At 44.6% G+C, this 57,671-nt stretch carries 40 protein-coding genes and 8 pseudogenes (1 of these 48 only partly in view); 23 read left to right on the plus strand and 25 right to left on the minus strand.

Translation table 11 applies throughout. The features are described from left to right. The first annotated feature begins 220 nt into the window (after positions 1–220). The 3 genes from HMPREF9140_RS04910 to HMPREF9140_RS04920 all read left to right on the plus strand — a co-directional run bounded on the left by HMPREF9140_RS04910 (position 221) and on the right by HMPREF9140_RS04920 (position 2,900). Positions 221–406 (plus strand): hypothetical protein, encoded by a 186-nt coding sequence (locus tag HMPREF9140_RS04910; protein WP_018572191.1) that lies wholly within the window; start codon positions 221–223, stop codon positions 404–406. A gap of 62 nt (positions 407–468) precedes the next feature. Beyond that, entirely contained in the window at positions 469–2,028 is a 1,560-nt protein-coding gene (locus HMPREF9140_RS04915) for a hypothetical protein (protein WP_006952221.1), read from the plus strand. A gap of 428 nt (positions 2,029–2,456) precedes the next feature. Next, entirely contained in the window at positions 2,457–2,900 is a 444-nt protein-coding gene (locus HMPREF9140_RS04920) for an HU family DNA-binding protein (protein ID WP_018572190.1), read from the plus strand. A gap of 96 nt (positions 2,901–2,996) precedes the next feature. On the opposite strand, the gene HMPREF9140_RS04925 is transcribed toward HMPREF9140_RS04920, so the two are convergent. From HMPREF9140_RS04925 to HMPREF9140_RS04950, 6 genes are all read right to left on the minus strand, one after another. Next, on the minus strand, positions 2,997–3,548 hold the full coding sequence (locus HMPREF9140_RS04925) for a DUF805 domain-containing protein (RefSeq protein ID WP_006952223.1): 552 nt from the start codon (positions 3,546–3,548) through the stop codon (positions 2,997–2,999). Positions 3,549–3,575: 27 nt separating this feature from the next. Then, complete coding sequence (gene trmD / locus HMPREF9140_RS04930) at positions 3,576–4,256, minus strand: tRNA (guanosine(37)-N1)-methyltransferase TrmD (protein ID WP_006952224.1); 681 nt, start codon at positions 4,254–4,256, stop codon at positions 3,576–3,578. A 5-nt stretch (positions 4,257–4,261) separates the two neighbouring features. Further along, positions 4,262–4,870 (minus strand): AbgT family transporter, encoded by a 609-nt coding sequence (locus HMPREF9140_RS04935; RefSeq protein WP_006952225.1) that lies wholly within the window; start codon positions 4,868–4,870, stop codon positions 4,262–4,264. Beyond that, positions 4,860–5,588 carry a DUF5932 domain-containing protein gene (locus HMPREF9140_RS04940; protein WP_006952226.1) on the minus strand — a complete coding sequence of 243 codons (729 nt, stop codon included), beginning with the start codon at positions 5,586–5,588 and terminating at the stop codon, positions 4,860–4,862. The genes HMPREF9140_RS04935 and HMPREF9140_RS04940 overlap by 11 nt, the downstream gene beginning before the upstream one ends. A 13-nt stretch (positions 5,589–5,601) precedes the next feature. Continuing rightward, positions 5,602–9,126: a sensor histidine kinase gene (locus HMPREF9140_RS04945; protein ID WP_006952227.1), complete on the minus strand. Its 3,525-nt coding sequence runs from the start codon at positions 9,124–9,126 to the stop codon at positions 5,602–5,604. A 690-nt stretch (positions 9,127–9,816) separates the two neighbouring features. After that, complete coding sequence (locus HMPREF9140_RS04950) at positions 9,817–10,446, minus strand: hypothetical protein (RefSeq protein WP_006952228.1); 630 nt, start codon at positions 10,444–10,446, stop codon at positions 9,817–9,819. Positions 10,447–10,715: 269 nt separating this feature from the next. Between HMPREF9140_RS04950 and rfbA the strand changes: the two genes are divergently transcribed. The 6 genes from rfbA to HMPREF9140_RS04980 are packed head-to-tail and all read left to right on the plus strand — an operon-like array spanning position 10,716 to position 17,933. Next, positions 10,716–11,600, plus strand: a complete 885-nt coding sequence (gene rfbA, locus HMPREF9140_RS04955) for a glucose-1-phosphate thymidylyltransferase RfbA (protein WP_006952230.1) — start codon at positions 10,716–10,718, stop codon at positions 11,598–11,600. A gap of 21 nt (positions 11,601–11,621) precedes the next feature. Next, positions 11,622–14,156 carry a GumC family protein gene (locus HMPREF9140_RS04960; protein WP_006952232.1) on the plus strand — a complete coding sequence of 845 codons (2,535 nt, stop codon included), beginning with the start codon at positions 11,622–11,624 and terminating at the stop codon, positions 14,154–14,156. 7 nt (positions 14,157–14,163) lie between these two features. After that, the gene (locus tag HMPREF9140_RS04965) at positions 14,164–14,592 is read left to right on the plus strand and encodes a BT0820 family HAD-type phosphatase (protein ID WP_006952233.1); all 429 of its coding nucleotides are present in this window, start codon (positions 14,164–14,166) and stop codon (positions 14,590–14,592) included. Between the two features lie 52 nt (positions 14,593–14,644). Further along, positions 14,645–15,004: a ribosome silencing factor gene (gene rsfS, locus HMPREF9140_RS04970; RefSeq protein ID WP_006952239.1), complete on the plus strand. Its 360-nt coding sequence runs from the start codon at positions 14,645–14,647 to the stop codon at positions 15,002–15,004. 45 nt (positions 15,005–15,049) lie between these two features. Beyond that, complete coding sequence (gene ftsH / locus HMPREF9140_RS04975) at positions 15,050–17,080, plus strand: ATP-dependent zinc metalloprotease FtsH (protein WP_006952240.1); 2,031 nt, start codon at positions 15,050–15,052, stop codon at positions 17,078–17,080. Next, complete coding sequence (locus tag HMPREF9140_RS04980; RefSeq protein ID WP_006952242.1) at positions 17,070–17,933, plus strand: phosphatidate cytidylyltransferase; 864 nt, start codon at positions 17,070–17,072, stop codon at positions 17,931–17,933. The genes ftsH and HMPREF9140_RS04980 overlap by 11 nt, the downstream gene beginning before the upstream one ends. Positions 17,934–18,817: 884 nt before the next feature. Here HMPREF9140_RS04980 and HMPREF9140_RS04990 read toward each other — a convergent pair. The 4 genes from HMPREF9140_RS04990 to HMPREF9140_RS05005 all read right to left on the minus strand — a co-directional run bounded on the left by HMPREF9140_RS04990 (position 18,818) and on the right by HMPREF9140_RS05005 (position 29,345). Beyond that, positions 18,818–20,602: an Omp28-related outer membrane protein gene (locus tag HMPREF9140_RS04990; RefSeq protein WP_006952247.1), complete on the minus strand. Its 1,785-nt coding sequence runs from the start codon at positions 20,600–20,602 to the stop codon at positions 18,818–18,820. A gap of 14 nt (positions 20,603–20,616) precedes the next feature. After that, complete coding sequence (locus HMPREF9140_RS04995) at positions 20,617–22,554, minus strand: Omp28-related outer membrane protein (RefSeq protein ID WP_006952251.1); 1,938 nt, start codon at positions 22,552–22,554, stop codon at positions 20,617–20,619. 3 nt (positions 22,555–22,557) lie between these two features. Further along, positions 22,558–25,860: a CARDB domain-containing protein gene (locus HMPREF9140_RS05000; RefSeq protein WP_006952253.1), complete on the minus strand. Its 3,303-nt coding sequence runs from the start codon at positions 25,858–25,860 to the stop codon at positions 22,558–22,560. Between the two features lie 374 nt (positions 25,861–26,234). Beyond that, positions 26,235–29,345: a T9SS-dependent choice-of-anchor J family protein gene (locus tag HMPREF9140_RS05005; protein ID WP_025073398.1), complete on the minus strand. Its 3,111-nt coding sequence runs from the start codon at positions 29,343–29,345 to the stop codon at positions 26,235–26,237. 293 nt (positions 29,346–29,638) lie between these two features. Here HMPREF9140_RS05005 and HMPREF9140_RS05010 point away from each other — a divergent pair, with 293 nt between their 5' ends. The 3 genes from HMPREF9140_RS05010 (at position 29,639) to HMPREF9140_RS05020 (ending at position 35,332) form a co-directional block, all read left to right on the plus strand. Continuing rightward, a complete protein-coding gene (locus HMPREF9140_RS05010; protein ID WP_018572184.1) occupies positions 29,639–31,630 on the plus strand; it encodes a fibronectin type III domain-containing protein in 1,992 nt (663 codons plus the stop codon). A gap of 836 nt (positions 31,631–32,466) precedes the next feature. Continuing rightward, a complete protein-coding gene (locus tag HMPREF9140_RS05015) occupies positions 32,467–33,393 on the plus strand; it encodes a magnesium transporter CorA family protein (RefSeq protein WP_006952259.1) in 927 nt (308 codons plus the stop codon). Between the two features lie 106 nt (positions 33,394–33,499). Beyond that, positions 33,500–35,332 (plus strand): DUF349 domain-containing protein, encoded by a 1,833-nt coding sequence (locus tag HMPREF9140_RS05020; RefSeq protein WP_006952262.1) that lies wholly within the window; start codon positions 33,500–33,502, stop codon positions 35,330–35,332. 71 nt (positions 35,333–35,403) lie between these two features. Here HMPREF9140_RS05020 and HMPREF9140_RS05025 read toward each other — a convergent pair whose 3' ends face one another. Further along, the gene (locus tag HMPREF9140_RS05025) at positions 35,404–36,234 is read right to left on the minus strand and encodes a zinc ribbon domain-containing protein (protein WP_006952267.1); all 831 of its coding nucleotides are present in this window, start codon (positions 36,232–36,234) and stop codon (positions 35,404–35,406) included. A 12-nt stretch (positions 36,235–36,246) separates the two neighbouring features. Next, on the minus strand, positions 36,247–37,044 hold the full coding sequence (locus HMPREF9140_RS05030; protein ID WP_006952269.1) for a Nif3-like dinuclear metal center hexameric protein: 798 nt from the start codon (positions 37,042–37,044) through the stop codon (positions 36,247–36,249). Positions 37,045–37,965: 921 nt separating this feature from the next. On the opposite strand from HMPREF9140_RS05030, the gene HMPREF9140_RS05035 reads away from it, so the two are divergent. After that, positions 37,966–38,841 (plus strand): DUF6261 family protein, encoded by an 876-nt coding sequence (locus HMPREF9140_RS05035; protein ID WP_006952272.1) that lies wholly within the window; start codon positions 37,966–37,968, stop codon positions 38,839–38,841. Between the two features lie 27 nt (positions 38,842–38,868). Here HMPREF9140_RS05035 and HMPREF9140_RS05040 read toward each other — a convergent pair whose 3' ends face one another. After that, on the minus strand, positions 38,869–39,540 hold the full coding sequence (locus HMPREF9140_RS05040; RefSeq protein ID WP_006952273.1) for a polysaccharide deacetylase family protein: 672 nt from the start codon (positions 39,538–39,540) through the stop codon (positions 38,869–38,871). 137 nt (positions 39,541–39,677) lie between these two features. After that, positions 39,678–42,959 (minus strand): DUF2723 domain-containing protein, encoded by a 3,282-nt coding sequence (locus tag HMPREF9140_RS05045; protein WP_006952274.1) that lies wholly within the window; start codon positions 42,957–42,959, stop codon positions 39,678–39,680. A gap of 161 nt (positions 42,960–43,120) precedes the next feature. Here HMPREF9140_RS05045 and nagB point away from each other — a divergent pair, with 161 nt between their 5' ends. Beyond that, positions 43,121–43,909 (plus strand): glucosamine-6-phosphate deaminase, encoded by a 789-nt coding sequence (gene nagB / locus HMPREF9140_RS05050; RefSeq protein WP_006952276.1) that lies wholly within the window; start codon positions 43,121–43,123, stop codon positions 43,907–43,909. Then, positions 43,909–45,900, plus strand: coding sequence for a glucosamine-6-phosphate deaminase (locus tag HMPREF9140_RS05055; RefSeq protein WP_025073350.1), 1,992 nt, complete (start codon positions 43,909–43,911; stop codon positions 45,898–45,900). Before nagB ends, HMPREF9140_RS05055 begins: the two co-directional genes overlap by 1 nt. 246 nt (positions 45,901–46,146) lie before the next feature. On the opposite strand, the gene HMPREF9140_RS05060 is transcribed toward HMPREF9140_RS05055, so the two are convergent. Beyond that, a complete protein-coding gene (locus tag HMPREF9140_RS05060; RefSeq protein ID WP_006952285.1) occupies positions 46,147–46,470 on the minus strand; it encodes a cupin domain-containing protein in 324 nt (107 codons plus the stop codon). A gap of 176 nt (positions 46,471–46,646) precedes the next feature. Here HMPREF9140_RS05060 and HMPREF9140_RS05065 point away from each other — a divergent pair, with 176 nt between their 5' ends. The 3 genes from HMPREF9140_RS05065 to HMPREF9140_RS05075 are packed head-to-tail and all read left to right on the plus strand — an operon-like array spanning position 46,647 to position 48,308. Beyond that, positions 46,647–47,156, plus strand: a complete 510-nt coding sequence (locus tag HMPREF9140_RS05065; protein ID WP_006952287.1) for a DMP19 family protein — start codon at positions 46,647–46,649, stop codon at positions 47,154–47,156. After that, the gene (gene smpB, locus HMPREF9140_RS05070; protein WP_018572181.1) at positions 47,149–47,628 is read left to right on the plus strand and encodes an SsrA-binding protein SmpB; all 480 of its coding nucleotides are present in this window, start codon (positions 47,149–47,151) and stop codon (positions 47,626–47,628) included. Before HMPREF9140_RS05065 ends, smpB begins: the two co-directional genes overlap by 8 nt. Positions 47,629–47,651: 23 nt before the next feature. Next, positions 47,652–48,308: an HdeD family acid-resistance protein gene (locus HMPREF9140_RS05075; RefSeq protein WP_006952293.1), complete on the plus strand. Its 657-nt coding sequence runs from the start codon at positions 47,652–47,654 to the stop codon at positions 48,306–48,308. 240 nt (positions 48,309–48,548) lie between these two features. Here the strand turns inward: HMPREF9140_RS05075 and HMPREF9140_RS10225 are convergent. From HMPREF9140_RS10225 to HMPREF9140_RS10940, 9 genes and pseudogenes are all read right to left on the minus strand, one after another. After that, positions 48,549–48,978: pseudogene (locus tag HMPREF9140_RS10225) on the minus strand (RHS repeat-associated core domain-containing protein); the annotation flags it as partial. A 169-nt stretch (positions 48,979–49,147) separates the two neighbouring features. Next, on the minus strand, positions 49,148–49,498 hold the full coding sequence (locus HMPREF9140_RS05080) for a hypothetical protein (RefSeq protein ID WP_006952295.1): 351 nt from the start codon (positions 49,496–49,498) through the stop codon (positions 49,148–49,150). Between the two features lie 90 nt (positions 49,499–49,588). Beyond that, positions 49,589–50,214 (minus strand): annotated as a pseudogene (locus HMPREF9140_RS05085) (RHS repeat domain-containing protein); the annotation flags it as partial. A 142-nt stretch (positions 50,215–50,356) separates the two neighbouring features. Beyond that, positions 50,357–50,678 (minus strand): annotated as a pseudogene (locus tag HMPREF9140_RS10230) (DUF6078 family protein). 96 nt (positions 50,679–50,774) lie between these two features. Continuing rightward, a pseudogene (locus HMPREF9140_RS10930) lies at positions 50,775–50,954 on the minus strand (HNH/endonuclease VII fold putative polymorphic toxin); the annotation flags it as partial. Positions 50,955–51,083: 129 nt separating this feature from the next. After that, on the minus strand, positions 51,084–51,353 hold the full coding sequence (locus HMPREF9140_RS05095) for a hypothetical protein (RefSeq protein WP_006952301.1): 270 nt from the start codon (positions 51,351–51,353) through the stop codon (positions 51,084–51,086). A gap of 763 nt (positions 51,354–52,116) precedes the next feature. Next, positions 52,117–52,578 (minus strand): annotated as a pseudogene (locus tag HMPREF9140_RS10935) (RHS repeat-associated core domain-containing protein); the annotation flags it as partial. A gap of 738 nt (positions 52,579–53,316) precedes the next feature. After that, positions 53,317–53,802 (minus strand): hypothetical protein, encoded by a 486-nt coding sequence (locus HMPREF9140_RS05105; protein ID WP_006952304.1) that lies wholly within the window; start codon positions 53,800–53,802, stop codon positions 53,317–53,319. Positions 53,803–54,437: 635 nt separating this feature from the next. Beyond that, a pseudogene (locus HMPREF9140_RS10940) lies at positions 54,438–55,172 on the minus strand (RHS repeat domain-containing protein); the annotation flags it as partial. Positions 55,173–55,570: 398 nt separating this feature from the next. On the opposite strand from HMPREF9140_RS10940, the gene HMPREF9140_RS10480 reads away from it, so the two are divergent. The 5 genes and pseudogenes from HMPREF9140_RS10480 to HMPREF9140_RS10785 all read left to right on the plus strand — a co-directional run. Beyond that, the gene (locus HMPREF9140_RS10480) at positions 55,571–55,714 is read left to right on the plus strand and encodes a hypothetical protein (protein WP_006952306.1); all 144 of its coding nucleotides are present in this window, start codon (positions 55,571–55,573) and stop codon (positions 55,712–55,714) included. A 190-nt stretch (positions 55,715–55,904) separates the two neighbouring features. Beyond that, entirely contained in the window at positions 55,905–55,973 is a 69-nt protein-coding gene (locus HMPREF9140_RS10485) for a DUF3945 domain-containing protein (RefSeq protein ID WP_373852564.1), read from the plus strand. Positions 55,974–56,176: 203 nt separating this feature from the next. Next, complete coding sequence (locus HMPREF9140_RS10775) at positions 56,177–56,275, plus strand: hypothetical protein (protein WP_238300737.1); 99 nt, start codon at positions 56,177–56,179, stop codon at positions 56,273–56,275. A 303-nt stretch (positions 56,276–56,578) separates the two neighbouring features. Further along, positions 56,579–56,692: a hypothetical protein gene (locus tag HMPREF9140_RS10780; RefSeq protein ID WP_006952308.1), complete on the plus strand. Its 114-nt coding sequence runs from the start codon at positions 56,579–56,581 to the stop codon at positions 56,690–56,692. 27 nt (positions 56,693–56,719) lie between these two features. After that, positions 56,720–57,134 (plus strand): annotated as a pseudogene (locus HMPREF9140_RS10785) (toprim domain-containing protein); the annotation flags it as partial. Here the strand turns inward: HMPREF9140_RS10785 and HMPREF9140_RS10245 are convergent. Continuing rightward, positions 57,109–57,671, minus strand: a pseudogene (locus HMPREF9140_RS10245) (bifunctional DNA primase/helicase); its annotated part runs 410 nt beyond the window's last position; the annotation flags it as partial. The pseudogenes HMPREF9140_RS10785 and HMPREF9140_RS10245 overlap by 26 nt on opposite strands.

Genomic DNA, 57,671 nt, shown 5'->3' on the forward strand with positions numbered 1-57,671 from the left:
CACACACACACACACACACACACACACACACACACACACACACACACACACACAGGGCAGACCTATAAACTAGCTTTTTCATACGCGCGCGCGAAGAGCGTCGTATATCCGATATACACGGGGATTCCAAGAGGATTCTCCGTGCCACTTTTCATACCCTTTTGCCAAGTCACGCAAGAGGGAAATAACACAGAATATTCACTCTTAAAATGATAGAAAAATGGAAAAAGAAATGTTCAGGAAACAACCGTATGTACGCCCCGCTATCGAGGTGATTCATATCTTGCTCGACAGAGAGTTCATGCAAACATCATTTCACAGTCAGCACAACCCCGGCCAGCACGGAACCGGTCCGAGCAATGGTAAGCAGGTATGGTTTGATGAAGATGAAGATGAGGAAGAATAAGGAGAGCTTTAAAGCCCCATTATTCTACACAAAGTAATTAATGACAAAAGAGAAACAGACAAATGACAAAAGAATTATTCAAGATGCGCCTACTTTCGCTTGCTGCCCTTTGCGGCTCGGTATTGGCGCTTGTATCCTGCGCCAACGAAGACATAACGCAGAAAGATACGAACACGGATAACGGCACAAACAAGAACTTGACCACGTTCGTAACCGGCGAAGAGCCAACCTCCCGCACCTCGATGGATTACGCCACCGGCGCTTTCTATTGGGAGGCAGGCGACCATATCTACGTGCAGGATGACAGCGGTACATGGAAGAAAAGCAAAAACGCCCCGACGGGCAAGACAGCCTATTTTAAGTTTCTGGTCCCCGGCAAGTTCGAGAATAACACGTCTTATAAGGTTTATTACCCCGGCAAGAACGGCAGCAATAACCAGGTTATCATTCCTGCCGCCCAAACGCAGACAGCCCCCAACACCACAACCCATTTGGGCAAATCGGGCGACTGTGGCACAGCAACGGCCAACAAGGTGACGGGTAAGAATCAGTTCTCCTTTACAATCGACCACCAGGCAGCCATCCTCGTCTTCCAGCCCTACACGAGCAACACCATTTTGAAAGATTGCTATCTGACCAAGGTAGAAGTAACTGCTGATAACGATATCGCCAGCACCTACACTCTTGACCCTACAAGTGGCGAGCTGACAGGCAGCGGCACAGGCAAGCAGATTGTCCTTACCACGCAAGACCCATTATCCGGCAGCGTTAATGAAAATGGTTTCCCACTCAACACCACTGTTGCTAGTGTAGCAACCAATGGCGCCTATATGGTTATCAAGCCTGGCACACATGTTTTGAAGGTTCGTTATTGGATAAAAGATATGGTAACAAATATAGAGGGTACCATCACCAAAAACTTGAGTTCTTTCACTTATGCTAAGAATACCTACTACGACATGACGGCTGACCTCAACGTAAAGAATTACGATGGCGATCATTATTACATGTGGGATGCGAAGAAACAATACTGGGATGGTTGGGAATGGACCAAGAACCTTCCAGGTGGTCAGCCGACCATCAACGACAGCAGCCCCTCACCTAACTTCCCCCAGAACAACAGTGACCCTCGTTGGTATCATGAAGTCAGTGGTGCATTCCAAGCAACAGAGTCATGCGCAAGTCTTCCGAACGCCAACGAGCTGGCATGGTACGCTAAAGAAGGCGATCCGCGTTGGGACGAAGATGAGGTTTGGACTACTATGGGCCACTTATATAAGGGCGGCATGTGGTTTAAGAAGAAATCACAGATCAGCGGATTTAACGCGAATACTGCCCCAGACGGGACCGATTTTCGAATAAGTAGCCCCAGCGAGCAATGGCCTGCTTCCAACACACCACCATCCGCAGCCGATGCAGGTAACTACTTCTACCTGCCAGCATTGGGCTTCTACCGGAATGGTATGCTGCGCTTCGTTGGCCAAAGCGGCTCCTACTGGGGGTCTAGCGCCACTTCATGGTGGTGGTTCTACGCTTACCAATTTAGCATCCAGAAAGGTAGCGTTGAAGTGGGATTCGGCTTCCGAAGTGACGGGTACAGGGTCGACGGCGCGTTCGAGTGAACCTTGTGATTGCCCGTTTACGGTGTCGCCCTCAAAAAGGCGACACCGCAGGTGGCCGGAGAAAGCAGGAAAGAGCCAAGCCCATATCAGGCTTTCACAGCCATGATGAAGGGCATTCAATATATACGGAGATTCTTTTTTTATATAATTATTAACCCGCTTATGAGGGGCAAAAGGGAAGAAAAAGCAACGCTCGGCAAGGCTTGTCGGCAAAGGCGTGAAGAGGAGTGGTCGACGGGTCGTACTTTCGTGGGGCACGGATTATACTTCCGTAGTCCACAAGTCGTACTTTCGTCAACTACAAGTCCTACTTCTGTCAGCAACGGATCGTATATCCGCCAGCTGCAGGTTGCGCCGGGCCGTGCAGGGATTGTCGGAGTATCGCGACTTCGCCCCTTGTTTCTCACTAAGCACAATACTTTAACGTCATGGGATTTTTTAAGAAAATCAAAATGAAAATCAATGGGAAGTGGTATCCCAAGTCGGTTCTGGTGGGCAAGCCCGTCACAACCGAGCAGATTGCAAAGAGGGTGGCTACCGAATCGACCGTTGCACCGGCCGACGTAGCTGCAGTGCTTACAGCTCTCGGGCCGGTGATGGCCGACTATATGTCGCAAGGCCGATCGGTGAAGCTCGATGGTATCGGGTCGTTCTATTTCACTGCCGTGGCTGCCAAGCAGGGTGTGGCAACCGAGAAGGAGGTGACGGTGAACCAAATCACGGGTGTTCGCGTGCGCTTCATTCCTGAGACGCGTTATCGTCGTGAGGGTGGTGGCGGCCGGGTTGCTACCCGTGGCCTCTCGGATGTGGTTATCGACTGGGAGGAGTGGAAAGGTGAGGAGAAGAAGCCTGCCCAGCCAGGGAATCCGTAGAGGATGATGAGATTCTGAACAATCGCTCTGAACAATTAAAAGTCCACTGCAAACCGATGTTTGCAGTGGACTTTTTTGGATTAACAGGTAAACGAGTTATAGAACGCTACCTGTAGGTTCGGTGGGTACGTACTTAGGCGAATCGCCGTATTTATTGGTCTCTGGATGACTGTCGAGAAGGGTGAAGATGAAAACGATAACGTTGAGAGCTATGTCGACAAGAGATAGCACTCCGCAAAGGATTAGAATGCCGGAGTTATTTTTGAATCCATCAACCAATGCACGACTGGCGGCATGCTCATCGTCGGCCGCCAGAGCATTGAAGAATGTGGGCCAGTCGATGAGGCTCAACAGGAGAACAAATACGAGGCATTCGATTATGATTCGCGAGCCTATCCACCATCCGCTACGACCGGTGTCGTGCAGGCGACGAAAAGTGAGCGAACATCCTGCAAGGGCAAGCGGGAAGATGCCGACGAGGCCAATAATAGGAATGAAGCCTATTGCCATCGAAACGAGAAAAAGTGTGAGGACGCCCCACCAATATTCAGAGCGGCGTATGCGGCCGTTGAATTGAATCATTTTCTTGAATACGTTCTTGGCGGATTCTTCGAACTCTACTTGGGGTGTTTCTTTAAATTCTGACATAATTTATTACTTATTAATTGGTTTGTATTATTTCTTATCGAGGAGGTCGGGGCGTAGTTGGCGGGTGCGTTCGATGGCTTGTTCGAGTTCCCATTGTTTGATTCGGGCTTCGTTGCCGCTAAGTAGAACTTCGGGCACTTGCCATCCTTTGTATTCGCGCGGGCGGGTGTAGATGGGCGGGGCTAGGAGGTCGTCCTGGAAGCAGTCGGATAGTGCGCTTTGTTCATCGCTGATTACTCCGGGGAGGATTCGCACAACGGCGTCGGCTATGATGGCTGCGGGTAGTTCGCCCCCGGTTAGAACATAGTCGCCCACGGATATTTCTCGTGTTATGAGATGGTCGCGCACTCGCTGGTCTATGCCTTTGTAGTGCCCGGCAAGGATGATGATGTTTTCTTTGAGCGAGAGTTGGTTGGCGAGGTGCTGAGTGAACTGCTGACCGTCGGGCGATGTGAAGATAATGTCGTCGTAATGCCGCTGGGCTTTGAGTGCGGATATGCATCGGTCGATTGGTTCGACTTGCATAACCATTCCTGCTTGTCCGCCGAATGGATAGTCGTCTACTCGTCGCCATTTATCAGTTGTATAATCGCGCAGGTTGTGCAGTTCAATCTGTGCGATTCCCTTTTTTCGCGCTCTGGCAAGGATACTTTCGTTCACAAATCCTTCGAGCATTTCAGGGAGCACGGTTATAATGTCTATTCTCATGACTTTTATATTTGATTGAAAACGAATAACGCCGATTGCACCAGCTGAACGATGAGAATGTAGAGCGGAAGAATAAAGGCGCATTGCGCAGGGCCAATGGTGAGGGCGTGATAGACGTCGGCATTGGTTTTTAGTTTGCCGCTAATGAGCCCGTATGTAATGGAGCATATACTCACAATAAAGGTTACAATCGGTATTATACTTACCGAGAAACTGCTTGGCCATAGGCTTCCGGTGACGCTCAGAAGAACGGCGTGGGGGATGGCGGTGAGCAGAACAATAGCAGCGAGGAGAACGATGAGTTCAATACCTACGACTCGCAATGCCATACGTTGCCGATAATGCAGGGGAGCAGAGGTGCGTGGTGAGATAGCAGATGTAAGTCCGCTTGTGTTGAATGCACCTAAGGCTATGGTGACAAGGATTATCCAAACCAGGAAGCGTGTTTGCATGTTGTCGACGAATCGCCCGAAGAACCATCTTATGCCTTCGCTGCTTAGCAATGAATGCGTGTTGAGTTCGGGGAAAGCTGCGGCAATAACCCACGATACTAGAATTAGCATCACTTGGACCACTGCCAGTAAGCATGCAATTGTTCCCAGTTTATTCTTCATCGGGGCGTAGATTGTCGATGTCTATTATTCGTAGTTCGAGGGCGCGCACAACAAGACGGGTTGCGTTGATGCCGATTATGGTTCGGCCGTCGTCGCTGAAGAGCTTCTGCACAAGGTCGTTTTGTCGTTTCTCCAGACTCTTTACTCCGAAAGGCATACAGCGGAGGTTAGCAATTTGCTCTTTGGTGTAACCTAAGGCTAGATGGCGGAGAAGCCGCTCGTCGTATTCGTCGATTTCATAATTCACAAGCGCTTCCTGATGCATAAGCTGGTTGTTAACAGAGTGCTTGAATCGGTTTACAATCTTCTCGAGTATAGGCTGATTAAACACCAATCGTTTGCCGCTCATCACACTAGCCACATCGCCTCGAGTGAGTAGTTCGCCGCTCTTTAAGCATATTCCGTCGGCCCCGGCGTCGAGTACGTCGACCCATAGCTTTTCATTCAGAATCTCGCCGGTAAAGATTAGCACCTTTAAGTTAGGATACATATCCTTAGTTTGCCTGCACAGCTCTACTCCTACGGTTGTAGAGCCGCCGAGTCCGAGGTCGAGCAGCACAAGGTCGGGCATTTGGTTTTTGAGTTGCCGCCAGTAGGTTGCTTCGCTCTCGGCAGTTCCTATTATCTCTGCTTCGGGAATGTCGTTCCTGAAGATTCCTTCCGTTCCTTTGAGCTCCAGAGGAACGTCTTCAACGATGATTACTTTAAATTTTTCCATTTACATTTTGATTTTAGTTTGCACTTGCAAGTGTGACGTCTATAATTGTTTGCCCGCCAACGTTGCGAGCTACTATTCCGCACGCCCGTTGATTGGTTGCCTCGCCATTATCGCGAACAATCTGCCGGCAAATTAGGAATGGTAATCTGTCGGAACCCGGTGCGAACAGTTCGAGGCATTGGATGTCGGTAAGGGAGAGCGCGGGCATTGGCACGTGAAAGAGCATGTAGCCCGAGGATTTGCGCTCGACTGTTGGTTGCAGTCTCTGCTCGCCGTTTTGTTTTTGTAGAATCTCGAACAGATAACGCAGTAGGATAGGGTCGCCCAGCACGGTAGGTTTAGATTCTGCGCTACAAACAAAATCTACCAGGATGTCTTTCAGCTCCACAGGTTTGCATACGAATTTAACAGAGTCTACTTGTCGCATCACCTGTTCGGTGAGGATGGAATATATTTCCTTATAATAGGTAACAAGTTCGTTGAGCGATTGGAGTTCTTTGTCGCGCTGGTCGACGAGTTGCTTGATTCGCGACGGATAATACATCGTTTCGTGCTTGAGCGTTGACAAGCAGTTGTCTAGAATGTTATTACTGATGTGCAGTCGTTGGTTCTCAAACTCCATTTTGTGTAGTTCATCATCGGCCAGTTCGATATTTAGTTTACTCGATTCCCTTTGGTTAACCGATTGCTGCAGCGCTTCCTGAATTTGTTTGATTATTGCGCGCAGTTCCTTAGGGAATCGGTCGCTGGCTATGGTTTGAATGCTACGTTGCTTAGTTTCGGCAGTTGCATCACTGAGAAGAATTCTATTGATTCGTTTCACACGTTCGATGCAGAACTGATAGAACAGTCGGTGACGATAGTAGATGAAATAGTAGGCTGGGAAGATGAGCAGAAGCAATATAACGAGTAGACTGATTGCAATGTTTTTATTCGTTTCCGATTTCTGCATCATCCGGCAGTAGTCACCCAGTTTTCCGTCGGCCGAATTTTCTTTGAACAGATGGGTGTAGATGGTGTTGTTGTATTTATAGAGTTCCCACTCGTGCAATGCAAGAGCAGCTACGGCACTTTCGTTTCTGATATCGAGAATTATGTTATAATCGGTTGGAATTCCGTTGTGCAGCCACTCTATTTCGGCTGGGAGCGACGACATGCTTCCTAGACGTTTCATAAGCTGTTTTCCGCCGGGATGAAATTGCAGATAATATCGGTTTAGATATACTCGACTTGAATCGGCGAAAGCAAGCGTACGCCGATATTGTCCGTTGATATTACTGTAATAGGCCGAGTCGGCATAAGCGTCGGCCTTTGCCAGAAAGGCATTGGTCTTGTTTATTAGCGAATGCTCGCGTCCTGTGGCAAAAGAGGCTATGCTAATGAATGCGGCGAAAAGAATAACTATTGAGCGCACGATTCCTTTCGGTAGTCGGAAAAAGAATCGGCTTCCCCTACCCTTCTCGCTCTCGGCTCCGAGCATGCACACGGAAAAAATCTTACTCGCTTTCTTGTAGGAATTAATAATGCCCTGACAGTTCATAAGTCCGAAGCCATGCGATTGCGTTTCGGCGTTGTCGACAATCATTTTACGGTCGAAGACGTGTTCGAGTTCCTTTGCATCGATTCCTAGGCCTGTATCGGTCACTGCTATTTCTACATAATCGTCGGTCGATTCGGAAGATATTTGAACTCTACCGCCTCGGTCGGTGAATTTGCGTGCGTTGTCGGCCAGTGTGTTAATCATGAAGAGCGTTAATACGGGGTCGGCCTTCACATAATCTGTTGTCGGAACAACCTCGAGAGCGATTCCTTTAAGTTGGAAAGCCATACGCCCCTTGCCAACTATGTCGAACAGATTCTGCAAACGAAAACTTTCTATACGCAGCGACAAAGTACCTTGCCGAAGTTGGATCCATTGCGTGAGAACGTTGTTATAGTCAATAATTTTATCGGTTAGCTCTGATATGTAATCATACCTCTCACATCTCAACGTTTTAGATTCGTTGTTTTTCGTGAGTCGCGAAACCTCGTTAAGCATCCGGTCGATAAGAGGCATAACATTATTTGCCAGCGAAACCTTTGTGCGTTGTTCAAGATTACGACGGCGGTTTTCTTCGGCGTGAATGATACTCATTCCGTAGGCTTCTTGAATCTCATCGTATCGTGCAGCGAGTTGCGACATATATTCATCATTCTGTTTTTGCCATAATTCGAGCGGTCCGAGGAGAGTATTGAGCGGTTTGCGTTTATCGTCGCGCCGTTTCAGATAATGAAACAGAAGCAAGAGCGACAGCACGGCTAAAATCATAAGCGCCACGGCAAGAATCATAAGGTTCAGCTGGTCGGCCGAGCGTTCCAGCTGTCCGGCTCGCGACTCATAATATCTATCCTGCCTTGTTTGTTCTTGGAGGTCAAGATAAACATTTCGATTATAATCGCTCCCTGGCTTAAAGTTCATTGCCGCATAAACCTGACTGAGCTGTTCGCGAATCGATGCTACGAGGTCGGGGGCCTGGGTTATGGCCTTATCGTCGTTGAGCGCTTTTTGCAGATATATGAGGGCCGACTGATATTCCTCTATTTCCCAATAGCAAGCCGCAAGCGTACGATATGAGCCAGCCGTTTGATAAACGTCGCCATATTTTTTGAAAATCTCAACCGACCGCTCAGCCAGGTTTCCTGCCAGCAAACTATCTGGCATCTCGTCGGAATTAATGTATTTCATCGCCGGAATATTATCCTCGATTAATCTCGCCCGATATTTTCTGTTGAGCAGATGCTCACTGATTGCCTGTAAAGAGTTGCCCTCCCAAAACACATAGTCGTGATTACGGGAAATAAAATAACAGCGCACCAAATAGTCGAACTCTCGCTGGTTCACCTCCTCTTCGGTACTACCAGAAAACATTCCACCCGCGCCCACATTATATAAATAGTTCACATATTGCGCCGTGTCCGAACGCAGGTCGCCTTCTGGGTCGATGGCTTCCAGTGCGCGTCGCGACTGACGTTCGAGACCTACATAATAATAGTATGACGAGGTGACGATATAGAACTCCGACATGGCATAAATCATTCTCTCCCGTTGATGCTCGCACAGCATCTCGCGTTCCTCATTAATTCGATGCAATCTATGCAGCGCCATTTCGTGATAGTCATAGAACTCCTTGTTTCTCGACATTCTTTGGCACAGCCTCATCATTTGCACATCGGCAATCATGAGTTCCACCTGATTGTCGGTTATTTTACTAATCGAATCAAGCAGTTCGAAAGCGTGCTTGTAGTTCATCTTCGCAATATCTACGAAAGCTATGGTGTTCATAGCCTCGGCTCGTCCGACATCATATTTTCCAGCCGATACCATCCTTGCCCGACGCGCATACACGAGAGTCGAGTCAAGATTGCGATATCTGAAGTTATATGCCCTACGGTTGAGTGAATCGGCCAACTCTTTATTGGGGGATGAACACGCACCAAGCATCGCGCCTACAAGAAGTGCAACTAAAACGAAGAATAATAAACCTGTAACATGTTTCATTTATTTTGTTATGACCGATTTGCGAGAGACAAAATTACTAAGCTTATTCCAATATTTCGGCACTTAAAAAACGGTGTAACCAGTCGCTGCAGATTATTTCGACGCTTAACAAGCAGTGTTGAGTACCGTCGTATTTTATTCCATGGATCTTTACGGGTAATGGAATATTTCGTGTTTTATTAGATGGATTTCTGTGAGTACTAGTATATTTTGCTACATGAATCGCAGCTAATAACATAATATTCTGTATTTTATCAGCTGAAGCTCTGCGAGTAATGGGATATTTCTATTTATTTGCTTGCCCCCCACGAGACTCAAACTGTTTTATTTTACTCTTGTGTTAATGGCGCAACAATTTTCCGATATGATTTCTCTTTCTTGCGAGCAATCTATTACCCCATGTCGATTCGGGCGTTCAGCCTGCATGTAGGGACAGACCCTGTATCTATCCGATATTCACGCCAATTCGGTCTACCAACAGCATAATATTTCTCATGCCTGCTTAACTCGAATATTTATCCTGTCACGGACTAGCGGACAGATACGAGATCTGTCCCCTACATACCGACCTACCAAACCAGGACAGACGAAGAGGAACTCTCTCTTAAACTTAGCTCGCATAAAAAAACTCCCTGCATTTGGTTGCAGGGAGTTTTTTATATTCAAAATATTCGACGGCTGGAGAACTGACTATTTTTCGTCTTCTAAGTTCTGTTTCGGTTCTTTCTTGGCAAGCAAGATAAGCTGGAAAGCAAAATCGGTTGTCCATCTCTGCGAGAATCCGAGTCGTTTGTTCACCTGTCGCATTGTGAGAACCGATTTGACAACTCCGGCGTCCGAAAAATCATTCTTATTGAAAATGTCGGCCACAGTTTTTTCAGTCATCGAATAGAGCATCTTTTTGAGAAATCCGGGGACTCTGAGTTTGAACTTCATCAAATTTCCGATTAACATCATCAGGTTCTGTGCATATCCCTGGAACTGGTAGAGATAAGTTTGTGCATCTTGAATTTTGCGGCAGTTCTTTTTGATACTCATGTCTATTTCGTCGAAGAAATTATCGTCGACTCCATATAGTTCTCTCATCATTTTTCTGACACTTGCTTTTTCGGCAGCTCCAAGTTTGTTGTTTACCGTTGCAACCCGAAACGTTTGTTTGTAGGTTCGCAAATCAGGCAACATAGCCAGATTGGTTATTCCGAGTCGCGTTGCCAATGCAGCTTGGAAATAAACCTGTACCAGGGTCATGTAGCTTTGCATTCCACTTGCATTTTGTTGAGCGTCATTGTTTCGTTTGAGGATTTTGCTAAATAAACTCATAGTCTATGTTCCTAAAGTATTTTTCATTCACTGTTTTGACGCATGCAAAGGTAGTCTAAAAGGCTCTCGGAATGTCCTATTCCAGGGCTTTTTTTAGAGTCAGAGCAGTTTATCTACTTTTAATGATTACCTTTGCGAACAGCAATAATAACTCAGAAATGGAAAATCACAAAAAGCATAGTCACATTTGGGTTTCATTGGAAAAGCTAAACTCACTCGGGCTTGATTATGCCGAGAAAATGAAATTCCATTTAATGAATAAATAGTATATGAAAGGTATTGTTTTAGCCGGCGGTTCAGGCACTCGTCTTTATCCTATCACAAAGGGAATCAGTAAACAGTTGATTCCAATTTTTGATAAACCAATGATTTACTATCCCATATCAGCCCTGATGTTGGCTGGTATAAGGGATATTCTCATCATCTCAACCCCATACGACTTACCGGGCTTCCAACGTTTACTAGGTGACGGGCACGAACTAGGAGTGAAGTTCGAATATGCCGAACAACCATCACCCGACGGCCTAGCACAGGCTTTCATCATAGGTGAGGAATTCATCGGAAACGATAGTGTTTGCCTAGTACTAGGCGACAACATTTTCTATGGCGCAGGCTTCAGCGGATTACTTACCGAAAGCGTTCGCAGCGCCGAAAAGGATGAGAAATCGACAGTTTTCGGATACTACGTGAACGACCCAGAACGATATGGTGTTGCAGAGTTCGACTCGAATGGCAACTGCCTGAGCATCGAAGAAAAACCCCAAAAACCTAAAAGCAATTACGCCGTTGTTGGACTCTATTTCTATCCTAATAGTGTTGTCGAGGTTGCCAAAGCCATCAAACCATCGGCTCGTGGCGAGCTCGAAATAACTTCAGTCAACCAAGTTTTTCTACAACGTGGTGCACTGAAAGTTCAAACTCTACAGCGCGGTTTCGCATGGCTCGACACAGGCACACACAACAGTTTATCAGAGGCCAGCACATTCATTGAATGCATTGAGAAACGACAGGGACTGAAAGTTGCCTGCCTAGAAGAAATAGCCTACAAGAACGGATGGATCAGCAAAGACGAACTGATTAGAAATGCACAACCTATGGCAAAAAACGATTACGGTAAATATCTTCTGTTTCTAGCAGAAAATAAAGACATTTGAAAAATATAGATTTCAAGACTGATGATTGAAGAGAAAAACAATTTGGAACAAGAGAAAGGTCAGGAACAACAGGGGTTGTTTTCATTCGACTTTCAGGCCACTTATCGTACGGTTATATTGAACTGGTATTGGTTCATTCTCTCATTGATTATTTGCATAGGCTCGGCAGCGATATATCTTCGCTACACTACGCCAACCTATCAAGCAATGGCCAAACTGCTAATCAAAGACGACAACGGCGGACGACGTGGCTCACAAAGTCTTCAAAACATGTCGAATATCGGCATAATTTCCAATTCCAACGGAATCGACAACGAAATGGAAATCCTCACATCGCACTCCCTGGCGCAAGAAGCCGTTCGTGACCTAAAACTCTACGTGAGCTACAGTAATCAAGGACGAGTGAAAAGTCAGATTGCCTATCACGACCAAGCGCTCAACGTGGATATCGACCCGGTTAATCTCGAAAAAATCAACAGACCGATAAAACTTATCATAAAGAGAAAAGGAAATATCTATAACGTTTCCGGAACCTATTACGTTCCAACCAACGAAGAAAATGCCACAGGCCCCTATACCCTTAATCGTGACTTCGCGACGTTACCCTCAAGAATTCCAACCAAAGCTGGAAACATAATGATTAGTTCAAATGAAGGACGAACTCTTATGGACGAACAAGTGCTCGATGTCACGATTCTATCGCCCAAACTAGCTGCTAATAAATATGTGAGCGGACTACAGGTTGTGCAAGATTCAAAATCGACAACGATAGCCCGACTCCTGCAAATCGATGAAGTTCCCCAGCGGGCTATTGATTATCTGAAACAACTAGTTGTTGTCTACAATCGGCAGGCCAACGAAGATAAAAATACCATTGCACTCCGAACTGAAAAATTCATCAACTCTCGACTCCAAAAAATTAATGTAGAACTCGGCCAAACTGAAGGACAAATCCAAGATTATAAGCAGCGAAATGGGATGGTTGAACTAAAATCGAAAGCAACTAACGTCGTATCCAATCAAAACGCAGCCGAACAGGAGCTAGTTCAGATTGAAACAAAAATAGCTCTTTTCAATACCGTCGCAGCCGAAATAGAAAATGCAGCCCACAACCTTTCGCAAGTTATTCCAGCAAATGTCGGAACAGAAAATAGTGGTTCTGAAATGCTTGTGAGCAAATACAACGAACTAGTGCTCGAACGTAACCGACTTCTCCGCAGCGCATCCGACAATTCGCCAGTTGTTGAACCAATCACAGCCCAGCTCCTCAATCTAAATGCAGATATTCGACGCTCTGTAACAGCCTCACGTAGGAATTTGGAGATTCAACGCGACGCAATTCTCAGACAATACAATAAATATAACGCTGAAGTTCAGGAAACTCCGCAGCAAGAGCGAATGCTCACACAGATAGGTCGGCAACAGGAAGTAAAATCCGGGCTCTATCTCATGCTACTTCAAAAACGCGAGGAAAACAATATCTCTCTTGCCGCTACTGTGGACAAAGGAAAATTGATAGACGAACCGCAATTCGCCGGCAAAATAACTCCTCGCACAACAATGATTATGCTCATCGGATTAGCTATCGGGCTCGGTATCCCCTCGCTAATCCTCTTCTTTGTCCGCTTCTTCAGATACAAAATTGAAGGGCACGATGACGTTGCTCGCCTAACCAAACTCCCCATTATCGCCGACGTTGCAATTGCTAGTAATGCGGCAAAAGGAAAAGCTGACATTGTTGTGCACGAAAACCAAAACAACCAAATGGAAGAGGTTTTCCGCTCAATGCGTACTAATCTGCAATTCGTTTTACAAGAAAAACAAAAGGTTATTCTTTTCACATCCTCAACATCCGGTGAAGGAAAAACCTTCACAGCTGCGAACCTTGCCGTTAGCTTCGGATTGTTGGGCCGAAAAGCCATACTCGTCGGCCTTGATATACGCCGCCCACGATTAGCTGAACTTTTCAAGCTCAAAGACCGCAAAACCGGAATAACAAACCTCCTAATCAAAGAAACTCCAACCCAGGAAGAACTTCGCAGCCAGATTCTGCCATCGGGGATAAACAAAAATCTCGACCTGCTCATGGCTGGGCCAGTTCCTCCTAACCCGACAGAGCTCATCGCAAGGAAATCACTCGAAATAATATTCGAGCTCCTCCGCAACGAATACGACTATATTCTAATTGACACAGCTCCTGTAGGACTCGTGTCAGACACTTTGCAGATAAGCCGTGTAGCCGACATATCGGTTTACATCTGTCGTGCCGATTATACCCCGAAAGTAACCTTTGAAATGATTAACAGCCTGGCCGACGAAAAGAAACTCCCCAACATGTCTATTGTGCTCAACGGTATCGATATGTCTAAGAAGAAATACGGCTACTACTACGGCTACGGACGCTATGGAAAATACGGTCGTTACGGCAGCAACTACGGTCGCTACGGCAAGAATCGTTACGGAGGCTATGGAAGTTACGGCAGTTATGGTTACGGAAACTACAGCTATAGCAACAGCAAATACGGCAACAAAAAAGACAACTCTATAAAACGATAAAGTAACTATGATTATAGCCGTAGACTTTGATGGGACGATAGTCGAACACGAATATCCCAAGATCGGTAAAGAACTTCCTTTTGCTACCGAAACTCTGAAAATGCTTATAAAGGACGGACATCAACTCATTCTGTGGAGTGTTCGTGAAGGTGAACTCCTTCAAGATGCTGTGGATTGGTTACACGAGCATGACGTAGATTTCTGGGCCGTGAATCGCGACTATCCCGAGGAAGAACGTTCGAAAAACAACCATTTCTCTCGCAAGCTAAAAGCCGACATGTTCATAGACGACAGAAATCTTGGCGGGCTGCCTGATTGGGGAACAATTTACCACATGATAAAGAATGGCGAAACCTGGGAAAGCCGAAGTTACGAAGAGCCATCCTACAGCGACACCCAATTGTCAAAGAAAAAACATTGGTGGAACAGATTCTAAACACTAACCCAGCTGAAGAAACCCAAGCAGCACCTATTTTACGGTTGAATTAATGAATGAAACAAAGAAACTAGTAGACTCCATCACAAAAGGTATTCAAGAAAAGAAAGGTCATGGCATAGTTGTTGTCAACTTAACGGAGATCGACAGCAGCATTTGTCAGTACTTCATAATCTGCCAAGGCAATTCGCCACAACAGGTTGAGGCTATAGCCGAATCGGTTAGTAATTACGTTCGCGAAAACAATGACGAAAAACCTACTAACTGTGCAGGACTGGGCAATAATCAATGGGTGGCGATAGACTATGTGGATGTCATGGTGCACATCTTTATGCCAGAAATCAGAGAGTTTTACGATTTGGAGAACCTTTGGGAAGATGCCAAACTGACAAGATTGCCTGAATTGGACTAGAGGTTCGTCGATTATTTTTTATTCATTTCAAAAACAAATCATCCGATGGATAATCAGAATCCCAACAACAACCCCAATATGCCCAAGATGCCTAAATTCAACATGAATTGGATTTATGCTTTAGTCATAATTGCACTAGCTTTGATGTTCTTCGCAAGAGGCAACGGACTACTTTCTTCGAGCGAAGGAATCGAACGCGATTACACAACATTCATTCAATACGTGAATAAGGGCTACGCCACGAAAGTTGTGGTTAACAAGAACGAAAGTACACTGAAGATGTTCGTCAGCCCTGAACACATTCGCGAAATATTCAAACAAGGCATTCAGCAAGTAGGCCCCAATCCTTATATCACGGTTGAAATTGGTTCAATCGATAATCTGGAAGCATTTCTGTCTCAAGCCGTGAAGAACAAAAAAATAACCGGCTTCAGCTATGAGAATAAGAAAAGTAGTCCATTCACCGACATGCTGTTCTCTATTCTCCCCTGGATAGCCATATTTGCATTCTGGTTCTGGATTATGCGCCGTATGAGTGGCGGAGCCGGTGGAACTGGCGGGGTTTTCAGCGTTGGAAAATCGAAAGCCAAACTCTATGAAAAGGCTAACGATCTTGGTATAACATTTAAAGATGTTGCTGGACAAGAAGGTGCTAAGCAAGAAGTTGAAGAAATTGTTGAATTCCTCAAGAGTCCTGAGAAATATACCGAATTGGGAGGAAAAATTCCTAAAGGCGCATTACTTGTCGGCCCCCCGGGAACCGGTAAAACTCTTCTTGCCAAAGCCGTCGCAGGTGAGGCCGGAGTACCATTCTTCTCTATGAGTGGCTCCGATTTCGTTGAGATGTTTGTAGGCGTAGGTGCAAGTCGTGTTCGCGATGTATTCCACCAAGCCAAGGAGAAGTCGCCTTGCATAATCTTCATAGACGAGATAGACGCCGTAGGTCGAGCCCGTTCAAAGAATCCATCAATGGGAGGAAACGACGAGCGCGAAAATACACTCAATGCTCTACTGACAGAAATGGATGGTTTCGGAACAAACTCTGGAGTGATTGTTCTAGCTGCCACAAACCGAGTGGATATGCTCGACAAAGCTCTGCTTCGGGCTGGACGATTCGACAGACAAATACATGTTGACTTGCCGGACATGGCCGAACGTAAAGCTATCTTCCAAGTACACATGCGTCCACTCAAACTTGATTCGAGCGTAGACATCGACATGCTAGCGCGCCAAACACCAGGATTCTCCGGCGCCGACATCGCCAACGTATGCAACGAGGCCGCACTCATTGCCGCACGACATAACAAACAAACCGTGGATAAGCAAGATTTCCTCGACGCAGTTGACAGAATAATCGGTGGACTCGAAAAGAAAACCAAAATTATGACAGCAGCCGAAAAGCGTACCATCGCACTCCACGAAGCCGGACACGCAACTATTAGCTGGTTCTGCGAACATGCCGACCCGCTTGTCAAGGTGAGCATTGTACCACGCGGACAAGCACTCGGAGCCGCATGGTATCTACCTGAAGAACGCCCAATAACAACCAAAGAACAAATGCTCGACGAAATGTGTTCACTCCTCGGAGGACGTGCTGCTGAAGAACTCTTCACAGGAAACATCTCAACCGGAGCCATTAACGACCTCGAACGAGCAACAAAGAGCGCATTCGGAATGATTGCCTACGCCGGCATGAGCGACAAACTGCCCAACATTTGCTACTACAACAATGAAGAATACAACTTCCAGAAACCTTATTCCGAAATGACTGCCAAAGCCATTGACGAAGAAGTACTAACGATGATAAACGGACAGTACGACCGGGCAAAACAAATCCTAACCGAACACAAAGAAGGACACAATCAACTAGCCCAACTCCTCATTGACCGCGAAGTAATCATGGCCGAAGATGTTGAAAATATATTCGGAAAACGCCCTTGGGTGAGCCGTTCCGAAGAAATCCTCGAAGCACAAGAAAACGCTTTGCCAAAGCTCGAAGACATGCCCGAAGCCGTAAAGCAAGCACAAGCCGAACACGAAGCCGCACAAAAAGAAAACAACAACAATGACCGATAAACAAAAAAACCTAATAACTCGCACCATCACCGGCATACTCTTCGTAGCCGTGATGGTCGCAGGCTTCCTGAAACCCCACTACATGGTAGTTCTCTTCGCCATTATAACAGGCGCAACAATATGGGAATATTCAAACCTCGTGTCACAAGTTGAAAACGTAAGAACAAACCGATTCATCTCAACCGTAGCCGGAGTATATCTCTTTGTAGCAACAGCCGCATTAAGGCTCGGGATTGTCGAAGGATTCAGCGTCTTCGTACCCTACATCCTAACCATAATCTATCTGCTCATCGCCGAGCTCTACATGAAAAACCCCAACCCGATAAACTGCTGGGCCTACACAATGCTCGCCCAAATGTACATCGCCCTCCCCCTCTCACTCATCAACATCATCGCCTTCCAAGTACGTCCCGACGGACAACTCACCATCGACATGCTTCTCCCGCTGAGCATCTTCATTTTCCTCTGGACAAACGACACCGGAGCCTATTGCACCGGCTCCCTCCTCGGCCGCCACAAGCTCTTCCCCCGCATCAGTCCCGCCAAGACCTGGGAAGGAAGCATCGGCGGAAGCATTCTCGTTGTAGGCGTTGCAGCTCTCATCGGGCACCTAACCAACACCGAGGCCGACCCACACCAACTCAGCATAATTCAATGGATGGGTCTCGGCCTCACCGTATCTATATTCGGCACCTGGGGCGACCTCATTGAAAGCTTATTCAAACGCACCCTCGGCATAAAAGACAGCGGCAACATCCTACCCGGGCACGGCGGAATGCTCGACCGCTTCGACTCCGCCCTACTAGCCATCCCCGCCGCTACGGTCTACCTCTACAGCATAACCCTAATCTGAACACTTACGCAAGGGATTGCCTTGCCCCATCTTCCAACATAAGTTCGGCTTAAGAATCCGCTTAAGCCCCCATCAAGAACCCGACGGATGAAAAATCAGAGAGTTCTTTTAAGAGAGAGATATTAGCATTAGCAAGTTCCGCACTTCGGCTAACCTCGTTGACTGCTAGCTTCCTACTGTTCCTCCCCTCGGTATTCAAGGTTCTGAAAATCACTGAAACGCCTTGTTTCAGAGCAACTCTCATTTCCTCTTGAAAACGCATACGTATGCCCGTAAATTTCTTCCCGTATGCCCGTAAATTTATATACGTATTCCCGCAAATTTATATACGGGAAGAAATTTATGCGCATACGGGAAGAAATTTACGGGCATACGTATATAATTTCAAGAGCATGCGAATGTAATCACAAGAGCATGCGAATGTAATCACAAGAGCATGCGAATGTAATCACAAGAGCATGCGAATGTAATCACAAGAGCATGCGGATATAATCTCAAGAGCATACGGATATAATCCCAAGAGCATGCGAATGGCGGTACGTTTCTACTTGGACATTAAGGATTTCCTATACGGGCGACTTGTAGGATTCGTGAGATATCCTCTTGCCGTAAAGCGCTATGATACGGACATCTGGTATCATCCGTCTTCACAGATAAGAGCATCGTTCGGGCGAAGTTCTTCATCTTGAGCGGACTCTTCGAACCGATGGTTACACCCCATACTCGGAAAGAATTGCGCCGGTTAGACTAAACCCAACGAATATAAGCTCGAACGGTCACACAAGCCGCATACAAAAAAAATCCACTGCAAGCTCTCCTGAACTTGCAGTGGATTTGAGATTATATGAAGCTCATATTTAAAGAACTTCAGACGAGGTAAGAGTCTACTTTACAAACATCTTGCGAACGAAAGAAGTGTTTTCGGCCACTACTTTAACAACATATATTCCGCGCGGCAACGAACCGTTCGGAACAATCTGACCATTGGAATTGTATACGGTCATGGTGCCGTTGAAGCCCTGAAGCTCAAAACGTCCGTCTGCAAAAATGATTTCCGGAGCCAGGAGTTTAGCATTATCGGTTATTCCGGTCACGGGGTCGGGCAGAACCTTAACCTGTGCGGCATTTTCGATTAGGCCCTTGCTGTTTATTAACAATGCAACAAGATGTAGACTGTCGGCATGCTGTATGCTAGCCGGAACGTTGAGTACAGCTGCATATTCGGTTGTCTCGTCGGCCTGTACGCTTGTTGGAACACTTTCTTTAAAGCCTTCGTAGCTGTAGTTCATCCGGGCAACATGATCCATGTCGATAGAAGCATAAGATGGAAGACTCTCGAATCCGCCCATATTGCCTTGTCCTCCTCCGGCGAAGTAGTTAGCTTGCGTGTAGCCTTTTATTCCGTTTTCGACTAGCACGAATGATATTCTGTATTTCAATCCATTCTGTGCCGTAAAGAAAGTGGTGAGGGCTTTCGCATTTATCTTCTTCTTCGATGCATCTGTAAATTCGGCTTTCACTTCTACTCCCACATTAGGAGCTATAGCTACGGCCTTATTGTGCGATGCTTCCAATCCAGAAGCCTCGGGTTGTGTGGGATAGTCGAGGTTACGGTTGATGTAGCATTTGGGATATCCGCTAAAGCTCATGCTATTGTAGGATGTGGTTTGAAGCGGATCGCTCTTATGCACAGCTATACCGATGAATGTTTCGGGATATTTCTTTGATAGCTGGTCGAGGGCAACTATTCCCATCGGACACCATCCACACCATGTTCCGGTTCCTTCTTCAACTACGAAGCGTTGGCGTGGCACGGCGTCCATCACCTTTATCTTCGATGTCACGGTGTCGTTACCCGAATAACTGTCAGCTGCACCATCTACCGAAATCAATCTGAACTTTATGGTGTGAGTCTTACTTTCGTTGAATCCGGGATGGTCGAACGAGAATTCCTTTTCGGTGTTAGCTCCCATCGTAGTTTTGAAGTCGGCAACAGTTTCGGCTCCTCCGTCAATACTGTAGCCAACCTGCAAATTACGGGCTACACGGGGGCTCATGTTCATTATTCCGAATGGAAGCTTGCATGGTGCGCCTTTCTTTACAATAAAGTCGCGATTGCTGTAAATCCACAGGTCTTTCGGCATATTTTCGCCTGATATTTTAGCCTGAATGGTCAATGCAAGCGCTTTGTACTCCTTTTCAGTTGCATAGTTTTTCCAACCGTCTCCCAGGTCGGCCCAGCAACCATTTTCCGAATACATGTCCGAGCGTCCCATGGAAGCGTTATCGCCTTCATAGCTGTAGCCTATATAGAAAGCCTCGCCATCGATGGTGTAAGGAGAACTCAACTTCACTTCATTCCAACCGTTATAAAGCATTCCTGCTTTTTTAGTTGTTATGCTTGTTCCGTTGAGGTCTTTAGTTATGAACACATTCACTGAATTCGCCATAGCTGCTAGACCGACCTTTACAAAAGAAATAGTCTTGCCTTTATAAAGTTGCGCTATGTCTGCAGGAATATAGATAGCTCCTTTGGCTTTAGTCTTTGACCCGAACTCGCCGGAGACTTTACTGTTACAATATCCCCAGAAACAGTGGGTCGTCGCAGCTTGCATCTGCATTGCCACGAGACTGAAAAGCAACATCAGGATGAAGGATATCTTCTTCATGATTATTGTCCTCTCTATTTATTAATACATACTTTCCTCGTGAATGTCGTCTTGCCGTTCGTCACCTTTACCACGTAGATTCCGCGGGTAAGACGGTCAGCAGAAACGATTCTTCCCGACAGGTCGTAGATGCCTGCAAGTTTATAACCATCAGCCACGATTATATTACCATCTACTATATATAAGCTCTGGTTATCATCGGCCGATGAGTGTGCGATTCCATCAGGAATACCACATAAAGCCTGGGCGGTATTGTAAACAATACGTTTTTCAACATCAGCATTATAGTTGCTCACAAACGAAACCACCCGCATATTGTTGGCTTTCCATTCTGGTTTCAAGTCAACAGAATAGGTCTTCTCGAAGTCATAAGCAGAAATGTTCAGAGCATCGCCCCATGCATTGCTACTAAGAACTTTTCTCAATACGCCATTTTGTATAAACCGTGGTTTACCGGTTTGTTGACTACTGACAATACCATCTTCAACCAACCATGTAACCAATCGGAGGTCTGTTTGTTGGGGCATCTCGTTTGTCCCGGCATGTCCGCTGACTTTCACGTTAAGTTTATTACCTGTGACTTTCGGTTCAACATTCAGGTTGATGAACGAATATACTCCCTTGGCCACATTTAAGAACTTCCCGACTATTGTGTCATTAGCAATGAAATAGGCAGGGCCTGGGTCTTCGAAACCTCCTACAATAAGGCGATCTATGCATACAGCAGGAATAAACGGCTTGGCTTTGCCATACAATTCTTCATAATCGGTATCCTCAGAAATACGGAACTGGTCGTTATGAGTCTTATAGTTGCGGTGATGCTTAACACGAACAACATCTTTATCTTTACGCTCTGCCAAAACCTTAGTATATACGCTGTCTGCTATAACACATTCGTCATAGCCTTCGGAGGTAAACTCCTCGAACAGTATTGTACGTTCAACTGGTCCTGTTCCGGCTTTCATCGAGAAACCTGCGTCTTCGGCTGTATTGTCAGAGTTGTAAGGGTCTTGAACTCCGTTCACCTTTGTTACAGTGAACTCAGCTGTGTAGTTTCCTTCCACAGGGATGGAGATATTATCAAGTTCGACTCTCTGTGGGGTATTATTAGGAACATCAAAACCATTGAGAGTAACTTCAGTACTCTTCACACCTTTTGCAGACACTGTCACAGAGAGAGAGTTTACAGGCGTGGTTCCATTATTCTGTATATAGGCAATATAACGTCTTGGTTTGTTCTGCTCTACGAACTGGCTGCCATCTGCCGGAAAAAGTTTCATGAGCGAGATGTCGTTATTAGGTATATTATTTCCGGAGATGATGGCGCGAATACAGATATTCTTTCCTATAGCGGTTGTATTGTCGAACCAGCTTCCATCATATCCATACCAGTTCTTACCCTTTAAGGTGTAATTACTTTTATCGAACAGAAGGCAATCGTAGTCTTCACCGTCTTGCAGATGAAGTATATAGCCTACATAAAGATTCATCCCCTGCTTAATAGTTACAGATCTATCGAACTTAATCTTGTTCCATCCTTCATCGTAACTTAAAGAAACCCCTCTAGCTAGAGTCGTTCCTTGCATATCTTTCAGGTTTGTACATATAAAGAACTCTGCCATATTACCACGCTTAGGCTTTATAGCGAATTCCATAGAATCTATTTTATCTCCAACGTATTTATCTAGCAGTTCGGAAGGGAAGAATACCGCAGCATGATAGGAATGTTGACCTTGAATCTTGGCTATAAGTCCTCGGCTATATTCCGTCGTACAATATCCCAGTCGCATATTAGACCCGGTTGCGGTAGGCGAAATGTTTTCGTGCTTGTCGAAAGTCACTGGTGACAAGCTAAAAATGTTTCTGTCTGCTTTTTGAGCAAACAAGTCTCCCCCTATGATGGGGAGACTTGTAAGTGATAACAGAAATATAAATTTTCTGATAGAGTTCATTCTTTATTTCACATTAAGTTTCACGCTTGTAACAGTACCGTTCTTAGCAATAGTACGTACAATATACAATCCGGCAGGAATGTTTAGTCTCACCTGATTATTATTGTCAACATTGAAAGTCTTAACCAGCTTGCCGTCTACAGTGTAGATGTTAGCAGTCCTTATGTCTTTCATGAAGGTAATTACTTTACTGTTTGCATCGTAGAGGAAATTCTTCTCTGCAACGTAATTATTGCTACCTATACTATTAGGATCGCTAGCGGCCATACCAAGATAGAGAACCGGAGCCGAACCATAGGTCTGAGAGCCTGTTCCTGCAAAAGGTGATTTGCCACCATATTCAAGCGTACGATTAATATTCAGCGTGCTACCCCAAGAGTTGAATACCTTGTACAGAGCACAGAATGCCAGATTAGAAGGAACTGCGCCACTCTTATCGAACACTACAACCAGATTCTTCGTATTGTCATACTTGAATGGGGTCTGCAGGTCGAATGAAAGTATATTGTCAGTACCCGGCTGCAGAGTGAATGTGCCTTCATAAACAAGTGTCAAATTCTTCTCCTTAATCCAATCGAATGCCGAAGTGAATGATTTTGTATCTGTATGGCAGAGATAAATCTTCACGTCAAACGGAGTAGTTCTATCCGTCAGATTGTCATTCGACTTATAGATATAACCGATACGTCTGATTTCATTATCCTTATCGGCTTTGATTTCAGAAGCATAGTAGACAGACTGTGTACGCTCGTATGGGTCGCAGTTTATGGACGGACCATGAGTATCTTCTCCTTCAAACTCACCGCTAGTAACGATGTTCGTCCAAGGAGTAGTTCCGGCTGGCAATACTTTTATGCGAGAAATTACCGTAGTATCGTTGCTGTGATCCTGGTCGCCTGCAAGTTCTACAACACCGTAGAATTCAAACGTACCGTCGGAAGTTGGCTTGAATGTAACAGGAATATCTGCTGTTTCACCGGCTTTCAGCTCTGGAACAGTTGTTGTTTCACCAACAAGCGTCTTGTTTCCTTCATCGTCGCAATAAATCTTAATACCATAATTCTTCTGTGTCTTTGAACCCATATTGCGAACCTTTACGGTGCACTTATTGTCATAGTCAACAACAGCTTCTTGAATATTATCGATAGAGAATGCCTTGAGGTCGTTCTCTGCAACATAGTCTACGTTCAGACCAAAGATTTTGAAACTGTTATACTGACTGTGGGTAGCAATCTGAAGTCCGTAATAATAAGTACCAGTAGTAGGAGCTGTGAACATGTCCTCATATACAACACGTGTATACATGGCTGGATAAGAAGTTCCTGTTTCTGTTCTTATAACAGTTGCATTGGTGAGATCTTCGCTATTCGTGCCAACAACAAGTTTCAGGTCGAACGGAGTATCTCTCTGATGTACATAGAAATCGGTTGTTATACGATAGGTCTTACCACCTTCCAGTTTAAGAGGAGGAGAGGTGACGAACCCGTCAGCTTCTTGATAGTTGCTGTAACCAATCAGACACTTAGAGTCTGCATCGTAACCGCCGCAATAGTAGAAGAATATTGGACGATTATTTGGGCAATACCAACGATTAGCATCGTCCTGGGTATCGAATCTCAAATTGATTGGAGTTGTGAGAGCACTACCAGCCATGATTCCTTCAGACTCAGCAATTGCACCTTTTCCGGCAAGGCTCTTTGATTGAATCTTATAAGAGTATTTCTGCTGTTCACCGAGTGTATTGTCGGTGTAAGTAGTAGCTGCTTGGTCGGTAGACACAACTACATTATCAGGCATACGAGTTAGCGTATATGTGAGCTCCGACTCCTTGATATAACCATTGTTCAAGCCCTTATTTGGAGCTTCCCAAGAGAGTTCGATTCCAGTTCCTTTCTTCTTAATCTGAATATTCTGAACGGCACCAGGAACATCGACACCCATGTAGCAACGGATACTGTCGGGGATACCTAATTCGCCGCTAACGCGCGATGGAACAACATAATAAGTGTTTATGCCATTATGTGGGTTTTGGTCAACCCATTGCATTGCCTGACCCATCTTGTTCTGTGCTTCTACAGTAGCAATAAGGTCAGCATTGGCAGATGAAAGCAAAGTACTTGAAGAAGTCAGTTCGGTTGTTGCTACATTCTGCTTCTTACGATAGATGCGCACTTCTTTCAGTTCGGTGAGAGGAGTCTTATCCCATGCTGTAGTGGGGTTAACCCATTTAATGGTATCGGCCATTGTACCGTTTACATCGGCTTGTGCATCTATATTCGAAACTCGAGCTGCTGACTTGCGTGTGTCTGCAGTTAGATAAGGAATGGTAAGACCAACGAAAGAGTTACCAAGATTGAACCATGATTTAGTGGTGTATTTTCCTGTCTCTACGTCTAGCGTGTAGAGTGTCGTTGCTCCTTGGCGTCCAACTGGTATCCACCAGAGGTCGCCGGTGGTATAGTCGAATCCCATAGTACCGAAGTATATCTGGATATAAGACTCTCCCCATTCGCTCTTACATTCAACCGGAGTGCCTGTTGGGTTGAAGTCGGAGTCGAATTTCACAATTTCCGATCCTACGACCGCATCGTCAGAAGCACTCTTAGTTTTAGGACGTATCATGTAACACGTGCCATCATAGTCGAAGCAGAAGTTGTAGTACACTCTATCTAACCTTGTAACCTCTTCCATCTTTCCATTTGTCTTATCGACAGTGTATAGCATGGAATAGCCCACGATTACTTCTTCTCCGTTAATGGTTTTCTTTTCATAATCCTTTCCAAGAGCATAGAGCTGGTCAGATTTACGGTCATAGGCTATTGTGTAAACGTCATAACCCATGTACCATTTGTTCTTCTCAGCTTCTGTGTACTTGTAAACGACTGTCGTGTCTCCAGTTGCCACATTCAACTTAACGAATGTCAGAGGATGAACGCCATACGTAAACGATTGAGCGTAAACACCATAGAAGTCCTTACCATCGTAAGCGCCACAATAAATACCATAGGCCTGTACCTGGTCGTTCGCTGGTGTGAAATTTTTTACTGTTTCATACTCGGTAGCTTTACCTGTACGGAATTTCACCCAGCCGCGCTTCTTATCCTGACTAGTAAGTTGGCCAGCATACACGGTAATTCCTTTCGACTTATCGTCTATCGCCTTCGGAGCCTGGTATGGCATGCGCGGCGCAGACGCTAAAATAGGTTTGTCCCAAAATGTGGGGAACTTTCTTGCATTCACCTGTCCGGATGCCGGTAATACCGACAGGGCGGCAAACACAAGACTTGCAAAATAGAAATGTTTCATCTTTCTTAGGTTTTAAAATTAAAAGAATACAAGTTTATGTCTATAACAATTTATTGTTCGTCTTGGAATTCAACAGAGTTGTATGTTGGAATATCTCTCGCAAACTCTAATAATCGTGTTCTCGAAATTTCGAATCAGAATAGGATCAGTACGGACATCATCCTACATCAGTCCGGGACTGATGGTACCTCGGTATGGGACTAAGGGTACCTTGGTCCCGGACTAAGGTATTTCGACCATATTCTTCATCTCCGCTTTAGCCTGAGATTTTTCGACAGGTTCCACAACTCTATTATTATTTACTCCGGATGTAGATTATCGTAAGGTTCTCCCACCGGACTGTTCACCGCCGGCAGAGAACCTCACCTTTATATTTATCGTTTCAACGCGATTTTCATGGTTCTTATCATGCCATTCTTATTCACTTTCAATAGATATACGCCTGAAGAAAGCGAAGTCAGCTGGAGACGATCGGTGTTGTTGGCTGCACACACGAGCGAGCCGGAGGCATTGAACAGTTCTGCTTTCTCGCAAACCGACGAGAGGTATAGAATATTGCCTTTCTGATAGATATTCAAACCTTCTCCTCCCACAGAGAGAATGCCGGAGGTTCCGCCTTCCTTGTATTCCAGCATCATGAAAGGCACATAGGGGGACGGGAATATTTCTGACTCCTTCACATTGCTGGTCTGACCGTCGTAATGAGCCGTACGTGCCTTACCGATAATTTCTTTCAGATGCCATTCGGGATGCTGGTTTGCTATGAGTCGCTTTTTGCCTGCAAGGGCTTCGAACTTAAAGTTCAAATTGCCGCCTGTGTAGTGGAAAGGCGTGTCGAACCTTATCTGTAAATCAGCTCCTTCCTTGGGGCCGTTTATGGTTATATTACCTTCGAAGACCTTTGTCCAACCGGTTTCTTCGAATACTCCAATATATGCGTTGTCGGCAGAAAGGAGGTCGGTACGGTCGGTGGTCTTGATATAAATCCTTGCCGGGAATGTAAATTCTCCCTTTGACTTTCCATTATACTTAACCTGCATTGCCATGAAGCTAATGTCTTTCTTCTGGATTTCGTCTTCCATATACAGACATTGTGCCTGCGAATAAGGCATCGAAACGAAGAAGGGAGAGTACCAGCCGTAGGTCTCGTCGGTATTGATTGTTAGCCATTTGCTTGCATTCTTAGCTGCAACTTTGACCTTTATCGGCGAGCCGAGAACGTTGTCTTTCGGATACGTATCACCATCCAAAACAACACGTGCCGATACATTTATATCTCCTTCTGTTGCAGGTGTCCACTTCACGGAAACATTACCCGTTTCATCAGGCATAATTGACACTCCAGCAGCCGAAGCAAGCACTTCATCGGTATCGGCATTAAATAGCTGAACAGTGTAGTTGCTCACAGCTTTCGAACCTTCATTGCCTACGGTAGCTACGAACACCTGTTCAACTTCACAGTTGGCCGTAGCCGACCCTGTGAGACCCTTAACACTCAAATCTTTATCGCTATACTCGCGAAGCGACACGTCCTTGAGGAATATCTGCCCGTGCATTGCATCAGAACAAGCCTGGAAGGCAATATATCCTTTGTCGGTTGCCCCTACACTGAAGATATTCTTGCCATAGAAATAAGTCTCGGAAGCCGTGTGGAATTCCTCCAAATCCTTTATCATCGCGGTAAGACCGGCAACTGTCGGTTCTGTTCCATAGAATACTTTCATCTTCTCCATCACTGGCGTCTTGTCGTCGGGATTAATCCAGTTAGATGTGGAATAAGTATAGCGGAGTTGGTACTTCTTGTCTTTCACGAACGATAGCGGAGGCGAAACCAACCAGTCATCAGCATTATGTTCGCTACGATCGTAGTACGCCGAGGAAGTTTTCGAATTGAACTTCCATGTCATAGCATCGTTATTGTTGTCAATCACAGTCCAACGCCCGAAGTCGTCATTATCATTCAAACTGGATGTAAACGGTATTGCCTCCGAAGCTCCGAAAGCCACTGTATTTGATGTAGAAGACAAACCTTGGCCTTTTCTGTTATAAGCAACAACAACATAGCTATATCCGGCATGCTTGCTGACTCTATCTGTCAGTGTACGATTGGTTGTACGGGTAGCTATCTTTATATTATCGGGAAGCCGAGTAACATCGTAAGATAGCGATGCCTTGTCAAAATATCCATCATGAATTCCTTCAGCAGGTTCGTCCCATGTAAGCGTTCCTTCCGACTCGTTAGCCGTCAATTTGACATTTGCCGGGGCTCCAGGAAGGTCTTCTCCAACAAAAACCGAAGCCTCTTTGTATATACCATCACCCGACGTATTATAAGGAATAATCTTATATATGTGTGTATCATTAGATGGTCCTTCGTCGACCCAACTCATAGCAGCGCCTATGCTAGTTGAAGGTATTCTCTTTACCAGCCGACCATCACGGAATATCTTCACACCGGTTATGTTGGCAAGTGTTTTATTGCGATAATTAAGCGTGGGCATATTCCAAGTAAGAGTAACCTTACTTCCTCCATTTTCCTCGGCCTTAAGTTTGAGGCTAGTAACATAAGAAGGGGCCTCATCTACAACATATTGATAAGGAATCCCCATGGCTAGCAATTGGGTTTTATTGTTGTCGAGCGTACTCTTTATTATCTTTCCCGTCTTAGGATCTAGCTCTACTAGGTAAGACTTGTCATCTTGTGTTTGAGCCTGCCACCATAGACGGTGTGTTGTTTTATCGAATTCCATCGACTGGCTGAAGTTCCCTACATTCAAGCCAAGCCCCTCTGCAGGACTGATTTTCTCTACCGTACAACTCTGATTGGTCGCATCTATCGTACTCTGATTTATCTTAACGAGATTAGCCTTGGCAAAATCACGTTCAACTGTTACGGCATACAGATAACCATCGTCGGCAGAAAGCGTGAGGAATGGCTCGTTAATAGTTGCCACTCTGGCTAATGCAAGCGTTGTCTTGCTTATCTCATACAGATCTGTTGTAAAGGCGTCTGTATCATAATGAATAGCAAATATCCTATCGGTCTTGGGGTCGTAGGTCATTTCGTCCAAAATAAGAGTCGTGCCTTCCGGCAGAGTACTCTTCTTGACATAGGCTCCCGTAAGTGGGTCTACTATACTTAATCCTTGTGGCATAATCACATTAGCATAGAGTATAGTTTCATAGCAATAATAATCTCCACCCACATAGGTTCCAGCGGTGAATATTGGTGTCTTACCAGGAACATTACCATAATCCTTTAATAAAACTGATTTATCAGGCGTATTGGTCTGGAAATTTATGATTCCATTCGTACGATACTTCCAATCATAGCGTAAGTATCCATATATGTTAGCCTCGCCATCAGCAATATTATTTATGGCGTTATGTTTTTCAAAAGCACTAATCTGCTGTTGAGATTGTGCACTACAGAGAGTAAAAACTCCCATAATTAGAGACAGGATTGTAGATATTCTTTTCCTCATAATGTACATTCTTATATATGCCAAATGTTAATTCGGGGCAAAGATACATTTTTCCACTTTATATAATTGCCCTTCTGAAAAAAAAAAGTTTCTTTGCAGGGAAAATTTTATGGTTAAACTCTAGGGCTTCAAATACTGGAAGATACCATAATTCTATTCACAATCTTATTCACATTTAAACCTAAAGTTCTATGAGTAATTTTACAAAAAAATTAATTGTAGCAGGGTTCATAGGATGTTCTGTAATACCGGCTAGTTCACAAGTCAGAAGCAGAACAGCAAATGCGGCCCCGATGACCCCCGAAAAAGAAATTAAAGGTGCTCCTTATTTCAAAGCGATAACTAATCCTCTGGAATATGGCACCGAAGTAGTAACTCTCAATGAAGACTTCTCCAAGTTTTCCACAGGAACCGAAGATGCGCCAGACTTCGACGCAAATATAAACTTCCAGAATCCTGATGGAATCGTTTGGATCAATGTCCTCAACGAGTACACAACAATGCCCGGATGGGGAGCTCACAACGCTTTCCCTGCTGGCGGAAAACTCTTTCTTAATGTTGTTCCCAAGCAAGAACAAGGACATGTAAACACTCCGATGCTGGATGTTAGCGGCTATCAAGGAATTTGTTTTATTTCCTTCAAAGCACGAGTTCCGAATGGAAGTCAGCCGGCATCCTTTGCACTTGTTGAAGCTGCCGAAACTTTCAACATGGCACCCTCATGGCGTAACATGGGAAGTTTCCAACTGCCTGAAGTAACAACCGAATGGAAAACATTCACCTATATGTTCTACGGTGGCGGCAAATACACGATTTTTAATATCGTAGCTATGGATGCATCTCTGCTAATCGACGACGTAAAGGTTTTCCAGATTAACCAATATGCAGCGACTCCAACCGCCTATAATCATAAGAATTATAAAGGAGAGGCCAATGAAGACGCACAGTTCGACCTCAGATGGAGTAAGGTAGCAAATGCCGATTCGTATATCATAAACGTATACAGCAAAGACGAAACCGGAAACATTACAAACTATCTACTGAAAGATTTCTCCAACACCGATACAACCTACACAGTAACAGGCGCACATTCAGGCGATATATACTACTACACGGTTAGTTCCAAGGTTGGAAGCCACGTTTCGATACCATCTCAGGAGGTAGAAATAAAAGACGTAGCATCCCCATTCCTGAAACCTGTCACAGAGATAAAGGATGGAAAATATACCGCATCATGGGACAGCGTACCATCTGCAGAGCGTTATAATTACATAAGCTACTACACTCGCACCGCCGACCAAGCTGGCGAATTCACAATTTCAGACCTGAATCTTGTCGGACTCAAATACTCCAACGGTAAGGAAGTAGAGTTCTCCATAGACAACAAAGACACCCACACGTTCGACCAAGGTGTAATCGACGGTATGTCGCAGGCCGGATGGATTGCAAAAAGCTACGCCATCTACAAAGACGCCCTCACATTCGACGCCTTCCAGTATCTCTACAACCATCAAGACGCAGGTTTAATCTCGCCCGAACTCGACCTATCAAAAGACAACGGAAAGATAAAAATAAACCTCACCGCATGCGGAGAAGAATGCTCATACTACGACAACAACAATGTTGAGCATAAAGGTTACACACAATGTGCTGTGGCCCTGTTCAACTACAATGCCGAGAAAGGCGACTATGAGCAAAGCGAACTTATCTATCCCGGCGAAGTAAAAGGTACATGGCAAGACTTCAGCTGCCAGCTCACAACCGGAACAAAACGCTCCATCATAGGATTCTACGGCGTAAGCTACCCAGGCAACCTCTACCTCAGCAAGATTAAAATAGCTCAGGACTACAAAGCAGGCGAAACTTTCAACGACCCATTCTTCTATGTAAGATGGTTAGATAAAAAATCCATAGAAGTTAATGTGCCCTACAAAGCCAACCAAAAGGACATATATCACAGAGCACAATCCGTGAGAGTAAGCAAAGTATCCCAGCAAAGCATCTCACGCCTGGAGAGTCCTTTCTCAGAGCTTCAATACGTAGGCAAAGCTGTTGTTTCAGGAATCAGCAACACGAAAGCCAACATCTCTGGAGCAACCGTTCGCCTCGAAGGCAACAGCATAGTTATAGACAACCCCGGAAAGGAAAATATCTATGTCTACAACCTCACAGGCGCCATTGTTTACTCCAACACCAGTCGAGCCGCCTCAACCACACTTCCAACATTTGGTCACGGTGTGTTCCTCGTCAAAGTAGGCAAGCAAACTATCAAGCTTACTATGTAGAAATAACCATCGTTTCTTAATCTATAAGAGGATGTGTCCTGAAAAGGCACATCCTCTTATAGATTAAGACTAACCAGCCTAGAAAAAGAAATCATTATTGTTTTATATCTCCTAGCAAACTCAAAGAGCATATAAATTCTTGTTTTATATCTCCGGAAAAATCCGAATATAATTTAAACTACTATTTAACATCTCTGGAAAGTCCCTAATATTATTTTCATTACTATTTTATATCTTCGGAAAGTTCCGAACTTCATTTACACTACTATTTTATATTTCCGGAAAGCTCCTAAAATTATTTTTACTACTCTTTATATCTCGGGGAAGTTCCGAACTTCATTTACATTACTGTTTTATATTTCTGGAAAACTCCTAAAATCATTTTTACTACTTTTTATATCTACGGGAAGTTCCGAATATAATTTTAATTATTGTATAGTATCTTCGGAACTTCCCTTAATTAATAATCAAAATCGGATAGAGAAATATTGAATGATTTAGACTCACAATAAAATCAGGAACCTCTGTAAACAAAGATGCACGACCGTCTGACAAAGCCGAGAACAGTGTAACATACTTGAAATATTACATCGTTTTTTGGAGAGGGGGGCAAATTAATTACCTTTGCAAGCGCCCTTTTCAAAAGCAACTAGAGTTGCGAACAAGACAGGAATCTGGCAGCGAAAAGGTAAATACAAACAATCAACTTTGTAAAAAAGAAATGTCGAACAAAGACGATTATCACGCGAATTTCAACTCGTAAGTGTGAGGATAACGCCCCCGGAACCGGGATGCTAATCCCCACCTTTATATTGTAATCATGGAGATTAGCTGAAATGAAAACCTATTGGAACATAAACGGAAATTTGAGCACCATCAAAGAATGGCAGCCTAATTGTTGGATTCAGGTAACATGCCCAACAGAAAGGGAACAACAAGAATTGGAAGACACATATCACATCCCAGACTATTTTCTATCCGACATCAGCGACACCGACGAACGAGCACGCTATGAATACGACGACGGATGGATGCTCATAATTCTGCGTATTCCATACGTAAAGGAAATACGCTCACGCACACCCTACACTACCGTCCCTCTAGGAATAATCCACAAACGCGATGTAACCATAACCGTGTGCAACTTCGAAACAAACATGATGATAGACTTCGTTTCGTTTCAGCAAAAACGCGGAACAGGATTCACGGATTATGTAGACCTAATTTTCCGACTTTTCCTCTCGTCGGCCGTATGGTATTTGAAACGGCTCAAACAAATCAGTACGCTCATCGAAAAAGCAAAGCGGAATCTAGACAAAGGCGTGAACAACGAAAGTTTGATAGGGTTGAGTCGGCTACAAGATTCGCTCACCTATTTCGTTACCTCCATTCGCGGAAACGAAAATCTGCTGGCCAAGCTGAAATTCAAACTTCAGGTGGACGAACTAGATGCCGACCTGATTGAAGACGTTAACATCGAGATGATTCAGGCACGCGAAACAACAAACATATATTCCGACATCCTCGAATCGACAATGGATACTTATTCCAGCATCATCAACAACAACATGAACACAGTTATGCGAACACTCACCTCGGTTTCAATCATCATGATGTTCCCCACGCTCATCTCATCGCTCTTCGGAATGAACCTTGTCAACGGAATGGAAAAAAGCCAATGGGGATTCATCATCGCACTCATCATATCGGTTGTCGTGTCGGGAGCCTCATGGTGGATACTCCGCCACAAACGACTGCTTTAAGTTGGCAAAAACCAAAACAAGCAGTGACAGCGAGCCTTTTAGAAAGAAAATAAGTAAGTTTGCAACGCAAGTTTTGAAAAACTCAAATAAATAAATCCGAATTCAAATGATCGACTCTCAAGAGAATCTCCTCAATCAGGAGACACAAGAAGTTAAGCCCAGCGAAGAGGTTGTTGTCCAAAACAGCTCTGAAGAAAACTCTAAAGACACCCCACAAGAGCAACAACCACATCCCAGAATTTTCAACACCAAACACGAGGTGCTAGAGAGAATAAAGGAAATAGCTCACGACGAGGAAATACCAAAAAAAAGCGAGACAGAATATCTCAAAATGGTATTCTATAAACTCCTGGGAGCTGAACGCGACGCACAACAAAAAGAGTTCATACAAGCCGGAGGAGACCCCGAGAAATTTCAAATCAGACCCGACATCGAAGAAGAAGAATTCAAAGTCGAGTTATCCATCATCCGCGAAAGACGGCAAAAAATCGTCCTCCAGCAGGAAGAAGAGAAACAAAAGAACCTCGAGCGTAAATTAGCCATCATCGAACAAATAAAAACAATGGCGACAACGCCCGAAGAGGCCAACCAAAATTTCCAGGAATTCAAAGCACTACAACAGGAATGGAAAGAAATTAAACTCATTCCAGCCGACAAGGTAAGCGAGCTCTGGAGAAATTATCAGCTCTACGTTGAACAATTCTACGACCTGCTGAATCTAAACAGAGAAGCACGCGAATATGATTTTCGGAAAAACCTCGAAAAGAAAACAAAACTCTGCGAAACAGCCGAACTCCTCACCGAATTCAATGACCCTGTAAGCGCATTCCATCAACTGCAAGAACTGCATCAAGAATATCGCGAAACCGGTCCTGTCGAGAAAGAACTTCGTGAACCCCTATGGGAACGATTTAAAGCAGCGAGCACCATCATCAACCGGCGCCACATGCAACACTTCGAGGCCATTCGGGAAGCCGAAAAAGAAAATCTAGAAAAGAAAACAAAACTCTGCGAACAGGCTGAACTCATCGCACAAAAAGAAAATCGGAAATCGGCCGATTGGGAGGAACATTCAAAAGAAATCATGGCTCTGCAGGCCGAATGGAAAAATATCGGAACTGTACCACGTAAGTTCAACACAAAAATCTACGAACGCTTCCGCACAACGTGCGACGAATTCTTCAAACGCAAGTCGGAGTTCTATAAAAATCTCAAAGCTCGCTTCCAGGAAAACGTCGACAAGAAAAAAGCAATCATCGAACAAGCACGCGCCCTGAGCGATTCTACCGACTGGAAAACCACAGCCGAAAAGCTCATAGAACTCCAAAAGGAATGGCGTAAAATAGGCATGGTGCCAAGAAAGAATGCCGACAAACTTTGGGAAGATTTCCGGGAAGCCTGCAACAAATTCTTCGACGCACGCGATGCCAACAGAGCCGATACAAAAGGAGAACAAAATGAAAATCTCAAGAGAAAGAAAGAAATCATAGAGCAACTCAAAGCTCTTGAACAAGAAAAACCCGATAACGCCGCTGAAACGCTCAACAACCTAATCGAAGAGTTCGGAAAGATTGGTCATGTGCCATTCAAATCAAAAGAGCGAATCTACAACGATTATCATTCAATTGTCGACCAACTGCACAAGATGCTCAATATAGACGCCTCTCGCAAACGTATCGACGATTTCAAGGGCAACATAAAGAAAATGGCCGAACGCGGAGTCTCCGCACTTAACACTGAGCGTTCGCGACTAATGCATCGGTTCGACCAGCTTAAACAAGACATAAATACCTATGAAAACAATCTCGGCTTCCTGAATGCAAGCAGCAAAAAAGGCAATAATCTCATTGAAGATATGACACGCCGCATCGAACGACTGAAAAGCGATTTGGAAGAAGTGAAGCAAAAGATTCGTATCATAGACGCCGAAAACAAATAAACGCGATTCTCCCACGAATTGCCTGAAAAAAAAAGAGAGGTAAAAGTCTTTGAACTTTTACCTCTTCTTTTTTATTCTACCACTTCGGCGTCGTCTTTCTTTTTGTGAGTCACCTTGCGTTTCTTGGGTTTATCCTCGATAACAATCTCCTCTTGCACTCCGGCTAGTTCGGGGTCGATGAGGATGCGACCGCAATATTCGCACACGATTATCTTTTTATGAATTTTGATATCGAGCTGGCGCTGGGGCGGAATCTTGTTGAAGCAACCGCCACAAGCGTCGCGCTGCACATAAACAATACCTAGACCGTTGCGGGCACCACGGCGGATGCGCTTAAAACTGCGAAGAAGACTCGGATCAATTTGCGTTTCGAGTTCGGCGGCCTGCTCTTTGAGGCTTTCCTCTTCTTCGCGGGTTTCTTGCATTATTTCGTCGAGTTCCACTCGTTTTTCTTCCAAGTCATGTTTACGTTCTGCGGTCAGTTCTTGGTTTTCAACGAGGTCTTTCTGGCGTTCTTCAACCTTCAACTGGGCTTCTTTAATCTTTTTGGTACAGAGTTCAACTTCCAGTTTCTGATACTCGATTTCCTTGGTCAGGGTATCGTATTCACGGTTGTTGGCCACGGTTTCGAGTTGCTTGTTGTAGCGTTCCAAACTTGCCTGAGCCTCCTGAATTTGAGCTTTCTTCTGACTTATGGCTTTACGGAACTCGCTGATTTCAGACTTAATCTTGTCTATTCGCGTGTTGAGTCCGGCCAGTTCGTCTTCGAGGTCTCGCACTTCGAGGGGCAGTTCGCCTCTCAAGGCCCGCTTTTCATCGATTCCCGACAAGGTGGTTTGCAACTGGTAGAGATTCTTCAGTTTGCTCTCTACAGAGATTTCGAATGATTCTGTCTTTGTCATATTTCTGTAATTTTATAGATATACAATTGGATTTGTGTTTGTTTCGGAGATGATGCAGCTCACGCCCGGGCAGCCACGCTCGATTATAGATTTGAATATTTCGGGGGTGAACTGTTCGCTTTGGTAGTGCCCGATGACGCAGATTTGTATTTCCTGCTCATGTCCGAAGTATTCGTGATAGTGCATCTCGCCGGTCAGGAAGGCGTCGGCACCAGCTTTTATGGCGTCATCCAGCAAGAATGAGCCAGCCCCGCCGCACAGGGCAACCCGTTTAATATTACGCTGCAAGAGCTGGTTGGCCTGTAAACATTCAACATTGAATCTTGTTTTAAGCAGTTCGATGAACTCCCTGGCAGACATCGGATGAGGCAAACTGCCAATAATTCCATCGGAGCCACATACCGTTCCCACTTGTTTTTCTTTACCGATGGGACGAAGGTTTTGCAGTCCCAGTTTCTCAGCAATCTTATGGTTCACCCCGCCTTCCGCGGCATCGATATTGGTGTGCATGGCCACGATGGTTATTCCGTTTTGGATTGCATTTCTAACGATTCGCTGAACCATGTTTTCATCGGCCACACGGGCCAGTTTGTGGAATATAAGCGGATGATGGGCCACCACCAGATTGCACCCGGTATTGATAGCTTCGTTGAGCACATCGCCGGTCACGTCAAGACACAATAAAGCCCCTGATACTTCCGTCTCTGTCAATCCAACTTGCAGGCCGGCATTATCGTAGTCTTCCTGCAAGGGCAGAGGAGCGAATTGTTCAAGGGCGTTGATTACTTCCTTAATTTTCACGCTACGCATAAGATTTTTGAGTCGCAAAGATAATTAGATGTTCTCCATTAACCGTACACATGCTTCATCTTTTTCAATTTAGCTGATTGAATCTCAGTATAAGTATGCGTAAAAGCGCCGGGTGGTTGAGAGTGTCTTCGCAGTTCGATTTGCGAGACACCGGACGAGTGAGGGAGTCATCGCAATTTGATTTGAGAAGCGCCGGGTGGTTGAGAGTGCCTTTGCAGTTCGATTTACGAGGCACCGGACGGGTGAGGGAGTCATCGCAATTTGATTTGAGAAGCGCCGGGTGGTTGAGAGTGCCTTTGCAGTTCGATTTACGAGGCACCGGATACCGATATAGTATTCAAGAAGTTATATAAAGAATTATCTGATAAGATTAGTTCTTTACAGAAATTCTGTAAAGACATAATTTGTAAGAAAACTTATTTCAGGAATTTCTATAAAGATATATCTTAACCATATGATTGTTTCAAGATATTCTTTAAAGAGATTATTTATATAAATATCTATTTAATGAGACTATTTAATCTAATAAACTTAGAAGCTATATAATTCAAGAATTTCTATGAGATACTATTTAGTTAGGATAATTCTTTTAATAATCAATTTTTAATAACATTCTATATGTATATGTGTTTCAGTAATTTATATATACTACTAATCTCTATAATTATTTATTTCGATAAGTTCTGTAAAATACTATTTTATAAATCTATCTATTTAAATAATTGAATGAAAAGAATAATCAGTAACTTGCACTCCGAAAACACAACGCAACATATAGGGTAAGGGCGTTCACCGGCTAAAATCATAATGTGAAGCAAGGATGAAGGGCGTTCACCGGCTAAAATCATAATGCGAAGCGAGGGTGAAAGGTTTTCTGACTGCGAGAATACGGTGCGTTTAAGAATAAAAACTGTTAGAGATATGGAAACAACAAGTGTTTTGCCGAACCGAATTAAGATTAAGGGCTGTCATTGCTCGAAGTTTACGAATGGCTTTTATGTGACCTTTCACGTACGAATGTGTGACATCATTGCAAATGCCAACCGGGCACAGCTGAACATAAGCGACGAGATGATTAATGAGTGGCGAGCACTCGTGAACCAAGCACTCGTTAAGGCACCGAAGCTAGAAGTGTTAGCAATCACGCGTGAACTGGCAGAAATAGACCGGAAACGCAAGAAACTCATCACCTACCTCTTCGAGATTGTGCGAACACACTGCGTGTCGACAATCAGTAATCTGGCCGATTCGGCGCATAGTTTAGAGGTTATCGTGAGGAAATTCTCCGGTTTGCAAAAGCAGTCTAGAGAACATAAAAATGCGATGATTCGGAGTATGGTTCAGGCGTTTAGAGAGAAGGCTGCCGATATGGCCATGCTAGGTATTACGGAGGTTGTCGACGACCTGGAACGGGTGAACGATGAATACGGAGCCACGGAAATACGCCGTGTCGACACGCGGCATGACTACACAGCTACGTATAAAATTCGTCCGAAGCTGGACGAGATTTATTCCGTTGCGATGCAGCACGTCACAGCCGCCTATGTGTTCGCCAAAACTGACGAAGAGAAGCGGTCGATTCTTGAGCTGGTGGCAAAGATTAACCATTATATCTCTGATTTCCGTAGGACTTACAACGAGAGCATGGCACAGAAAAAACGACCGAGAAAGAAAGCAGACAATCAGGAAACGTTAGAGGATTATTCGGACGAGATGCCCGAAGTCGAGCAAGATTCGGATGCGCCCAAATCGGATGACGCTATAGCGGAGAATGACGTGGCGGATGTGGTTATGTAGGTGTGTTATACATCAGGTGGAGCAAGTTTACCGTCGATGTATACTATTTCGGAATTTGATAATATCGATGCCTGCTGCGGCCGGATTGTCGGCAAATGTTTTGAAGGCGTATCCTTGTTCTTTGAGCCACTGAAGCGATTCGGGCAGGGCGGTGCGCAGTTTATCGATGCTCTTAAGGGAGTCGTGAAAAGTTATGATGGAGCCGTTACGGGCGTAGCGCTTCACATTCTGTACAACGTCGTTGGCTGTGAGTAGTTTGGAGTAGTCGCGCGTGACGAGGTCCCACATCACGACTCGATAATTTCGTTTCACCCACCTATAAACGGTGTGCCGCAGCCATCCGTGGGGCGGCCTGAAAAATGGCGTATCGAGTAGATTATTTGCTTCGGCTACGTCGACGGCATACGTTAGAGTCCAATGGCGGAACGAGCCCAGATGGTGGTAGGTGTGATTGCCCACAAGATGTCCGCGACGAAGCACTTCTTTATATATCTCGGGATATTTGCGCACATTGTCGCCCACCATGAAAAATATTGCTTTAGCGTTGAACTGGTCGAGCACATCGAGCACAAACGGTGTTGCCTCGGGAATCGGCCCGTCGTCGAATGTCAGATAAACGGCTCGATCGTCGGCCGGCATTCTCCACAGTGCGTGCGGATAAAGCCAACGAAGAAATCGGGCGGGTTGTTCGATTATCATCCTTTTTTGTTGAGTTGTTATTCGATTAATTAGGAGCTTGACAAGACACGGGGCCTGTCTCTATATAAAAAATGAGCACGGAGGCTAACAATGTTTGTTTGCCACCATGCTCATTTATTTTCGGCATGCTCAGTTGTTTATTGATTATCTATGGTGCCGCCGCGCATCGTGAAAGCTTGTACGTATCCGCTGAGCTGTTTGTAGTGGCTCGAGGCGACTTTGCGATCAACCTTCTCTTCCTGGCGAATGAGCTCCATCATCATTTGCATGTACATCTTGCAGGTTGCCTGACTGATGTCGAAATAATGCTCGGGTAGCTGGAGATAGTATCCAATATATTGCGAGCTGGTTTTAATCATACTTTCGAGAATCTGCTTCGCCTTGGCGTTCTGCCCGAGTGAAGCGTAGGCCAGTGCCATACCGTGGTCGCGCCCGAGGAGGAAGTTCAGCGGAACATTGTAGACGGGCACTTCTTTTTCGGCTTTCTTGAGCACCTTGATAGCTTCAGCTTTCTTGCCTTCATTGAGCAGCTGCAGGGCTAGTTGAGTCATTTCGCGACGGTGGGTGTAGCACATCCGCATGAGGGTTTCGTCGATGTAGATGCCCGGTCGTGAGATGCCTCCCCATTTGAAGCGGTTCATCATGATGTCGTAGGATTTGGCCGTGTCGTAGTTCCCTCCATGTGTTGTGGTGAACGGTGTGATTCGGTTTGCGAATCCTTCCTGAATGAAGTTATCACCCAGGTTCATGAAGTTTTCGGAACCTACGGTTATTGCCACGTAAAGCGGTCGAGTCCAATTGCAATTTGCAATCATTTCGAGCATCATGAGGTCGTTTTTGTAGAGTGCATCCTTACCAGCCAGAGAGATTATCATACGGTCGGGTATCGAATCGCCAGGAATCATCATTCCGCTTCGGCGCACAGCGTTCTTATCGATTGTCACGAAGACAGTGTCGGTGGGAATCACGTGCGTATTGGCTTCCTTTGAGCGCACCCAGTAACGAAGAATGTTCTTCAGTTCGAATGGTTCTTCGCCGAACTGTGCCTTGGCGGTCTTGGGGTCTTCCTTGTAGAAGTCGAGCACCTGCTTTTTGTAATCGGGTACCACGGGCACATAGTCGTTCGTTCCGCTCACATATTCCAGTCTGGGCCAGCTAATCGGCACGCTCGGTGATGTGTAGGCCGGCCGACGCATCTGGTCGATATACCAATCGGCAGTGAGATAGGACAAGTTGCACACGCGCGAATCGAGTCGCACTCCCTCTACCTCTTGGTTATACCAGAGCGGGAAGGTGTCGTTGTCTCCGTTTGTGAATATGATTGGGTTACCGGTTTTCTGGAGCGAATTGAGGTAGTTCTGGCCGTAATCGCGACATGTGTAGCGATTTGAGCGGTCGTGGTCGTCCCAGGTTTGCGAGGCCATCTGTATAGGCACTAGCAGTCCGACTATCGATGCCAACGATGCGGCCACGATACCGGGGAGTTTGAGTTTCTTGGCCCAGTCATAGAGGGCAACAATGCCCAAACCGCACCAAATTGCGAAGGCATAGAACGAGCCGGCATAAGCATAATCGCGTTCGCGCGGCTGACTCGGTGTTTGATTCAAATAAACAACGATGGCCAAACCCGTCATGAAGAAAAGGAAGAACACAATCCAGAACTGCTGTATGCCGCGCTTACCACGCCATGCTTGCCAGAAAAGACCGAGCAGTCCGAGCAACAGCGGCAGACAATAGAACACATTGTGAGCCTTGTTATTCTTAAGCTCGTCGGGCATCTTGTTTTGGTCGCCGTATATGGCATTGTCTATAAACGATATTCCGGTTATCCAGTTGCCATGTTCGGGTTCGCCATTACCTTGCAAATCGTTCTGTCGGCCGGCGAAATTCCACATGAAATAGCGCCAGTACATGAAGTTGCATTGATATGAGAAGAAGAATTTCAGATTCTCAAACTGCGTAGGAATCTTTGCTCCATCAACCTCACGACCTTTTATTCCGCCCATCCACTGTTCGTATTGCGAGGTATGCGACACATCCCACATGCGAGGGAAGAACATGTTCTGCTGGTAAACCAGGTCTGACTTATGTCTCACCAGGAAGTAGGAATCCTTTTCATCCTTCGAAGCCTTTTCCTTGCGCTGGTAAACCGGTGCACCCTCGGAGAATTTGTAATGCATACCGTCTTCGGCAACTGCACGTTGACTACTGTAGGCCTGTCCGTAGAGCAACGGACGTTCGCCATATTGGTCGCGACTCAGATAGCTTCCAAGCGTGAATATATCTTCGGGCGAGTTCTGATCCATCGGCGGGTTAGCGGTTGAACGAATAACCACCAGTGCATACGACGAATATCCGATGAGCAACATTAGCATGCATAGCAATGCTGTGTTTTTAAACCGTGCCGAAACCAGTGCAACATTGTTTTTCTTGTATTGAAGTAGAAAATAAACTATCGCGAGCACGATTATTCCAACGATGAATGCGCCCCAACCATAGCCGTAGAAGGGAATTCCAATCAGCGCGAACGCAAGCAGGAAAGAGATGTTCGCCCGGCGCACGTTGTTTTGCCTGTAGGTTTCATAGATTGCCCATACGAACGAGGCAATCATCAGCACTATATATATAATGGTGCCCGTGTTGAACGGCATGCCGAGTGTATTGGTGAAAAACAGTTCGAACCATCCGCCCACGGTTATGATGCCAGGTACAACGCCATAGAGCACTACGGCCACTAGCACAATCGACATGCCAAGAGCCAGCATCGATCCTTTGAGATTGGCCTCGGGCACCCGCTTGTAGTAATAAACCAGTACGATGGCCGGAATACACAACAAATTAAGAAGGTGAACGCCGATAGAAAGGCCCATCATGTAGGCAATAAGAACCAACCAGCGGTCGGAGTGCGGCTTGTCGGCATTGTCTTCCCATTTCAGAATGAGCCAGAATACAATAGCCGTGAAAGCCGACGAGTAAGCATAGACTTCACTCTCGACAGCCGAAAACCAAAACGTATCGCTGAAAGTATAAATCAAAGCTCCCACAAGAGCTGCGCCTTCTATAGCGATGAGTTTAGGCAACGAAACATCCTCTCCCTCGCGCACAATGAGCTTGCGAGCCAGATGCGAAATGGTCCAGAACAAGAACATGATGCATGTTGCCGAAAGCAATGCACTCATTGTGTTCATCATTCGTGCAACTTGCGAAGCATCGCTGGCGAAATGCGAAAAGAGATTTGCAGTGAGGGCGAAGAACGGAGACCCGGGAGGATGACCGATTTCGAGTTTATAACCTGTGGTGATAAATTCAGGACAGTCCCAGAAACTGGCTGTCGGTTCAATTGTCGAGCAATACACAAAGGCTGCAATGAGAAACGCGAGCCATCCAAGCGTACTGTCGACCAGCTTAAACTTTTTCATTTATACTAAATATTTAAAGTGTGGCAAAGGTAATGGAATGTATACGTTTAATTGTGAACATCTGCTTACTTTTGCGGCTGTCCGGAGCTACAGACGACTCAAAATTCTAAGGCTCCGAGATTAAGTTTTATATCAACAAATAACTTCAAAATTTTATTGTTATGCGATTAATTATCGAATCAGATTATGAGGGGCTGTCGAAATGGGCGGCCCGTTATGTTATTCGCCGTGTAAACGAGGCCAGCAATCGCCCTCGACCTTTCGTACTGGGATTGCCCACCGGCTCGTCGCCCGTTGGAATGTATGCCGAGTTGGTGCGAGCCTACAAAGCCGGCGAGGTTAGTTTCAAGAATGTTGTGACGTTCAACATGGACGAATATGTAGGATTGCCGGAAAATCATCCCGAGAGCTATCATTCGTTTATGGCTAAGAATCTGTTCGACCACATCGATTGCCCGAAAGAGAATATCCATATTCTAAACGGTAATGCTCCCGACCTCAAGACCGAATGCGAGCATTATGAAGAAATGATTCGCGAGGCTGGAGGCGTCGATTTGTTCTTGGGCGGAATTGGCCCCGACGGACACATTGCTTTCAACGAACCGGGCTCGTCATTGAATTCGCACACAAGGGTGAAGACTCTCACACGCGACACAATTATCGCTAATTCCAGATTCTTCGATAACGATGAGTCGAAAGTGCCTACGCACGCGCTCACCGTTGGCGTCGGGACGGTTATGGAGGCCCGCGAAGTTATGATTCTCGTGAACGGGCATCATAAAGCCGAGGCTCTGAAAGCAGCTGTAGAGGGTGGCGTTTCGCAGCGGTGGACAATAAGCGCCCTGCAAATGCACGAACACGGAATAATTGTGTGCGATGAGGCTGCAGTCGATAGACTCACAGTTGAAACCTATAGATATTTTAAAGACATCGAAAGGAATAATTTATGATTAGGCTCAACCTTAGTTCGCAGATGGTGCTAAATAAGGTCTCGCCCGTGTTCTATCGTCCGTCGTCGGCTGTCGAACGCTCTGAAATTACCCGTTTCGAGAAAATAACAACCGATATCTTTCCATCTATCGAAGAGGGGGCGGAGAACATCGCCGATAACATTGCCGAGGAAATCAAACACAAGCAACGCGAAGGAAAATATTGCGTGCTGGGACTCGGATCGGGCTCGTCGCTCACCCCGATTTTCAAGGAACTGATAAGACGATACGAGGCTGGCGAACTAAGTTTCAAGAATGTGATTGTTTTCAACGCCTATGAATATTTCCCCCTCACGGCCGAGAATCACAATCGAAGCATAAACCAGCTCAAAGAAAGATTTCTAGACTTTGTGGACATCGAGCAGCAAAATATCTTCACGCCCGACGGGACCATCGCCCAAGACACCGTGCAGGAACATTGCCGACTCTACGAACAACGAATAAAAAGCTTCGGCGGGCTCGATGCAATTATCCTCGGAATAGGACGTATGGGAAACATCGCGACCAACGAACCAGGCTCAAGTCAAACATCAACATCACGCCTTATCCTCATCGACAGCACCTCACGCGAGGAAATGAAAATGAGCTTCGGTTCGCAAGAAACCGTTCCGCCATGCTCCATAACGATGGGAATACAAACGATTCTCTCTGCCAAGAAAATTTTCCTCACTGCATGGGGCGATGAAAAAGCCGACATAATAAAAGAAACCGTTGAAGGAAAAATAACCGACTCGGTGCCCGCATCGTTCCTGCAAACCCACAACGACGCACACGTAATCATCGATCTTCCCGCCGCATCACGCCTTACACGCATAAGGCACCCATGGCTCGTTGCATCGTGCACGTGGACCGACAAGCTCGTGCGCTCGGCCCTCGTTTGGCTCTGTCAGCTAACGGGTAAGCCAATCCTAAAACTCACAAACAAAGATTACAACGAAAACGGACTGAGCGAACTCCTTGCACTCTACGGTTCGGCCTATAACGCCAATATCAAAATCTTCAACGACCTTCAACACACCATCACCGGATGGCCTGGCGGGAAGCCCGATGCCGACGACACACATCGGCCCGAACGCGCAAAGCCCTTCCCCAAACGCGTGATTGTGTTCTCACCACACCCCGACGACGACGTAATCTCCATGGGCGGAACTCTTAGGCGTCTCGTTCAGCAAGGACACGACGTACATGTGGCCTACGAAACATCGGGAAACATCGCAGTGGGTGACGAGGAGGTGGTACGATTTATGCACTTCATCAACGGATTTAACCAGCTCTTCGACAACAACGAGGATAAGGTGATACGCGAGAAATATCGAGAAATCAAATCATTCCTCAAGAATAAGAAAGAGGGTGACATCGACAGTCTCGACATCCGAACTATTAAGGGACTCATTCGTCGAGGTGAAGCTCGAACAGCCAGCACTTTCAACCAGATTCCGCTCGACCACGTGCACTTCCTCGACCTGCCTTTCTACGAGTCGGGCAAGATTGAAAAACTCCCCATGGGCGAGGCCGATGTAAACATTGTTCGCGAACTCATTGCCCACGTCGAGCCGAACCAAATCTACGTTGCCGGCGACCTGGCCGACCCTCACGGCACCCATCGCAAATGCACCGACGCCGTGTTTGCTGCGCTCGACCTTGAGAAACAAGCCGGCGCAGCATGGCTAGCCGACTGCAAAGTATGGATGTATCGCGGCGCATGGGCCGAATGGGAAATCGAAAATATCGAGATGTGCGTTCCCATGAGTCCCGAGGAACTGTTGGCCAAGCGATATTCCATATTGAAACATCAAAGTCAGATGGAGAGTGCTCCTTTCCTCGGCAACGACGAGCGTCTGTTTTGGCAACGTTCTGAAGACCGCAACCGCGGCACCGCCAAACTCTACGACGACCTCGGCCTTGCCTGTTACGAAGCCATGGAGGCCTTTGTGGAATATAAACCCCTCTAACACGACACTATTCTATAATCTCCGGACGAGTAGGTGGGTAGATATATTTCTATCCGAATGCTCGCCCGGATTATTCTCCCCCTACCCCACTAAAACAACTCTTCATAATCCCCATAAACATACGTGAGCAGTGTTAATCGGTAGTGAGATTGTTTCGAGCAACGTCTCCGTTTCAAGGATAGTTATACATAGTTTACAGACAAAAAATAACTATAAGAAAACTTTGCCCATATATCGCTTTTATCTTTAACCGCGAATCATTGTGATGACCATCTTGAAGCGCACAGCAGCATTAACTGCATGACGAGCTCTGCTTGGAATGATGAAGCTTTCGCCCGATTTAACTACATGAATGGTATCTTCGACCACCAGTTCCATCTCGCCTTCGAAAACGTAAAGCAGAGCATCATAGGGGGCAGTGTGTTCCGACAACCCTTGACCTGTATCGAAACTGAACAATGTTACACTGCCCGAAGGATTATGAATCAGTTCCTTGCTCACAATGCCACCGTCGGCATAATCGATTAGTTCTTCTACACGGAATATTTTCCCTTTTTCAAACTTCCCCATAATTGATATTTATGTGTTTATAAATTGATTTCTTGCCCTCTTAGAATACAAAACAAGTGCCATAAATCAAGGTTTAAATTGTGTGGCAACAATTGTTATCCGGACGGTTCTTATACAAAACATATCTCATTGAAAAAAGCTACCTTTGCCGCAATTGTTTTAGAAACTAACAGGTTATGAAAGATATAAAAATCAAAGACTCCTTACTTCGCGTATCATCTCAAAGAGGATTCGATGCTTTTGTGCAGGTTTTTGTGGACGCCATAAACAAATCTATAGATGGGAATCTCACTCCCGATAGTATGCACCAGCTCTCAGCCGACCAGATTACTCTTCTCGGATGGAATTTTCTACGAAATGAAGTGCTAGAGGGTGGATATATTCAACTTATTCACAACGGTTATGGCGAATTCATTTTCCACAATCCGTTTGGAGCAGCTATGCGTGCTTGGGGACTTGTTGAACTGGGCAAGCAGATTGTAAAGGCTGGGAAATATTATGAGCGTTATCGTGAAGAGATTGAACAGGATATGTCTTACGATGATTTCATGGCACTCTATGAACAAATGCCTGAATTCGATGACCTCGACGATTATTTCGTCGAAAAAGAGGAACAATGGACCGAACAGATTGCCCAATATATCGACCAACACATAAATAACTTTGCAACTATCGAGAATGAATAAAGAAGAATTGGAAATGCGGAGAAAGTCGCCTGTACAGATAAGAAATAAGAAGGCCTCGTTCGAATATTTCTTTGTAGACACATTTACTGCCGGAATCGTTCTCACCGGAACCGAAATAAAATCCATACGTGCTGGAAAAGCTTCGCTCGTCGACTCGTTCTGCTTCATCAACAAGGGCGAGATGTGGATTCAAGGCATGAACATTTCGCCTTATTTTTATGGTTCGTTTGCCAATCATGAGGCCAAACGATTGAGAAAGCTACTTCTAAATCGTCGTGAAATAAAACGCCTTGAAGAAGATTCCAAGAATCCAGGGTTCACAATTGTGCCCACTTTGATATTCATCGATAAAAACGGACGGGCGAAAGTAGACATTGCATTGGCACGTGGAAAGAAGGAATATGACAAGCGTCAAACAATTAAGGAAAAAGAAGACCGCCGGGAAATAGACCGCGCCATCAAACATTATTAATCCATCCAAGCTCAATAAATTATATGAAAGTTATTCAGAGTTCAATCATTCGGGCCATTGTGGCCATTGCCGTAGGCGTATTGCTAGTTATGTATCGCGAGGAAACAACCGTATGGATAGCCATTGTTACAGGGGTTTTGTTTTTTATATCAGGCTGCGTGTCGTGCATTCTATACTTTGTAGAACGCGATAAAACAGGGCGAGAGAACGACCTTAAACGTTTTTCGGGCGAAACTCCTGAGGAAAAGTTACCAACGTTTCCCTTCGTAGGTATCGGAAGCATAATTCTAGGAATAATTTTAGCAGTTATGCCCGGTTCGTTCATCACTTGGGTTGTTTATATTCTGGCCGCAATCCTCATTCTGGGCGCTATTAATCAGTTTGTAGTTCTTGCCAGTGCGCGCCGTTTTGCTCATGTTCCGGTAGCCTATTGGTTTTTTCCGGTAGTTACGCTCAGCACAGGAATCTTCATTATAGCCAAGCCTATGGAGAGCGCCTCATTTCCGTTAAAGATTATAGGTTGGTGCATGATGTTCTACGGAGTTGTGGAACTGCTCAACGCTTTTAAGATTAAGCAGATGAAGCGAACTTACAACCTCATTGAACAGAACCAAACTTCCACCGATGAAGAGCTCGACGAGTCGGTAGCTGTTGAAGAAAAAAACGAATCCACAATATGAATTCGGTTTAATCATCTGCTTAAGCCATGAAGGGCAATGGAGTTTATCACGCGTAGGGATTCTCTCAGGCTCGATATTAGTGTTGAGCTAATTCGGCCGACAGGTAGCATATAGGAACTTATGAGTATCCATCCGCTCGGTTCACAGAAGCGAATTATTTTTTTGTGGTCGGACAAAGAATAATTATGCGACTAATCGTCAGAGTTAGCATAGGTAGGCAAAACATGATACGAAGGATTGCTCACGCTGTTTCTCTATATCCATCATACGTACAGCATAGTCCTTCTGACCTACCGTAATATTGTTACCACTAATACTGTAAACATTGTTGAACTTACCCATGCCGAGTTTACTTGCCACGTGATTGTCACCGATGAAGTAATACTTGGTAAAGTGATTCTTTGTCACAGTGATAATCGGAGCGGGATAAATCGTGTAATCTTCCGTTTAGTGACACTTCAGTGCAAGTCGGCGATAGCAAATGGGTGATTCCATGCGGGACACCGTTGATATATACTCCTTCGAGGTCGCCGTGGCTTTTTATAATACGCTCACCAGCGGCATTGTAGGTGTATCGGCTGGTCTTGCCATTATCCGACAATATCATCAATCGGTTATCCTCATCCCAGCACATCTCCCTCGTGGTGTCGTCCGTCGAATCGTTCGTCACAAGCATAGCACAGCATCATATTGGTACTTATTCTCCATCACAATCTTGACCGTCTACCATAAGATTCATCGCCTACAGACATTCACGCTGTTTATCATAGGTAATAGGTTGTCTCTGTACCCTTATCTAACTTTGTATAGACTGTATATTTTGAAAATATAGTTCTATATCACTGTACCGAAAATTCTGGTTCAATAAAAAGAGTTGTATCCCTTTTTACTATTTTTATTTTCCATTCCCCATTTTGCTTGATAATACTATCACCAACCTGAAGTTCTTTTAAGTTCCAAACATCGTACACTTCAAACTCTATGCTTTCTCCCTTTAAATTTTTCCCAGTAAGATAATAATCGCGTCTCTTTTTTATTTTCGTTACTTTTACATTAAACGTACATGTGTAGCATACTTGCTTAAAAGGCTCAAAATTGTTGAGATCCTTAATATTAAAAACAAATGCTAAAAGGCAAAGGATACCTGCAGTTCCCCAAAATAGTATTTTTTTTAATAGAATGATATCCATGTATTACCTCCTGTGTTAGAAACATCAAAGATAGAAAGAAATGCATTAATGGGAAAGCCATATGACTTTACATCAGTTGTAGGTATATCCTTACCATTGGTATCTCGCACCGTAATAATATAATCCTGTTTCAGAATCGAGTTCCTTACCATTGAACTTATAGGTATATCCTCTGAGGATGTATGTTCATCCACAAGCAGTTCGCCATACGGCAGGTAAGCATCGAATTGGGTGATGTTGGCCTTGGCGTCGGTGATATAAGATGTACTGCCGAGATGGTCACTATGGTAGAAGAAGATATCCTCGATGTTGGTTGTGTCAGCAGGGACATAACCATAACCCGGTTGCGCATTATCAGGGTCTTCAGGCTTCTGCCATTGGACAGGCGGGCCGGGAACATCTCCTTTGTCATTGAACTTCGGTCGTTGCACCCAACCTTCAGGTACAGAGTGGTCGCCCAAATCTCCTATAATGTCGTTATAACCGCGCACCGTGTTATCAGGATCTGCCGTTGCACCCTTCATCGTAGGCACGCCGGGCAGTGTGCCGAGCGACTTATAGTACTCCTCGCGCTGTTTCTCTATCTGCATCATGCGGGCGGCATAGTCTTTCTGACCGGCCGTGACATTATTGCAACTGATGCCATAGACGTTGTTGAACTTGCCCACACCGAACTTACTTGCTATGCGTTTATCACTGATAAGTGAGTGATTTGTCAAATACTGGCATCCGTAGAGTTTCAAGCACTGAAACTGTGCGTTCCATAGGATGAAACTATGGGTTTCATAGGATGGGATCGTGCGTTTCATCGGATGAAACTGTGCGTTCCAATGCCTGAAATTTTTCTGAGACTCTATTTTATTCATATGAGTAACGGTCGATGTAGTTATCGAAGTCCAATTTTTCGGTGTAGCCATACGTGCGGAAGATGTCGAGAATGCCCTTTTGCTGCTAGGGTGTTAGGGTGAGTTGTCCGTTCATGTAACGGTAGTAGGTGGGGCGACTACCGAGGTATTGCTGGATTTTTCTGCGTATCGGTATGTCGTCCACGTGCTTTACGTTGAGAAACAGTTTGCGAAATCCCCACGTTGCGCGTATCATCCGCTTTTCCACGTAGAACCTGTACTTCTCGTTCTGTGGTATTGGGGTAGATAACCGAGCCTATCCCCGATATAATCATAATCAATAACCTCTATTGTTTTTTCTTGCAATGATTGTATTTGAATAGGAATACTTAAATCTTCTGGTAAAGGATATTTTTTTAGTGTATACAGCATCACTTTTTCTTTTTTGGAATGTAAGGATAATGGTTATTCTCATTGGTTATACGAGGAGAACCTTTTCCTTGATGAATATTAAAATGTGGTGTATTATCAATTGTTCCGTCCATATAATTATGTCCCTGATAATGGTCTTGCACGAACTTGCTATATTCTGAACCGTATGCCCCCTTACTGTCAAATTCGTATTAAATCCCCTTTCTCCCACTATTCTTATTTTTAGCGGCGTCAACTTGTTTATGGGTCTTAAAATTTTGACTTGTTGGAATTCCTGCATCTCTTGTATCTATAGCTAAGAGATTCTTTTAACGGGATATTATTTTATATAGAATACTTCCTATTATACACCCTATAGTAGCTGTAAAAATAAAATTTAAAGTAGTTGGTTCTGGATGGTAGCCTGTATTAGATGATATTTCAAAAAATAATTCATCTAATTTTGTTAATTCATTTTGTCCAATATCATATTCACATTTATTGCCTATAATAACAGGGGTTATTATGAGGTAGTTTATAACAAACAAAGTTAATATTGAAGTCGTTAGAAAGACTAAAAAAACAAAGATCTTTTTCATATATGTATTCTAAATTTAAAAAGGAGTTGTTTGCTAATACAAATCTTTTTTTTACTTACTTATGCTTTTTTCCTGGCTGAAATTGATTATCCAAGACTTTTCCTTTACCATTTTTACTTAACCTCATAGGGTAAACTGTTGTAGGGCTATCAAAATTAAAAATATCATGCTTAGCAACCCCACCAACCATATAAGTTGGAGAGAATATTATTTTATCTCCCTTCTTTTCCCAAAATGAGTCATCTCCCCAATCAGAATTTTCTCTATAATTCACATACTTTGAGGGATAGGCATATGATGTTTGCCCATAAACATCTACACTATTGAAGTTATGTTTCCCTGATATTTTTGTAGTGAAAGAAGGTGTATCACCATCGCCAACTCCTGTTCTACAACCAAAGAAATATGCAGAAGCATTAGAGTCCCAGTTAAAATTGATTTTAGACCATCCTTCAATAGACATTTGTTTACTATCTAATGGATAAGAGCTCGTCCGTGCTGTTCCTGTAGGTCCATCAGATCCAGCATGAGACCAAATACTAAACTCAGCAGTTTTTCCATACTTCTCACTATACCTTTTTACATTGTTCCTAACAATTGAAGATACGTTTGAAAGATCTTTAATTGAACTTAATATAACAATATCTTTCTTCGGATTATACCCCTCGCTTCTAAGAATATTATTCCGTCTTGTTAAAGTTGCTGCATAAAACATATTATCTCCTCGTTTATTACCTGTTGTATAAAATAACATGTAAACCTTTTTACCATCTGTGTCTATAAGTTTGATAGGATTACTAACACAATATACATATCCACCGATTGTTGCATATTTCTCTGCCAATGCATCCAACCCATACCACAAACTCGTAACAGGATTCATATACCTCGCCCCATAGTAATATAATCCCATCTCTTGGTCAAACTCCTTGCCATTGAACTTCAGCCGTTGCACCCAACCTTCAGGCACACTATGGTCGCCCAGCTCCCCAATGATTGTGTTGTAGCCATAACCGGCGTTGTCGGGATCAGCCGTTGCACCCTTCATCGTAGGCACGCCCGGAGGCGTACCAAGCGATTTATAATACTCCTCGCGTTGCTTCTCTATCTGCATCATGCGGGCGGCATAGTCTTTCTGACCGGCCGTGACGTTATTGCCGCTGGTTCCGTAAACATTGCTGAACTTGCATACACCGAACTTACTTGCCATATGTTTGTCGCCGATTCTTGCCATTGTTGTTTCTTTTAATTGCTTGCGAGCAAAGGTAATGTATTCACCATTCGCTCAGCAGTATTTGAAAAAGGCTTTCACTCGCGTTTTTTGCATGCTCAAGGTGGTTGGGCGACTTTCCATTCGAGTGTTTTGCATGGTCAATATGGTTGAAAATGCTTTCCACTCGGGTGTTTGGCACATTCAAGATGGTTGACAGCCCTTTCATCTTAGTGTTTTGGATGCTCAAGGTAATTGAAAATGGTTTTCACTCGAGTGTTTAGCACTTTCAAGATGGTTGAGGGGGCTTTCCATAGGGCTGTAAAGCTTCAAAAGATGGTTGTAAGTGGTTTACATGGGGCTGTAAAGCTTCCCAAGAGGGTTGAAAGTCTATTCTCACATAGAATGGATACATATTTCCATTGATATAAATTGTGTGGCCTTTATGATCATAGCACAATCAATCAGATTTTAATTCGTAGATGCCTTTAATGATAGCGTTTTCTACATGTATGGTTTCATAATCAACCTGCGCATTAAGAAGACTTGCGTGTAGAAGGCAGATTAGACAAATGAATTTATTCCTTTATCTCATAATTGCTGCTTTTATAGGAGGCGGAATTATTCAATAAACTTGATTTCACCGGTTGTTACGTCATAAACTACTGTCCAATAACTGGGGGCGTAGGGGGCTATCCTTTCTGTAAACTGATATTTCTACCATGCCTTGCATTGCTCTTCAACCGCTTTAATCTATTTTAAATGATAAGCGCTTTCTATCTTGTTTTTTCTGTTGAATATAATCATATAGTGGTGCTGGGAAAGTGCGGTATTGATGACAAAGCGATAATCAATAGTCTTTCCGTAACCTTGCAATTCGTATATTTCTGCAAGAAGTACTCCTTTTCGAATGTCGGAAAAGAATATACTATACTTGGTATGACAGGAAATCTTATCGAATTTCTTATCTAAGAGAGAGGAGAATGTGTCTTTATGTTGTTCGGCCTGCCTTTCTCTGAGTATTTTCTCCAAGGCTTTTCCTTTAACAAAACCTATAAACATGAAGCTATCAAGATTATAAATGGTGTCAGAAACTGCAATATCTCTTACTTTGATTTTCAAGTCCTTTGAAATATAGCCGAGAGCCTTTTTGTACATCGTCAGGCTATCAAGGATTTGGGCACTTGCGTATAATGGGAACAAGCAAGCGATGATATATGTTAGGAATAGCTTTCTCATCTTCCCGCACTTAATTTTATGAATTTGGAGGTACCGCTTGGAGCAATACCAGCTTCGATACTGTTTAATGAACTTTCATCAAAAGTAATATAACTGATAGTCCCTCCTTCATATGGAATGATACTTTTATAATTAAGTCGCTGTCCAAAGTTTTTTCCTTGAGCATTGAGTTCTTTTCTGATTACATTCATTGCATCAACGACTCCTCCTGTTCCATAAAGGGCAGCAGTGTCTATTAAGCTACCACCAGGCCCAGTGTGGTAAAGTTCATGAATGAAAGTCATTCCCCATCCCAAGGTCTCTTTATCAAGATTATTTGTATTGTTTATAAAATCATTGATTTGTGAACTCGATAATCCAACCTGCGTTCCACCATTAGGAGTGAAAGACTTTTTATTTGTAGAAAAAACCTCTATAGTCTGTCCATCAATAATTTTTGTCAGTAAATTCCGTGCGGTCTCACTACCTTGATTATATACAGGTTTTCCGTTGATATCTTTTTCATATTGCATAAAACCATTAGAAACAGAAATTGAAAGACCTGTTATCATTTCCAGATCTTTCTCAATCTGTTCCATATTATTGATGGAGTTCTGTCTGTCCATCATAATAACATTATTCATATTGAGGGAGTCGCCATTGATGTCCTTGAATTTAATTGGATTCCCCTTGCAGAAATTATATGCAGATAGAAATGGGTATTTTTCCCTAAATCTATCTGTATTCAAAAACAGACTGATGATTGGGGCCATATACCTCGCCCCGTAATAATACAATCCAGTTTCTTGGTCGAGTTCCTTGCCTTTAAACTTATACGGCATGTCCTCACTACGACTATGTTCATCCACAAGCAACTCACCATACGGCAGGTAAGCATCGAATTGGGTGATGTTTGCCTTGGAATCGGTAATATAATAAGAGGTACTGCCGAGATGGTCACTATGGTAGAAGAAAGTTTCTTCTTTGTTGGTATCATCCGCAATGTAACCATAACCCGGTTGCGCATTGTCAGGGTCTTCGGGCTTCTGCCATTGGACAGGCGGGCCGGGAACATCACCTTTGTCGTTGAACTTCGGTCGTTGCACCCAACCTTCAGGCACACTATGGTCGCCCAAATCTCCTATAATGTCGTTATAACCATGGTGGATGTTGTCAGGGTCTGCCGTTGCACCCTTCATCGTAGGCACTCCAGGCGGTGTACCGAGCGACTTATAATACTCCTCGCGCTGTTTTTCTATCTGCATCATACGGGCGGCATAGTCTTTCTGTCCTGCCGTAACGTTGTTGCCACTGATGCCATAGACATTGCTGAACTTGCCCACACCGAACTTACTTGCTATGCGTTTATCACTGATAAGTGCGTGATTTGTCAAATACTGGCATCCGTAGAGTTTCAAGCATTGAAACTGTGCGTTCCATAGGATAAAAGGCGTGAATCTTTTGAGTTGCTTTGGATAAATTATTCTCTGTAATTTTTTATAGTAATACTCTTTCATTTGTTGAGCCCAATCTATATAGTTTCCAAAATCAGCTTCAGTAAGTCTCGGCTCAAGTCCAACAAATCCATCAATAGTAGCAGTATAATGCTGTATCTTATCTATAAACTCTCTAAATTCAATATCTCCATTTTCGAGTTCCTGCTCAAATCACACACTGCCATCCTGACGCCACACTCTCCCAGAGCCTTTCAAACCGCTTAGAATCGTCCTGTTAACCACACTACTTTCGTTACGCATTAATAGTGATGCGTAACAAAAACAGTGTAGTTATGGACGAAAAATTAAATCCGAAAGACCGCGTTCTCCTAATGCGAGAAGGGAGAGAGGAGGCAACAAACTCCAAAGTAGTAAAGGGTATCGACAAAAAAGGAAAGATAGATGCCATTGATCCCCCTGAAGGCAAAGCCCAATGACTTTCTTATCATTGACCGGCACGCCGATCCCGATTGAGAACTTTTTCAGAAACTTCTTTAACCAGTTCAAAAATCCGTCACATATCGGTTTTTATGCTGTTACGGTAGAGATGTTGGACAAATACCCATCGATAAACTGACGAACCACCTGGAAGCCGTTCTGGCAGACAGACTAACCGTTTCCCAAAACCTGAAAGGCACTAAACTTACTCCCGAGCAGCAACAAGCACTCAAAGAAGGTAAAAAAGTGCTGGTTTAAGGAATGACATCCAGAAATACGATCGGGACGTATCACCCCAAAAAGTTCGACGCCTATGTACAGTTCAAAGCGGCCAAAGGCGGGTATGATTTTACTTACGACGGATTGAACCGGAACAGGTATCAACAAAGCAACAAGGAAAATGACTATCACCCGCGGAACCTACCAGAGTCCGCATCCCCCAAAACCTTTTAGGCGTCGATTTGAACGAGAGGCAACAGAATGCGCTTCGAGATAGGAAGACAACCTATGTGCAAGGTATGTTAAAGACGGGAAAGGCGAGCCTTTTAACGCTTATGTAAAAGTTAATCATGAGAAAGGAAAACTCGATTTCTTCAAATGGAATCCCGACAGTGCGAGAAAACAAGGTACCCACGTGAAGCCTGCCGAAGAGAGCAAAACACAGGTTGCCGTCAATATTCACGGAAAAACCAATGAAGCGACGAAATATACCAAAGAATCTCTGAAGCAAGGTCAACAACGACCAACGGAAAGACAAGATCCCCCGTCAGAAACAGTAACAAGGCTTGAAAAAGCCCTTGACCTTGAGAAAATCCTCCGGATAAAGAATTTGATTCAACCACTAAAAAAGATCCAACAGTATCATGAAATTGATTATAGCAGAAAAACCGAGCGTAACCCACGATATAGCGGCTATCGTCGGTGTAGATAACCGCAAAGAGGGTTATCTGGAGGGTGGCGGCTATGCCGTTACATAGGCTTTCTGACATCTTGTCGGATTGGCCATGCCTGCCGACTACGGCATCACGGGATTTCAGGCAGAGAACCTGCCGATACTTTCGGCCATATTTAAGTTAATCCCCCGCCAAAGCAAATACAGCAAAGAGTACAAACCCGATCCGGACGTATTGAAACAACTTAAAATCATCAGAGAACTCTTCCACAAGTGCGAACGTATCGTGATAGCGACCAAATGTCGGACGGGAAGGTGAGTTGATCTTTAGATACCTGTACGCGCATCTCAACGGAGATAAACCTTTTGACCGTCTTTGGATAAGCAACCTCACGGATCAGGCGATCCGAAACGGATTGAACAACCTGCGTCCGGGAACGCAGTACGATAACATCTATCTCTCTGCCAAAGCACACAGCCAAGCCGACTGGCTTGTCGGCATCAACGTTTCGCAAACCCTTTCCATTTTTTATAGTTGCCACTTTCATCTTGTGATAAGATACATTGCTCTGCATATATGCGATGTACTTATTTACCGTGCGATCCTTGATTTCCATTTCTCGCATCAAAATCCCACAAAGTTCCTTGGTACGAAAGTTTAATTTTGTTCCGGAACGCTTCCTTGATAACGGCAATCAAGTTCATCGGTCTTTCGTTTCTCTTTGTCTTCTTTCGACTTTTCACTACGATAGACGTGTATGCTGCCTCCTCGTTCCAAGCCGAAAAGCATCATCGGCACATTGAGAGGACTGCCGTCATGTACCTTTATTACCTTGACAACAGAGTATTCGGGATTATCGTCCGTTTCTATGGAGAGAATACCAGCAGCCTTGCATTGTAGCTCCGAGCCGATATGTACACGGAGTTTAATTCCATTTGGGACAAAATGCAATACACAGATAATGCAGGTATTATAATTGCGCCTCCTATTGCTCTGTATCGTAGTGCAAGACGGCTTGTTCAGCAAAGACAGTCTCTCCTCTCTTAACGTGCCAGAGAGAAAT

The sequence above is a fragment of the Prevotella micans F0438 genome (assembly GCF_000243035.1).
Classification (GTDB): domain Bacteria; phylum Bacteroidota; class Bacteroidia; order Bacteroidales; family Bacteroidaceae; genus Prevotella; species Prevotella micans.

Coding starts and splice junctions, on each gene's coding strand:
- HMPREF9140_RS04910 (WP_018572191.1), top strand. CDS start 221: ATGGAAAAAGAAATGTTCAGGAAACAACCGTATGTACGCCCCGCTATC.
- HMPREF9140_RS04915 (WP_006952221.1), top strand. CDS start 469: ATGACAAAAGAATTATTCAAGATGCGCCTACTTTCGCTTGCTGCCCTT.
- HMPREF9140_RS04920 (WP_018572190.1), top strand. CDS start 2,457: ATGGGATTTTTTAAGAAAATCAAAATGAAAATCAATGGGAAGTGGTAT.
- HMPREF9140_RS04925 (WP_006952223.1), bottom strand. CDS start 3,548: ATGTCAGAATTTAAAGAAACACCCCAAGTAGAGTTCGAAGAATCCGCC.
- trmD (WP_006952224.1), bottom strand. CDS start 4,256: ATGAGAATAGACATTATAACCGTGCTCCCTGAAATGCTCGAAGGATTT.
- HMPREF9140_RS04935 (WP_006952225.1), bottom strand. CDS start 4,870: ATGAAGAATAAACTGGGAACAATTGCATGCTTACTGGCAGTGGTCCAA.
- HMPREF9140_RS04940 (WP_006952226.1), bottom strand. CDS start 5,588: ATGGAAAAATTTAAAGTAATCATCGTTGAAGACGTTCCTCTGGAGCTC.
- HMPREF9140_RS04945 (WP_006952227.1), bottom strand. CDS start 9,126: ATGAAACATGTTACAGGTTTATTATTCTTCGTTTTAGTTGCACTTCTT.
- HMPREF9140_RS04950 (WP_006952228.1), bottom strand. CDS start 10,446: ATGAGTTTATTTAGCAAAATCCTCAAACGAAACAATGACGCTCAACAA.
- rfbA (WP_006952230.1), top strand. CDS start 10,716: ATGAAAGGTATTGTTTTAGCCGGCGGTTCAGGCACTCGTCTTTATCCT.
- HMPREF9140_RS04960 (WP_006952232.1), top strand. CDS start 11,622: ATGATTGAAGAGAAAAACAATTTGGAACAAGAGAAAGGTCAGGAACAA.
- HMPREF9140_RS04965 (WP_006952233.1), top strand. CDS start 14,164: ATGATTATAGCCGTAGACTTTGATGGGACGATAGTCGAACACGAATAT.
- rsfS (WP_006952239.1), top strand. CDS start 14,645: ATGAATGAAACAAAGAAACTAGTAGACTCCATCACAAAAGGTATTCAA.
- ftsH (WP_006952240.1), top strand. CDS start 15,050: ATGGATAATCAGAATCCCAACAACAACCCCAATATGCCCAAGATGCCT.
- HMPREF9140_RS04980 (WP_006952242.1), top strand. CDS start 17,070: ATGACCGATAAACAAAAAAACCTAATAACTCGCACCATCACCGGCATA.
- HMPREF9140_RS04990 (WP_006952247.1), bottom strand. CDS start 20,602: ATGAAGAAGATATCCTTCATCCTGATGTTGCTTTTCAGTCTCGTGGCA.
- HMPREF9140_RS04995 (WP_006952251.1), bottom strand. CDS start 22,554: ATGAACTCTATCAGAAAATTTATATTTCTGTTATCACTTACAAGTCTC.
- HMPREF9140_RS05000 (WP_006952253.1), bottom strand. CDS start 25,860: ATGAAACATTTCTATTTTGCAAGTCTTGTGTTTGCCGCCCTGTCGGTA.
- HMPREF9140_RS05005 (WP_025073398.1), bottom strand. CDS start 29,345: ATGAGGAAAAGAATATCTACAATCCTGTCTCTAATTATGGGAGTTTTT.
- HMPREF9140_RS05010 (WP_018572184.1), top strand. CDS start 29,639: ATGACCCCCGAAAAAGAAATTAAAGGTGCTCCTTATTTCAAAGCGATA.
- HMPREF9140_RS05015 (WP_006952259.1), top strand. CDS start 32,467: ATGAAAACCTATTGGAACATAAACGGAAATTTGAGCACCATCAAAGAA.
- HMPREF9140_RS05020 (WP_006952262.1), top strand. CDS start 33,500: ATGATCGACTCTCAAGAGAATCTCCTCAATCAGGAGACACAAGAAGTT.
- HMPREF9140_RS05025 (WP_006952267.1), bottom strand. CDS start 36,234: ATGACAAAGACAGAATCATTCGAAATCTCTGTAGAGAGCAAACTGAAG.
- HMPREF9140_RS05030 (WP_006952269.1), bottom strand. CDS start 37,044: ATGCGTAGCGTGAAAATTAAGGAAGTAATCAACGCCCTTGAACAATTC.
- HMPREF9140_RS05035 (WP_006952272.1), top strand. CDS start 37,966: ATGGAAACAACAAGTGTTTTGCCGAACCGAATTAAGATTAAGGGCTGT.
- HMPREF9140_RS05040 (WP_006952273.1), bottom strand. CDS start 39,540: ATGATAATCGAACAACCCGCCCGATTTCTTCGTTGGCTTTATCCGCAC.
- HMPREF9140_RS05045 (WP_006952274.1), bottom strand. CDS start 42,959: ATGAAAAAGTTTAAGCTGGTCGACAGTACGCTTGGATGGCTCGCGTTT.
- nagB (WP_006952276.1), top strand. CDS start 43,121: ATGCGATTAATTATCGAATCAGATTATGAGGGGCTGTCGAAATGGGCG.
- HMPREF9140_RS05060 (WP_006952285.1), bottom strand. CDS start 46,470: ATGGGGAAGTTTGAAAAAGGGAAAATATTCCGTGTAGAAGAACTAATC.
- HMPREF9140_RS05065 (WP_006952287.1), top strand. CDS start 46,647: ATGAAAGATATAAAAATCAAAGACTCCTTACTTCGCGTATCATCTCAA.
- smpB (WP_018572181.1), top strand. CDS start 47,149: ATGAATAAAGAAGAATTGGAAATGCGGAGAAAGTCGCCTGTACAGATA.
- HMPREF9140_RS05075 (WP_006952293.1), top strand. CDS start 47,652: ATGAAAGTTATTCAGAGTTCAATCATTCGGGCCATTGTGGCCATTGCC.
- HMPREF9140_RS05080 (WP_006952295.1), bottom strand. CDS start 49,498: ATGGATATCATTCTATTAAAAAAAATACTATTTTGGGGAACTGCAGGT.
- HMPREF9140_RS05095 (WP_006952301.1), bottom strand. CDS start 51,353: ATGAAAAAGATCTTTGTTTTTTTAGTCTTTCTAACGACTTCAATATTA.
- HMPREF9140_RS05105 (WP_006952304.1), bottom strand. CDS start 53,802: ATGAGAAAGCTATTCCTAACATATATCATCGCTTGCTTGTTCCCATTA.
- HMPREF9140_RS10480 (WP_006952306.1), top strand. CDS start 55,571: ATGGACGAAAAATTAAATCCGAAAGACCGCGTTCTCCTAATGCGAGAA.
- HMPREF9140_RS10780 (WP_006952308.1), top strand. CDS start 56,579: ATGAAATTGATTATAGCAGAAAAACCGAGCGTAACCCACGATATAGCG.